Annotated in this window: 53 protein-coding genes and 1 pseudogene (2 of these 54 only partly in view); 31 read left to right on the forward strand and 23 right to left on the reverse strand. The window is 70.4% G+C overall.

The features are described 5' to 3' along the window. Positions 1-1,087, reverse strand: the 5' portion of a protein-coding gene (locus tag ACFO6S_RS18945; RefSeq protein ID WP_378419644.1) for a DEAD/DEAH box helicase. The gene continues 1,733 nt to the left of window position 1, outside the view; only the first 1,087 of its 2,820 coding nucleotides appear in the window; the start codon lies at positions 1,085-1,087; its stop codon lies beyond the left edge, outside the window. A 142-nt stretch (positions 1,088-1,229) separates the two neighbouring features. Here ACFO6S_RS18945 and ACFO6S_RS18950 point away from each other — a divergent pair, with 142 nt between their 5' ends. Next, positions 1,230-1,547 carry a hypothetical protein gene (locus ACFO6S_RS18950; RefSeq protein ID WP_378419525.1) on the forward strand — a complete coding sequence of 106 codons (318 nt, stop codon included), beginning with the start codon at positions 1,230-1,232 and terminating at the stop codon, positions 1,545-1,547. Positions 1,548-1,572: 25 nt separating this feature from the next. Here ACFO6S_RS18950 and ACFO6S_RS18955 read toward each other — a convergent pair whose 3' ends face one another. Further along, the gene (locus ACFO6S_RS18955; RefSeq protein WP_378419526.1) at positions 1,573-2,484 is read right to left on the reverse strand and encodes an aminotransferase class IV; all 912 of its coding nucleotides are present in this window, start codon (positions 2,482-2,484) and stop codon (positions 1,573-1,575) included. Between the two features lie 110 nt (positions 2,485-2,594). Between ACFO6S_RS18955 and ACFO6S_RS18960 the strand changes: the two genes are divergently transcribed. Next, positions 2,595-3,425 (forward strand): shikimate 5-dehydrogenase, encoded by an 831-nt coding sequence (locus ACFO6S_RS18960; RefSeq protein WP_378419527.1) that lies wholly within the window; start codon positions 2,595-2,597, stop codon positions 3,423-3,425. A 49-nt stretch (positions 3,426-3,474) separates the two neighbouring features. On the opposite strand, the gene ACFO6S_RS18965 is transcribed toward ACFO6S_RS18960, so the two are convergent. Continuing rightward, entirely contained in the window at positions 3,475-4,293 is an 819-nt protein-coding gene (locus ACFO6S_RS18965) for a sulfurtransferase (RefSeq protein WP_378419645.1), read from the reverse strand. An 18-nt stretch (positions 4,294-4,311) separates the two neighbouring features. Beyond that, positions 4,312-4,803 (reverse strand): annotated as a pseudogene (locus ACFO6S_RS18970) (O-acetyl-ADP-ribose deacetylase); the annotation flags it as partial. Between the two features lie 143 nt (positions 4,804-4,946). On the opposite strand from ACFO6S_RS18970, the gene ACFO6S_RS18975 reads away from it, so the two are divergent. Next, positions 4,947-5,204, forward strand: a complete 258-nt coding sequence (locus ACFO6S_RS18975) for a GlsB/YeaQ/YmgE family stress response membrane protein (protein WP_378419528.1) — start codon at positions 4,947-4,949, stop codon at positions 5,202-5,204. Positions 5,205-5,250: 46 nt separating this feature from the next. After that, positions 5,251-6,492 carry a benzoate/H(+) symporter BenE family transporter gene (locus ACFO6S_RS18980; protein WP_378419529.1) on the forward strand — a complete coding sequence of 414 codons (1,242 nt, stop codon included), beginning with the start codon at positions 5,251-5,253 and terminating at the stop codon, positions 6,490-6,492. Positions 6,493-6,502: 10 nt separating this feature from the next. On the opposite strand, the gene ACFO6S_RS18985 is transcribed toward ACFO6S_RS18980, so the two are convergent. Further along, a complete protein-coding gene (locus ACFO6S_RS18985; RefSeq protein WP_378419530.1) occupies positions 6,503-7,534 on the reverse strand; it encodes a phosphotransferase family protein in 1,032 nt (343 codons plus the stop codon). After that, positions 7,531-8,796 carry an acyl-CoA dehydrogenase family protein gene (locus ACFO6S_RS18990; RefSeq protein ID WP_378419531.1) on the reverse strand — a complete coding sequence of 422 codons (1,266 nt, stop codon included), beginning with the start codon at positions 8,794-8,796 and terminating at the stop codon, positions 7,531-7,533. Before ACFO6S_RS18990 ends, ACFO6S_RS18985 begins: the two co-directional genes overlap by 4 nt. 439 nt (positions 8,797-9,235) lie before the next feature. On the opposite strand from ACFO6S_RS18990, the gene ACFO6S_RS18995 reads away from it, so the two are divergent. The 4 genes from ACFO6S_RS18995 (at position 9,236) to ACFO6S_RS19010 (ending at position 13,092) form a co-directional block, all read left to right on the forward strand. Next, positions 9,236-9,604 (forward strand): DoxX family protein, encoded by a 369-nt coding sequence (locus tag ACFO6S_RS18995; RefSeq protein ID WP_378419532.1) that lies wholly within the window; start codon positions 9,236-9,238, stop codon positions 9,602-9,604. 151 nt (positions 9,605-9,755) lie between these two features. Then, positions 9,756-10,856, forward strand: coding sequence for a pyruvate dehydrogenase (acetyl-transferring) E1 component subunit alpha (gene pdhA / locus ACFO6S_RS19000; RefSeq protein ID WP_378419533.1), 1,101 nt, complete (start codon positions 9,756-9,758; stop codon positions 10,854-10,856). After that, positions 10,853-11,830, forward strand: a complete 978-nt coding sequence (locus tag ACFO6S_RS19005; RefSeq protein ID WP_378419534.1) for an alpha-ketoacid dehydrogenase subunit beta — start codon at positions 10,853-10,855, stop codon at positions 11,828-11,830. The genes pdhA and ACFO6S_RS19005 overlap by 4 nt, the downstream gene beginning before the upstream one ends. Positions 11,831-11,865: 35 nt before the next feature. Then, complete coding sequence (locus ACFO6S_RS19010) at positions 11,866-13,092, forward strand: dihydrolipoamide acetyltransferase family protein (RefSeq protein ID WP_378419646.1); 1,227 nt, start codon at positions 11,866-11,868, stop codon at positions 13,090-13,092. A gap of 10 nt (positions 13,093-13,102) precedes the next feature. On the opposite strand, the gene ACFO6S_RS19015 is transcribed toward ACFO6S_RS19010, so the two are convergent. Beyond that, positions 13,103-14,704: an MFS transporter gene (locus ACFO6S_RS19015; protein WP_378419647.1), complete on the reverse strand. Its 1,602-nt coding sequence runs from the start codon at positions 14,702-14,704 to the stop codon at positions 13,103-13,105. A 267-nt stretch (positions 14,705-14,971) separates the two neighbouring features. On the opposite strand from ACFO6S_RS19015, the gene ACFO6S_RS19020 reads away from it, so the two are divergent. Then, positions 14,972-15,274 carry an amphi-Trp domain-containing protein gene (locus tag ACFO6S_RS19020; protein WP_378419535.1) on the forward strand — a complete coding sequence of 101 codons (303 nt, stop codon included), beginning with the start codon at positions 14,972-14,974 and terminating at the stop codon, positions 15,272-15,274. Between the two features lie 38 nt (positions 15,275-15,312). Further along, a complete protein-coding gene (locus ACFO6S_RS19025) occupies positions 15,313-16,548 on the forward strand; it encodes an MFS transporter (protein WP_378419536.1) in 1,236 nt (411 codons plus the stop codon). Between the two features lie 232 nt (positions 16,549-16,780). Here ACFO6S_RS19025 and ACFO6S_RS19030 read toward each other — a convergent pair whose 3' ends face one another. From ACFO6S_RS19030 to ACFO6S_RS19040, 3 genes are read right to left on the reverse strand one after another with little or no spacing between them, the layout of a single operon-like run. Next, positions 16,781-18,205, reverse strand: coding sequence for an NAD(P)(+) transhydrogenase (Re/Si-specific) subunit beta (locus ACFO6S_RS19030; RefSeq protein WP_378419537.1), 1,425 nt, complete (start codon positions 18,203-18,205; stop codon positions 16,781-16,783). After that, a complete protein-coding gene (locus ACFO6S_RS19035) occupies positions 18,205-18,540 on the reverse strand; it encodes an NAD(P) transhydrogenase subunit alpha part 2 (protein WP_378419538.1) in 336 nt (111 codons plus the stop codon). Before ACFO6S_RS19035 ends, ACFO6S_RS19030 begins: the two co-directional genes overlap by 1 nt. Then, positions 18,540-19,655: a Re/Si-specific NAD(P)(+) transhydrogenase subunit alpha gene (locus ACFO6S_RS19040; protein ID WP_378419539.1), complete on the reverse strand. Its 1,116-nt coding sequence runs from the start codon at positions 19,653-19,655 to the stop codon at positions 18,540-18,542. Before ACFO6S_RS19040 ends, ACFO6S_RS19035 begins: the two co-directional genes overlap by 1 nt. A 338-nt stretch (positions 19,656-19,993) precedes the next feature. On the opposite strand from ACFO6S_RS19040, the gene ACFO6S_RS19045 reads away from it, so the two are divergent. From ACFO6S_RS19045 to ACFO6S_RS19055, 3 genes are all read left to right on the forward strand, one after another. Continuing rightward, positions 19,994-20,389 (forward strand): DUF488 domain-containing protein, encoded by a 396-nt coding sequence (locus ACFO6S_RS19045; RefSeq protein WP_378419540.1) that lies wholly within the window; start codon positions 19,994-19,996, stop codon positions 20,387-20,389. A 165-nt stretch (positions 20,390-20,554) separates the two neighbouring features. After that, positions 20,555-21,391 carry a maleylpyruvate isomerase family mycothiol-dependent enzyme gene (locus ACFO6S_RS19050; protein WP_378419541.1) on the forward strand — a complete coding sequence of 279 codons (837 nt, stop codon included), beginning with the start codon at positions 20,555-20,557 and terminating at the stop codon, positions 21,389-21,391. Next, complete coding sequence (locus ACFO6S_RS19055) at positions 21,391-22,026, forward strand: Type 1 glutamine amidotransferase-like domain-containing protein (protein WP_378419542.1); 636 nt, start codon at positions 21,391-21,393, stop codon at positions 22,024-22,026. Before ACFO6S_RS19050 ends, ACFO6S_RS19055 begins: the two co-directional genes overlap by 1 nt. A 23-nt stretch (positions 22,027-22,049) precedes the next feature. Here the strand turns inward: ACFO6S_RS19055 and ACFO6S_RS19060 are convergent, their stop codons facing one another. Then, the gene (locus ACFO6S_RS19060; protein ID WP_378419543.1) at positions 22,050-22,364 is read right to left on the reverse strand and encodes a hypothetical protein; all 315 of its coding nucleotides are present in this window, start codon (positions 22,362-22,364) and stop codon (positions 22,050-22,052) included. A gap of 397 nt (positions 22,365-22,761) precedes the next feature. Between ACFO6S_RS19060 and ACFO6S_RS19065 the strand changes: the two genes are divergently transcribed. From ACFO6S_RS19065 to ACFO6S_RS19090, 6 genes are read left to right on the forward strand one after another with little or no spacing between them, the layout of a single operon-like run. Beyond that, positions 22,762-24,234, forward strand: coding sequence for a wax ester/triacylglycerol synthase domain-containing protein (locus tag ACFO6S_RS19065; RefSeq protein ID WP_378419544.1), 1,473 nt, complete (start codon positions 22,762-22,764; stop codon positions 24,232-24,234). Then, complete coding sequence (locus tag ACFO6S_RS19070; protein WP_378419545.1) at positions 24,231-26,558, forward strand: glycerol-3-phosphate 1-O-acyltransferase; 2,328 nt, start codon at positions 24,231-24,233, stop codon at positions 26,556-26,558. The genes ACFO6S_RS19065 and ACFO6S_RS19070 overlap by 4 nt, the downstream gene beginning before the upstream one ends. Next, positions 26,555-27,988: an HAD-IB family hydrolase gene (locus tag ACFO6S_RS19075; RefSeq protein WP_378419546.1), complete on the forward strand. Its 1,434-nt coding sequence runs from the start codon at positions 26,555-26,557 to the stop codon at positions 27,986-27,988. The genes ACFO6S_RS19070 and ACFO6S_RS19075 overlap by 4 nt, the downstream gene beginning before the upstream one ends. Before the next feature lie 47 nt (positions 27,989-28,035). Further along, positions 28,036-28,662: a DUF4232 domain-containing protein gene (locus ACFO6S_RS19080; RefSeq protein WP_378419547.1), complete on the forward strand. Its 627-nt coding sequence runs from the start codon at positions 28,036-28,038 to the stop codon at positions 28,660-28,662. 16 nt (positions 28,663-28,678) lie between these two features. Further along, entirely contained in the window at positions 28,679-29,041 is a 363-nt protein-coding gene (locus tag ACFO6S_RS19085) for an iron chaperone (RefSeq protein WP_378419548.1), read from the forward strand. A gap of 14 nt (positions 29,042-29,055) precedes the next feature. Then, positions 29,056-30,429 (forward strand): FAD-binding oxidoreductase, encoded by a 1,374-nt coding sequence (locus ACFO6S_RS19090; protein WP_378419549.1) that lies wholly within the window; start codon positions 29,056-29,058, stop codon positions 30,427-30,429. Between the two features lie 10 nt (positions 30,430-30,439). Here the strand turns inward: ACFO6S_RS19090 and ACFO6S_RS19095 are convergent, their stop codons facing one another. Both ACFO6S_RS19095 and ACFO6S_RS19100 read right to left on the reverse strand, forming a co-directional pair. Beyond that, the gene (locus ACFO6S_RS19095; protein ID WP_378419550.1) at positions 30,440-30,811 is read right to left on the reverse strand and encodes a hypothetical protein; all 372 of its coding nucleotides are present in this window, start codon (positions 30,809-30,811) and stop codon (positions 30,440-30,442) included. 35 nt (positions 30,812-30,846) lie between these two features. Continuing rightward, positions 30,847-31,368, reverse strand: a complete 522-nt coding sequence (locus ACFO6S_RS19100) for a DUF3558 domain-containing protein (RefSeq protein ID WP_378419551.1) — start codon at positions 31,366-31,368, stop codon at positions 30,847-30,849. Between the two features lie 226 nt (positions 31,369-31,594). On the opposite strand from ACFO6S_RS19100, the gene ACFO6S_RS19105 reads away from it, so the two are divergent. From ACFO6S_RS19105 to ACFO6S_RS19115, 3 genes are all read left to right on the forward strand, one after another. Then, complete coding sequence (locus ACFO6S_RS19105) at positions 31,595-32,563, forward strand: TY-Chap domain-containing protein (RefSeq protein WP_378419552.1); 969 nt, start codon at positions 31,595-31,597, stop codon at positions 32,561-32,563. 130 nt (positions 32,564-32,693) lie between these two features. Further along, positions 32,694-32,975 carry a GNAT family N-acetyltransferase gene (locus ACFO6S_RS19110; RefSeq protein WP_378419553.1) on the forward strand — a complete coding sequence of 94 codons (282 nt, stop codon included), beginning with the start codon at positions 32,694-32,696 and terminating at the stop codon, positions 32,973-32,975. A 51-nt stretch (positions 32,976-33,026) separates the two neighbouring features. Then, positions 33,027-36,254, forward strand: coding sequence for a DEAD/DEAH box helicase (locus ACFO6S_RS19115; protein ID WP_378419554.1), 3,228 nt, complete (start codon positions 33,027-33,029; stop codon positions 36,252-36,254). A gap of 18 nt (positions 36,255-36,272) precedes the next feature. On the opposite strand, the gene ACFO6S_RS19120 is transcribed toward ACFO6S_RS19115, so the two are convergent. The 7 genes from ACFO6S_RS19120 to ACFO6S_RS19150 form a co-directional block, all read right to left on the reverse strand. After that, positions 36,273-36,698 carry a hypothetical protein gene (locus ACFO6S_RS19120; RefSeq protein WP_378419555.1) on the reverse strand — a complete coding sequence of 142 codons (426 nt, stop codon included), beginning with the start codon at positions 36,696-36,698 and terminating at the stop codon, positions 36,273-36,275. After that, positions 36,691-37,806, reverse strand: coding sequence for a hypothetical protein (locus tag ACFO6S_RS19125; RefSeq protein ID WP_378419556.1), 1,116 nt, complete (start codon positions 37,804-37,806; stop codon positions 36,691-36,693). Before ACFO6S_RS19125 ends, ACFO6S_RS19120 begins: the two co-directional genes overlap by 8 nt. Positions 37,807-37,841: 35 nt before the next feature. Next, on the reverse strand, positions 37,842-38,918 hold the full coding sequence (locus ACFO6S_RS19130; RefSeq protein ID WP_378419557.1) for an AAA family ATPase: 1,077 nt from the start codon (positions 38,916-38,918) through the stop codon (positions 37,842-37,844). Next, a complete protein-coding gene (gene pnuC, locus ACFO6S_RS19135) occupies positions 38,915-39,544 on the reverse strand; it encodes a nicotinamide riboside transporter PnuC (protein WP_378419558.1) in 630 nt (209 codons plus the stop codon). Before pnuC ends, ACFO6S_RS19130 begins: the two co-directional genes overlap by 4 nt. A gap of 134 nt (positions 39,545-39,678) precedes the next feature. Next, positions 39,679-40,953 (reverse strand): DUF7373 family lipoprotein, encoded by a 1,275-nt coding sequence (locus ACFO6S_RS19140; RefSeq protein WP_378419559.1) that lies wholly within the window; start codon positions 40,951-40,953, stop codon positions 39,679-39,681. A 113-nt stretch (positions 40,954-41,066) separates the two neighbouring features. Continuing rightward, the gene (locus tag ACFO6S_RS19145) at positions 41,067-42,488 is read right to left on the reverse strand and encodes a GTPase (protein WP_378419560.1); all 1,422 of its coding nucleotides are present in this window, start codon (positions 42,486-42,488) and stop codon (positions 41,067-41,069) included. Continuing rightward, positions 42,485-44,326 carry a dynamin family protein gene (locus ACFO6S_RS19150; protein WP_378419561.1) on the reverse strand — a complete coding sequence of 614 codons (1,842 nt, stop codon included), beginning with the start codon at positions 44,324-44,326 and terminating at the stop codon, positions 42,485-42,487. Before ACFO6S_RS19150 ends, ACFO6S_RS19145 begins: the two co-directional genes overlap by 4 nt. Positions 44,327-44,580: 254 nt before the next feature. Between ACFO6S_RS19150 and ACFO6S_RS19155 the strand changes: the two genes are divergently transcribed. The 7 genes from ACFO6S_RS19155 (at position 44,581) to ACFO6S_RS19185 (ending at position 51,196) form a co-directional block, all read left to right on the forward strand. Then, positions 44,581-44,919 (forward strand): hypothetical protein, encoded by a 339-nt coding sequence (locus ACFO6S_RS19155; RefSeq protein ID WP_378419562.1) that lies wholly within the window; start codon positions 44,581-44,583, stop codon positions 44,917-44,919. A 181-nt stretch (positions 44,920-45,100) separates the two neighbouring features. Then, the gene (locus ACFO6S_RS19160) at positions 45,101-47,050 is read left to right on the forward strand and encodes an Hsp70 family protein (RefSeq protein ID WP_378419563.1); all 1,950 of its coding nucleotides are present in this window, start codon (positions 45,101-45,103) and stop codon (positions 47,048-47,050) included. 172 nt (positions 47,051-47,222) lie between these two features. Next, a complete protein-coding gene (locus tag ACFO6S_RS19165) occupies positions 47,223-48,341 on the forward strand; it encodes a hypothetical protein (protein ID WP_378419564.1) in 1,119 nt (372 codons plus the stop codon). Positions 48,342-48,375: 34 nt separating this feature from the next. Then, a complete protein-coding gene (locus ACFO6S_RS19170; protein ID WP_378419565.1) occupies positions 48,376-49,200 on the forward strand; it encodes a C39 family peptidase in 825 nt (274 codons plus the stop codon). Between the two features lie 116 nt (positions 49,201-49,316). Then, positions 49,317-49,715, forward strand: a complete 399-nt coding sequence (locus tag ACFO6S_RS19175; RefSeq protein ID WP_378419566.1) for a hypothetical protein — start codon at positions 49,317-49,319, stop codon at positions 49,713-49,715. Between the two features lie 107 nt (positions 49,716-49,822). Beyond that, entirely contained in the window at positions 49,823-50,365 is a 543-nt protein-coding gene (locus ACFO6S_RS19180; protein WP_378419567.1) for an RNA polymerase sigma factor, read from the forward strand. A gap of 36 nt (positions 50,366-50,401) precedes the next feature. Next, a complete protein-coding gene (locus tag ACFO6S_RS19185) occupies positions 50,402-51,196 on the forward strand; it encodes an 8-oxoguanine DNA glycosylase OGG fold protein (RefSeq protein ID WP_465269197.1) in 795 nt (264 codons plus the stop codon). Between the two features lie 114 nt (positions 51,197-51,310). Here ACFO6S_RS19185 and ACFO6S_RS19190 read toward each other — a convergent pair whose 3' ends face one another. Further along, positions 51,311-52,102 carry a hypothetical protein gene (locus ACFO6S_RS19190; RefSeq protein ID WP_378419568.1) on the reverse strand — a complete coding sequence of 264 codons (792 nt, stop codon included), beginning with the start codon at positions 52,100-52,102 and terminating at the stop codon, positions 51,311-51,313. Positions 52,103-52,844: 742 nt separating this feature from the next. Here ACFO6S_RS19190 and ACFO6S_RS19195 point away from each other — a divergent pair. Both ACFO6S_RS19195 and ACFO6S_RS19200 read left to right on the forward strand, forming a co-directional pair. Then, entirely contained in the window at positions 52,845-53,546 is a 702-nt protein-coding gene (locus ACFO6S_RS19195) for a hypothetical protein (RefSeq protein WP_378419569.1), read from the forward strand. Between the two features lie 102 nt (positions 53,547-53,648). After that, positions 53,649-53,927 (forward strand): DUF726 domain-containing protein, encoded by a 279-nt coding sequence (locus ACFO6S_RS19200; protein WP_378419649.1) that lies wholly within the window; start codon positions 53,649-53,651, stop codon positions 53,925-53,927. 436 nt (positions 53,928-54,363) lie between these two features. On the opposite strand, the gene ACFO6S_RS19205 is transcribed toward ACFO6S_RS19200, so the two are convergent. Further along, entirely contained in the window at positions 54,364-54,828 is a 465-nt protein-coding gene (locus ACFO6S_RS19205) for a hypothetical protein (RefSeq protein WP_378419570.1), read from the reverse strand. Beyond that, positions 54,825-56,816, reverse strand: the 3' portion of a protein-coding gene (locus ACFO6S_RS19210; protein ID WP_378419571.1) for an AAA family ATPase. It continues 66 nt past the right edge of the window; the window shows 1,992 of its 2,058 coding nt (coding positions 67-2,058); its start codon lies beyond the right edge, outside the window; its stop codon occupies positions 54,825-54,827. Before ACFO6S_RS19210 ends, ACFO6S_RS19205 begins: the two co-directional genes overlap by 4 nt.

The raw sequence follows: 56,816 nt of genomic DNA on the forward strand, positions 1-56,816 counted from the left end.
GCACCACGTCGCCGAGTGCCAGCTCCCAGTTGTAGGAGACCAGCTGGTTCAGCCCGACCGCCCGGTCGTCGGTGTCGACAAGCACCGACGGGCTGGTGACCCGCAGCCGCAGCGACGGGGCGACCACGCTCCAGGCGCGCGGGAGCAGCAGCGTGATGCCGGCCTCGGCGAGCTCGCGGGCGCCGTGCGCGACCAGGTCGGTGACGACCTCGAGCGGGAGCAGCAGGTCGAGGCTGCGGGAGTCCGACGGCAGTCCGCGCAGCCGCGGGTAGGCGGTCATGGCCTCGCCGAGCTTGCGCACCCCGAGCCGGACCGCGTCTGGGTCGGCGAGGTGGACGGGCACCGGGCGCGGCGCCTCCCCGGTCGGGCGCAGGCAGACCTCGAGTCGCCACAGCGGATCGGTGCCGTCGCCGGCCGGGGCCGCGTCGTCGTCGGGTTCGATCAGCCGCAGCACCAGTTCGGGTTCGTCGACCGCGAGGGTGCCGCGCCACCGCACCAGCTCGTCGGCGATCTGCTGGGTGCCCTCCACGAACGGCGTCCCGGTCGCCAGCGCCCGCAACATCGGGTGCTCGCCCGGGTGCTCGCCGGGATGCGCGCCCAGCATCCGCCGGACGATCGGGTCGGTGAGCTCGACGATCAGGTCCTCGAGCGCCTTCCGCCCGCCGCCGGAGACCCGGAGCACCGCGGGCATGGCGACGGCAAGCTCGGCGAGCCAGGCGCGCTGCCGCTCGCCGCCGACCAGCTGCCAGCGCACCCACCACTGGCCGTCCGCGCGCTGCAGGTCCGGCACCACCCGGCCCGCCCGCGCCCACCGGTGGACGCCCCGCGCGACGTGGGCGAGGAAGCGGAGGTCACCCGCGACCGCGTCGGCGACGACCGGGCCGAGCGAGAGGTTCAGGAGGAGTTCGGCCGCGGCGTCCGGGGCCAGCGCGAGCGCGGGCACCGTGACCTCGGCGAGGGTGCCGTCGCCGTTGGGCAGCGAGACGGTGACCCGGTGGCGGAACTTCCGCGCGAGTGCCCGCGCCAGTGCCTCGGGGAACTCGTCCGCGTCCGGGTCCGGCTCGGCCGCGCCGGCGTCCCGCCACATCAGCAGGCCCGAGCCGGGAGTCCAGAGCGCGTGCACCACCGCACCATCCAATCACCCGCCTCAGACAGGCCGCGCCTGCACTGGATTTGTCAGCCTGACCAGCGGAATAATGACGAGTGTCGACTACATCGGGAGCGCGGCGATGACCATACTGATTCAGGTCCTCGGACAGGGGTACCCGCACGGCACGCCCTGGCAGGAACGCCGGTACCAGTTCGTCGACAGCGAGCACGTCGTCGGTATGCGTCTGGACGGGCAGTCCGGCGTGTGGATCGACATGGCCCGGCACGGCGAGTCGCATCAGCTGGCGCTGACCTCCGACCCCGACGACGCCATCTACTTCCTGCTGCGGATCTTCGACAAGGTTGCCGACTGCGAGCGGCAGGGCGGCTCGTGGATGATCGGCCACGACGGTTCCGACCGGGATTCCGTCGCCGCCACCAGGTTCCCGCTCCCCTGACACTCGCGGCCGGGTCGGCCGAACGTCAGATCGTGGTGACCCAGCCGTGCATCGGATCGGACCGCAGCACCGCGGCGTGCCGCTTGCGCAGCGCCTCGCCCACCGGTCCCGGCACGCCCGCACCCACCCGGCGACCGTCGACCTCGACGACCGGGGCGACGCCCGCCGAGGTGCCGGTGACGAACACCTCGTCGGCGATGTAGAGCTCGGTCAGGTCGACGGTCCGCTCCACGACCTCGAAGCCGTCCTCGGCCGCGAGCGTCAGCACGGTGCGCCGGTTGATGCCGTCGAGGATGTTGCACGAGACGTCGGGGGTGATCAGCTTGTCGTCCCGGACCAGGAAGATGTTGGCGGCGCTGAGCTCACACACGTGGCCGTTGCCGTCCAGGAAGATGGCGTCGTCGTAGCCGGCGTCGATGGCGTCCTGCTTGGCCAGCACCGAGTTGACGTACGCCCCGTTGACCTTCGCCCGGGACGGGATCGCGTCGTCGGGGATGCGGCGCCAGGTGCTGGTCTTCAGGCGCATCCCGTGCTGGGGCACGATCGGCACCGCGTCGTAGACGAACATGCTCACCAGGGTGTGGCAGCCGCGCACCCGGGTACCGGGGATGGACTCGTCGACGTGCACGCTGACCCGCACGAACGCGTCCGCCCCGGGCCCGTTCGCCGCCACCACGTCGGCGGCCGCGGCCAGGAACCGCTCGTAGTCCCAGTCCGCCTCGAAGGTGTCCATGCCGATGATCCGGCAGGACTCGACGAGGCGCCGGTAGTGGTCCCGCAGCCGGAACGCCGTGCGCTCCGAGCCGTCGACGTGCACAGGGAACACCGTGTAGACGCTCAGGCCGTACAGCACGGCCGAGGTCGCGATACCGAGCGACGCCTCGGCGGCGTCGACGATCCGGTCGCCGAAGTACACGTGGGGATGCGGGATGGCCATGGCGGGATGATATCCGCGCCTGGCCCGCCGAAGGAACCGGATTTCACACACCAGCGTCCGGCCGGGGCGGGAACTGGACGCTCACCGACGCCCGGCGCTAGCGTCGACGGGTGGCCACCGGGAGCAGGGACGAGATCACCAAGGACACGACGCTGTGCATGTCACTGTCCGCCAGGCCGTCGAACATCGGGACGCGGTTCCACAACTACCTCTACGCCGAGCTCGGCCTGGACTTCGTCTACAAGGCGTTCACCACCACGGACCTGCCGAGCGCGATCGCCGGTATCCGCGCGCTCGGGATCCGGGGCTGCGGGGTGTCCATGCCGTTCAAGGAGGCGAGCATCGAGCACGTCGACGTGATGCACCCGTCGGCCGCCGCGATCACCTCGGTGAACACCATCGTCAACGAGGCGGGCACGCTGCACGCCTACAACACCGACTACGAGGCCGTCGCCACGCTGCTGGCCGAGCACCACGTCTCGACCGACTTCACGGTCGCGGTCGCCGGCAGCGGCGGGATGGCGAAGGCCGTGGTCGCGGCGCTGCGCGACAGCGGCTTCACCGCGGTGACGGTGATCGCCCGCAACTGCGAGACCGGGCCGGCTTTGGCCCGCCAGTACGGCTTCGAGTGGCGCGCCGAGCTCGGCGGCCTGCGGACCGAGTTGCTGGTCAACGTCACCCCGGTCGGGATGGCCGGCGGTCCCGACGCCGACGCCAGCCCCTTCGACGATGCCGCGATCGCGGCCGCGGAGACCGTGTTCGACGTGGTCGCGATGCCGCCGGACACCCCGCTGATCCGGGCCGCCGCGGCCGCAGGCAAGGCGACCATCACCGGCGCGGAGGTGATCGCGCTGCAGGCGGCCGCCCAGTTCGCGCTCTACACGGGGGTCACCCCGACGCCGGAGCAGGTGCGCCGGGCGTCCGAGTACTCGCGTTCCTGACTGCGGCGGCGGAGGCGGCCGCCGCCGGAGCTCGAGTGGCCGCCGAGGTTCAGGTCGCCACCGGGCGGGTCGGATCCGCCGACCACTGCGACCAGGATCCCGGGTACAGCGCCGCCTCGATCCCGGCCTCCGCCAGCGCGGCGACCTGGTGCGCTGCGGTCACCCCGGACCCGCAGTAGACGGCGGTCGGCGTCGACGCGTCCACCCCCAGCACCGCGAACCGGTGCCGCAGCTCCGGCTCGGCGGCGAATCTTCCTGAGGAGTCCAGGTTCTCGGATGTCGGCGCGCTGACGGCACCCGGGATGTGCCCCGCCCGCGGGTCGACCGGCTCCGCCTCGCCCCGGTACCGCTCGCCTGCGCGGGCGTCGAGCAGCACCCCGGCCGACGGCCAGGTGGCCGCCTGCTCGATGTCGATCGTCGGCAGGTGACCGGGCGTCAGCGTCACGTCGCCACCGGCCAGCCTGGCCCCCGGACCGGACTCCACCTCGAACCCGGCCTCGGTCCACGCGGCCAGGCCGCCGTCGAGCAGTCGCACGTCGGGGATCCCGGCCCAACGCAGCAGCCACCAGGCCCGGGCGGCCGCCAGGTTTCCGGTGGCGTCGTAGACCACCACCGCGTCGCCGTCCCGGATGCCCCACCGCCGAGCACTGGCCTGCAGGTCGTCGATCGCGGGCAGCGGATGCCGACCCGACGAGGGTGAGGCAGGCGCGGCCAGCTCCGTCTCCAGGTCGACGAACACCGCCCCCGGCAGGTGCGCCCGCTCGAAGTGGGTGCGGCCGTGCGGGTCACCGAGTGCCCAACGGACGTCGAGCAGCACCGGCGGCCGCCCGGACGCCAGCCGCGCCGCGAGTTCCGCCGCGGTGACCAGCACCCGCAGCTCCGCGCGCAGCAACTCCGCCAGCCCGGCATCGAACGCGACAAAGGTGACCTCCCGCACCGACGTCCCGGCTCGACGCACCGCGGTGACCGCCTGGTGCACGGCGTCCGCGTGCGGCCAGCCGTAGGAGCCGGCCGAGATCAGCGGGAAGGCGACCGTCCGGGCGCCGAGCTCGTCGGCGACCGCGAGGCTGCGCGTGTACGCCGAGCGCAGCACGGCCGAGCGGTCCTCGATCTCGGAGTACACCGGACCCACCGTGTGGATCACCCAGCGGGCGGGCAGGTTGCCTGCGCCGGTCGCGACCGCCTCCCCGGCGGGTAGGCCGTCCGGAAGCGTGGTCTCCCGCAGCTGCCGACACTCGGCGAGGATCTCGGGCCCACCGGCCCGGTGGATGGCGCCGTCGACCCCGCCGCCGCCGAGCAGCCGCGAGTTCGCGGCGTTGACGATCGCATCGGCGTGAAATCGGGTGATGTCGCCGAGAACCACATGGATTGCCACCATCGATTCACCGTACCGCCGGAGACCGACACGGTCCGCTCCGCTGGTCACGGCGGCCGGGTGCGGGTAGAACAGACGGGGTACCGGACAAATCACCGCCGGTACCAGGACGACTCGTCGTTGCCCGCACGAGCAAAGGAGTGGTCATGCTCTCACTGGGAATCTTCAGCTGGATCATCATCGGCGGCCTGGCCGGCTGGATCGGCAGCAAGGTCATGGGCACCGACGCCCAGCAGGGCATCCTGGCAAACATCCTCGTCGGCATCATCGGCGGTCTGGCCGGCGGATTCCTGCTCAACCTGTTCGGCGTGGACGTCAAGGGCGGCGGCCTGATCTTCAGCTTCCTCACCTGCCTGCTCGGCGCGGTGATCCTGCTGTTCGTGGTCAAGAAGGTCAAGGGCTGACCCGACGCCCGCGGCGCGCCGGCGCCGCTGCGAGACAATGACCGTCATGCCCGACGCCGGCTCCCCCGAACCCGCCGCCACCGAAATCGTCGACGCCGACACGGCAGGCGCCGACCCCGGTCTGTCGCACCTGATCAGCGCCGGCGTCGTCACCGCCCTGGTCGGCTTCACCAGCTCGTTCGCCGTGGTCCTGACCGGCCTGCGCGCGGTCGGTGCCACGCCGGCGCAGGCCGCGTCGGGACTGATGGCGCTGTGCCTGACGCAGGCGGTCGGGATGCTGTGGCTGTCCCGGCACTACCGGATGCCGCTCACCCTGGCCTGGTCGACGCCCGGCGCAGCTCTGCTCGCGGGCACCGGGGCGGTCGCCGGCGGCTGGCCCGCCGCGGTCGGCGCCTTCGTCGTGGTGGGGCTGGCCGTGGTCCTCACCGGGCTGTGGCCCCGGCTGAGCCGGCTGATCGCCGCGATACCGACGCCGCTCGCGCAGGCGATGCTCGCCGGGGTGCTGCTGCCGCTGTGCCTGGCTCCCGTCACCGCGTTCCGCGACTCCCCCGCCGCCGTTGCCCCGGTCGTGCTGACCTGGCTTGTGCTGCAGCGGTTCTCCAAACGTTGGGCCGTCCCGGGCGCCTTCGGGGTGGCCGCGGTGGTGATCGGGATCTACCTGGCCACCGGCGACGCCACGCTCGACGCCACCGCGCTGCTGCCGAGTCTCGACCTGACCGTCCCGCACTGGACCGGGCAGGCGATGATCGGCATCGCGGTCCCGCTGTACATCGTCACGATGGCCTCGCAGAACATCCCCGGCACCGCGGTGATGGGCGCGTTCGGCTACCGGGTGCCCTGGCGGGCCACCATGGCGGTGACCGGGATCGGCACCGTGCTCGGCGCGCCGGCCGGCGGACACGCGATCAACCTGGCCGCGATCAGCGCGGCGCTCGCGGCAGGTCCGACCGCCCACCCCGACCCGAAGCGCCGGTGGGTGGCCGCGTTCACCGCAGGCTGCGCCTACCTGGTCCTCGCGCTGTGCTCGGCGGCGCTGGCGGCGCTGGTCGTCCTCGCGCCTGCGGGGGTCGTCGAGACCGTCGCCGGCCTGGCACTGCTCGCCACCCTCGGCGGCTCGCTGGTCGCCGCGCTCGCCGACGAGTCGGACCGCGAGGCGGCGGTGCTCACCTTCCTTATCGCGGCGTCGGGGGTGAGCATCCTCGGCATCGGGTCCGCGTTCTGGGCGCTGCTCGCGGGTCTGGCGATCCGGCTGATGCTGCGCGCCCGGCCGTTCCGGACCGCGCCGTAACCCCGGGCGACTACCGCAGCCCCGCCTCGCTCGCGACGATCATCGCCCGGGCCACGATGTCGTCGATGATCTTGTCCGACGGACCGCCCACCGCGGCCGTGTTCCGGGGATCCTCCATCGTCCGGCGGATCACGCCCTGCGCGATGATCGCGATCTTCCACAGCGCCAACGCGTGCCAGAACCCGAGCGCCGACGGATCGCGGTGGGTCTCCTCGAAGTAGGCCTGCGCCAACTCTTCCCGGGTCGGGAACCCTTCCAGGGTGGAGGCGATGAACGGCCCGATCACCACGTCGTCCGCCTCGGACCAGTACGCCAGCAGCGCACCGACGTCGGCCAGCGGGTCGCCCAACGTGCACAGCTCCCAGTCCAGCACCGCGACCACCCTGCCGTCCTCACGCGAGGTGATCACGTTGCTCAGGTGAAAGTCGCCGTGCACCAGGGTCACCTCGCGCTGCTCGGGGATGGACCGGGCCAGCACCGCGCGCAACTCGTCGATCGCCGGAATCTCTCGGGTCTTCGACTGCTCCCACTGCCCCGACCATCGCTTGAGCTGACGCTCCGCGTACGGCGAGTGGCTGGCCAGGTCCTCGAGGTCGGCCAGTTCCAGGTCGACGCGGTGAATGCTGGCCAGCGCCGCCGGCATCGACAGGCCGGTGGCGCGGCGAATCTCCGGGCTGAGTTTCCGGGCCACCCCGATGCTGTCCAGCACCACTCCGTCGACGTAACTCATCAGCATCAGCGGTGCATCGGTGACCGCCGGATCCTCGGTCAGGGCAAGCACCTTGGGTACCGGTACGCCGGTCCCCTGCAACGCGGACAGGATTCGGTACTCCCGCGCGACGTCGTGCGCCGACACCAGCAGGTGCCCCAGCGGCGGCCGCCGCAGCACCCACTGCGCGCCACCCGAGTCGTCCACCCGGAAGGTCAGATTCGACTGCCCGTTGCCGATCCGTGTGAAGGTCAACGGCGCCACCGCACCGACACCGAGGTCGGCGATCCAGGCGGACACCGCCTCCTCGTCGAGTCCCACTGCACTGCTCATCCGGGCGCTCCCTTCGTTGCGTCGGCTTTCGTCTGCTCGAGTCGCGCGGCCTCGGCATAGACCCGGTAGGGCCGCAGCTCCTGGCGGGCAATGGTTCTCTTGTGCACCTCGTCCGGACCGTCCGCGAACCGCAGCGCCCGCAGGTGTGCGTAGAACGTGGCCAACGGGAAGTCGTCGGAGACGCCTGCGCCACCGTGCACCTGGATCGCCCGGTCGACGATCTTCAGGGCCATCAGCGGGGCGGCAACCTTGATCGCCGCGATCTCGGTGCGCGCCTCCTTGTTCCCGACGGTGTCCATCATCCAGGCGGCCTTGAGGGTGAGCAGCCGGACCATCTCGATCTCGATGCGGGCCTCGGCAATCCAGTCCCCGATGTTCGCGCGCTCGCTGAGCGGACGTCCGAACGTCACCCGCTGCGAGGCGCGCAGGCACATCAGTTCCAGCGCCCTCTCGGCCATCCCGACCGCACGCATGCAGTGGTGGATCCGGCCGGGGCCCAGTCGCGCCTGGCTGATCAGGAAGCCCGCACCGGCGCCGGCCAGCACGTCGGCGTCGGGCACCCGGACGTTCTCGAACTGCACCTCCGCGTGGCCCTCGCGGTCCTGGTAGCCGAACACCGGCAGGGCCCGCACCACGGTGACACCGGGCGCATCCATCGGCACCACCATCATCGACTGCTGGGTGTGGGCCGGTCCGTCGGGATCGGTCTTGCCCATCACGATGAGCACCTTGCAGTTGGCGTGCAACGCGTTCGAGGTCCACCACTTGCGCCCGTTGAGGACCCAGCCGTCGCCGTCGCGGACCATCGACATTGCGATGTTGGTGGCATCGGAACTGGCGACGTCCGGCTCGGTCATCGCGAAGGCCGACCGGATGGTGCCGTCGAGCAGCGGCACGAGCCAGCGCTGCTTGTGCTCGTCGGTCCCGAAGAGGGTGAGCACCTCCATGTTTCCGGTGTCCGGCGCGCTGCAGTTGCACGCCTCCGACGCCAGGTGGCTGCGGCCCATGATCTCCGCAAGCGGGGCGTACTCGGCGTTGGTCAGGCCGGGACCCCAGTCGGGGTGCGGGTGGAAGAGGTTCCACAGGCCGCGCCGCCTGGCCTCGACCTTGAGCTCCTCGATGATCGGGGGCTGAAAGTGCGGGTCGCCCGACGCGCGCATCTGGTCGTCGTAGGTCTTCTCGGCCGGGTAGACGTGCTCGTCCATGAACGCCAGCAACCGTTCCCGGTAGTCGACACAGCGTTCGGTCGGCGTGAAGTCCATCAGCGATCATCCTCTCCGCATCCTCGCGACGAGCCCCGACGACAGTCGTCCGTCGATGCTAGGCGCACTGCTGACAGCTCGCAGTCCGAAACCGGGCGACCACACCGGCCACCGCAGGCTCGGCAAGGAGGATCGTGACGACCCGTCGACACCCCCGCGTGCCACATCCGCCTCACCGTATCCCGTTGGCGGGCGACGTGATCGGCATCGGCATCACGAAACCGACACAGAACGCGACGACGCGGGCCGACCTCCGGCCGAGCGGCCGCCACCCGCGCGCGGCGGCCGCTCGACCACCGCGAACTGTCGGTTCGGACCGGTCCGCCGCCGACCGCCCTCGCCGTGTCGCCCGTGACCCGGGAACCCATCCCCAGTAGCGTCGGGTGGCAGGCGTGAGTGCCACGCCGGTTGTAAGTTCTGCGATCAGTCAGGGAGTTCCGTGGACATCGTCGCCTTCGTCACCTCGGTCGCCCTCGCGGTGGGCTCCCTCGGTGCCGCCCTCCCGAAGGTCCGGTTGCGGGGTACCGCCTGGACCGCGCTGCGGGACCGCGGACTGCACCCCGACCAGGTGCGGGCGCTCGGCGGCGCGGAGATCGTCGGCGGCGTCGGTGTGCTGGCCGGCCTGATCTGGTGGCCGGTCGGTGTCGTCGCGGCGGCGGGCCTGCTGGTGCTGATGCTCAGCGCGACCGCCTTCCACGTCAAGCACGGCGACTTCGGCAACCCCGACATGCGCGGGCCCGCCCTGTACCCGGCCGCCCTGGCCGTGCTCGCCGCGATCGTGCTCGTCGCGCTGTTCGTCGCGAACTAGGGAGTCCCGCGCGGGCGACGATGCCCACCGACCTCCCACGACGACACATCCGCTTGCGCCGCCCCACCAAAGGGGGATGCTGAGAGTAGGACTTCAGTACGTCGGCCGCGGCCCCACAAGGGCCTCCCGACGCGGGCACGAGGAGGTCGACATGACCGACAAGATCGCCTACCCGGTCCAGCTCGTCCAACCCGACGGTCGACGCGTCCACCGGGCCGAGTACGCCGAGCTCGTCACCGACGTCGGCACCGCCGAGCTGCGCGCACTCTACGAGGACATGACGGTGGTCCGCCGCGTCGACGGCGAGGCGACGGCGCTGCAACGCCAGGGCCAGCTCGGGATCTGGGCGCCGTGCCTGGGGCAGGAGGCCGCGCAGGTCGGCTCCGCCCACGCGCTGGCGCCCGACGACTACGTCTTCACCAGCTACCGCGAGCACGGCGTCGCCTACTGCCGCGGCGTCGACCCGGCGCAGTGGCCGCGGCTCTGGCGGGGCGTCGCGCTGTCCTGCTGGGACCCGGACGAGCTGGGCCTGACCAACCCGGCGATCATCGTCGGCGCCCAGGGCCTGCACGCCACCGGCTACGCGATCGGCGCGCACCTCGACGGCGCCGAGATCGCGACCTTCGCCTACTTCGGCGACGGCGCCACCAGCCAGGGCGACCTGTCCGAGGCGCTGGGGTTCGCGGCGTCGTTCAACGCAGGCGTGGTGTTCTTCTGCCAGAACAACCACTGGGCGATCAGCGAGCCGGTGACGCTGCAGAGCCCGTTCCCGTTGGCCCAGCGCGCCGCCGGGTTCGGCATTCCCGGCATCCGGGTGGACGGCAACGACGCCCTCGCGGTGCTGGCCGTCACCCGCTGCGCCGCCCGGCGGGCCCGCGAGGGCAGCGGCCCGACGTTCGTCGAGGCCGTCACCTACCGGATGGGCCCGCACACCACCTCCGACGACCCGACCCGGTACCGGACCGGCGCGGAGCTCGAACTGTGGAAGGCCCGCGACCCGATCGACCGGCTGCACCGACTGCTCGACCGCGAGGGCGGACTCGACGCCGAGTTCCTCGAGCAGGTACACGCGAAGTCCGAGGACACCGCGGCCGCGTTCCGGGCCGCGACGCTGGCCCTGCCCGACCCCGACCCGATGGAGCTCTTCGAGCACGTCTACACGTGCGCGCACCCGCTGATCGACGAGGAACGCGACGGGTTCGCCCGCTACCTCGGCACGCTCGAGACGTCCGATGCGGGGGCCCGGCCATGACCGCGATGACGCTCGGCGGCGCCCTCAACGCCGGGCTGCGACGGGCGCTCGAGACGGACCCGAAGGTGGTGCTGATGGGCGAGGACATCGGTGCGCTCGGCGGCGTCTTCCGGATCACCGACACCCTGCAGAAGGACTTCGGCGCCGCCCGGGTGATCGACACCCCGCTCGCCGAGTCCGGGATCATCGGGACCGCATTCGGGCTGGCACTGCGTGGCTACCGCCCGGTCTGCGAGATCCAGTTCGACGGGTTCGTCTACCCGGCCTTCGACCAGATCGTCTCGCAGGTCGCCAAGATCCACTACCGGACCCAGGGCCGGGTGCGGGCACCGCTGACCATCCGGGTGCCCTACGGCGGCGGCATCGGTGCGGTCGAACACCACTCGGAGTCGCCGGAGGCCTACTTCGCGCACACCGCGGGGCTGCGACTGGTTACTCCCTCGAACCCGGACGACGCCTACTGGGTGATCCAGCAGGCCATCGCCTCCGACGACCCGGTGCTCTTCTTCGAGCCCAAGCGCCGCTACTGGGACCGCGGCGAGGTGGACACCGACGCACCGCCCGCGCTGGACCTGCACCGGGCCCGGGTGGTCGTGACGGGCACCGACGCCACCGTGGCGGCGTACGGGTCGGTGCTGCCGACCGCGCTGGCCGCGGCGAGGGTGGCCGAGCAGGAGGGTCGTTCGATCGAGGTGATCGACCTGCGTTCGCTCTCCCCCGTCGACTTCGACACCCTCGAGGCGTCGGTGCGCAAGACGGGCCGGCTGGTGGTGGCACACGAGGCGCCGGTGTTCCTCGGTCTCGGCGCGGAGATCGCCGCCCGGATCACCGAACGCTGCTTCTACCAACTGGAGTCGCCGGTGCTGCGGGTCGGCGGCTTCGCCACCCCGTACCCGCCGGCGAAGCTCGAGAAGTACTTCCTGCCCGACCCGGACCGCATCCTCGACGCGGTCGACAAGACTCTCGCCGCCTGAAGGGGTCCGCCGTGACCGACGACAGCCCGCAGCCGATGCAGGAGTTCCGGCTGCCCGACCTCGGCGAGGGCCTGACCGAGGCCGAGCTCGTGTCCTGGTCGGTGGCCGTGGGCGACGCCGTCGCGCTCAACCAGGTGATCGCGGAGGTGGAGACGGCCAAGGCGTTGGTGGAACTGCCCTCGCCGTACGCAGGCACGGTGCTGGCGCTGCTCGCCGATCCCGGCGCCACCGTCGCGGTGGGGGCGCCGCTGATCCGGATCGGCGAACCGGGCGCCGGCCCCGCCCAGGGCTCCCGGCCCGGACCGGGGGCGCCCGGGGCCGGGTCGGTGCTGGTCGGGTACGGCCCCACCGCGACCGCGCCCAGCCGGCGCCGGGCCCCGGTCCCCGACGCTCCCCGCGGCGGCGCCGCGCAGGTCCGGCCCGACGCCAAGCCGTCGGCGCGCAGGCTCGCCCGCGAGCTCGGCGTCGACCTGAGCGAGGTACCCGGCTCCGGGGCGGGCGGCGCGATCACCACCGGCGACGTCCGGGCCAGTCGCGACGCCGACGAGGCGACCGAGCCGCAGGCCGACGCGCGCGAGACCCGCACGCCCATCCGCGGCGTCCGCCGGCAGACCGCCGACGCCGTCGTGCGCAGCGCGTTCACCGCACCGCACGTCACCGAGTTCCTCACCGTCGACGTCACCGCCTCCACGGACCTGCTCGCGACGCTGCGCGCCACGCCCGCGTACGCAGGCCTCAAGCTCACCCCGCTGGCGCTGGTGGCGAGGGTGCTGGTGGCGGCGCTGCGCGTACACCCGACCCTGAACTCGAGCTGGGACGAGGAGCGTCAGGAGATCGTCACCCGGCACTACGTGAATCTCGGCATCGCCGCCGCCACCCCGCGCGGCCTGCTCGTCCCGACGGTCCGGGACGCGCACCTGATGAGCCTGCTGGAGCTGACCCGGGCGATCGACGAGCTGACCGAGACGGCCCGGGCGGGACGGGCCACCCCGGCGGACCTGTCCGGCGCCACCGTCTCGATTACCAATGTCGGCGTCTTCGGGGTGGACGCGGGCACCCCGATCCTCGGCCCCGGACAGGCAGCGATCCTGTGCCTCGGCGCGATTGCGCCACGCCCGTGGGTGGCCGAGGACCGGGTCGTCGTCCGCCAGGTCGTCACCCTGGGCCTCTCGTTCGACCACCGACTGGTCGACGGTGAACAGGGCTCGCGCTTCCTCGCCGACGTCGGCGCGACGCTCACCGACCCGCTCACCCTGCTCTGACCCGGCAGCGTCAGAGCAGCCCGGTCCCGCCGCCGGAGGCCTTCGCCGGGGGCTCCGGCATCCGCATCATTCGCAGCGAGGTGACCAGCCCGACGAGACCGGCGAGGAGCGGGACGAGCAGCGCGATCTGCAGGGCGAGCGGTCGTGCCTCGGTGTTGATGCGGATGATCTCGTCCTGCGTCTCCGGGGGCTGGCCGACGAGAAGTTGTTCGAGCTGGGTGTTGCTCATGACTTCGGCGTCGTCCTCGAGCACCTGCGCCACCTGCTGCTGGTCGGCGGGCGGGAGCACGGTGCTCGATTCCGCCATGGTGGTGAAGGTGATGGACAGCGTCGCCAGCATGACGGCGCCGGCGAACGCCAGACCGAACGACAGCCCGAACGACCCCGCCGCCGAATTCACGCCCGCGGCCTCGCTGATCCGCTCGTCCTCGATCGGGGCGAGGGTGTAGTTGTTGAGCTGAGAGACCAACAGCCCCAACCCCGATCCCGCGACCACGAGCGGGAGGACGAGGCCCCAGCCGAACTCCTCGCGCGGCACGATCGGGATCAGAGCCGCGATCCCGATCGTGAGGAGCACGAAACCCCATCGGATGATGCTGCTGGGACGCCGATCGCCGGCCCGCTTCCCCGCGAGCAGCGCCACCGCGAACATGCTGAGCGAGAGCGGGGCGAGGGACAGGCCCGCCTGCATCGCGTTGTACTCGAGCACCATCTGCAGGTAGATCGGCAGCGCGATCATCGTGCCGCCCAGGGCAATCTGCTGGAGCATCTGCCCGGTGATCCCCAGCCTGAAGATCTTGGAGCGGAACAGATCCGGGTCCAACAGGGCCGGCTGCCCTCGACGCTTGCGCCGCACCAGCCAGTAGGTCAACCCGGCCAGCGCGGTCGCACCCAGCGCCAGGAGGGCGCCGACGGCCTCGCCGCCCTCCTGCCACACCAGGATTCCCAGCACGATGCCGCCCATGCCGACGACGGAGAGTGCCGCGCCGACCGCGTCCACGCCCCGGGGCCCCGTGTACGACACGTCGCGGACGAGTCCGATGCCCGAAAGCACGACCGCGATGATGACGACCTCGAGTACGAAGCCGAGGCGCCACGAAAGATAGGTGGTGATGAATCCGCCGAGCAGCGGTCCGACGGCAGCGGCGATCGCGGCCGCCGCCCCGACGAGCGCATAGACCTTCTTCTGAGCGCCACCCTCGAAGTTGCCGTGGATCAGGGACTGCATGGCGGGAAGCAGGAGCGACGCGCCGATCCCCCCGAGCACGGCCCAGAAGACGACGACCACGGTCAGGCTCTGCGCGAACGCCATCGCCGACGCCCCGACCGCGTAGCCGAGCAAGCCCAGCACGTACGCCCGCTTGCGCCCGATGAGGTCGCCGACCTTGCCGCCGATCAGGATGAACGCGGCGGACACCAGTGCCTCGAGGGCAATCGCCGCCTGAACGCCGCTGACCGTCGTGTCGAGGTCCCGGACCACCGACGAGATCGACACGTTCATCAGCGATGTGTCGACGACGAGCACGAACATCGCCATCGCGAGCAGCACCGCGAGCAGCAGCCGGGAGCCCGTCGCCCGTTCGGACTCGCCCGCGGCGGTCCCGCCCGTCATCGGACCGCCGCCGTCCAGCGGCTCGGGAAATGGGGTTCGGCGCAGGAACCTACGGCCCACAGCATCACGGCAACCTCCTGGGCGCCCAGCCATTTCGGCACTCGCGCTGTCCGGGAACCGAGGTCGGCCGGGTTCGACGTCGTCCCGCAGCACGAGTCTGTCACGGGTGGGGACCGTCCATCCAGAGCACAGCGCGGGCCGCTGAATGTCGGTGGCGGCCCCTACGGGCTACGGTTGTTGAACACTTCGCCGAGGTCAGGAGCAGCCGTGCCCAATCTGGAGATCAAGAGAACTTCCGAGCTCACCCGGAAGCAAGTGTCCGAGCGTCTCATTGCGCTCGGCCATGCCCTCGCGGGCGACTCCGAGGTCGAGTTGGGCTCGGACGGCGACTCGCTCACCATCGTCGTCGCCGACCGCGTCCAGTGGGAACTCGAGATCGAGGTCGAGGGCGACAAGACCGAGATCGAGATCGAGATCAGCTGGCGCGACGCTCCGGCCGACGAGACGGAAGCCGCCGTCCCGGTCAAGCCCGTCCGGCGCGCCCGGCCGCGCAAGGCCGCCGCCAAGTGACGGGCGGTCGGGCGGCCGCACACGGGTAGGAAGAACGGGTGCGACCGACGAACCCGACGATCACCGACCGCCGCCACCTCCGTCGGGCCCGCGCCGCGATCTTCGGCATCTTCGCCGTCAACGGCTTCCTGCTGGCCGCGTGGGTGGTGCACATCCCGTCGATCTCCGACCGGACCGGGATCAGCCACGCCACCCTCGGCTGGCTGCTGCTGGTCCTGGCAGGCGGCGCGCTGGTCGGCATGCAACTCGCGGGACCGCTGGCGGACCGTTGGGGCAGCCGGCGCCTGACCGTCGCCGCCGGACTGCTGATCTCCGTCGCGATGATCGGGCCGGCGCTGGCCGCCGACGCCGTCGGGCTGGCGGCCGCGCTGGCGCTGTTCGGGTTCGGCAACGGCGCGCTGGACGTGTCGATGAATTCGCAGGCGGTGCACGCAGAGCGGGCGTACGGGCGGCCGATCATGTCGGCGTTCCACGCCTTCTTCTCCGTCGGCGGGGTGGTCGGCTCGCTGCTCGGGGCGGCGACGCTGGCCGCGGGCTGGCCACCGCTGACGGCGTTGACCGCGGCGGCGGCAATCGGTCTCGTCACCGTCGCGGGGTGCGGGCCGGCGCTGCTGCCGCACGTCGTGCACGAGCATCCGGACGCCCCCGCTCGGCCCGCCGCGGCGACCGGCCGCGGTTCCCGGCGGGTGCTGACCCTCGGCGCCGTCGCGTTCGCGTTGTTCCTCGCGGAGGGCGCGGCGAACGACTGGAGCACGCTGCAGGTCAAGGAACACCTGGGCACCTCCGACGCGACCGCGGCGCTGGCGTTCGGGGCGTTCGCGCTGATGATGACCGTCGGACGCTTCACCGCCGACCGGGTCAGCGCGGCGTTCGGCGCGGTCGCCGTGGTCCGCTACGGCACGCTGGTCGCGGCCGCGGGGCTGGCGGTGATCATCGGGTCCGGCTGGGTGTGGCTGACGCTGGGCGGGTGGGCGCTGTTCGGGCTCGGCCTGTCCGGCTGCATCCCGCAGATCTTCACCGCCGCCGGCAACCTGAGCGAGGGCGCGGCGGGGGTGAACATGTCACGGGTGGTCGGCATGGGATACGTCGGCCTGCTCGCCGGGCCCGCGCTGCTCGGCTGGCTGACGACGCTGATGCCGCTGACCGCGACCCTGCTGGTGCCGCTGGTGTTCGTGCTGCTTGCCTCGCGATTCGCCGGCGTCGTCCGCCCCGCACCCGCCCCGCCCTCCCCGGCCGCCCCGCCATCGAATGAACGCTTCCGTTCAGTCGATTAGATCGAATGAACGTGCCGTTCACTCGACGCGAACCGAGGCGGCACCGCCCCCGCACCCAGCGTCCAGAACCCCGCGGCGGCGCCCGACCGACCGACCGAGTGAACGTACCGTTCACTCGATTGGATCGAATGAACGCTTCCGTTCATTCGATGGGTAGGTAGGGCGGCCGGAAACGACTGTACGCGGTTGACGGGTCCGTGGACCCGTCAACCGCGCACAAGTGGCGAAGCCGCTAGAGAGCCTTGAGCTCCTCGGTGACCGCGGAGACCATCTTCTTCGCGTCGCCGAACAGCATCGAGGTGGTGTCCGCGAAGAACAGCGGGTTCTCGATGCCGGCGTAACCCGACGACATCGACCGCTTGAGGACGATCACCGACCGGGACTCGTCGACGTTGAGGATCGGCATGCCGTGGATCGGCGAGCTCGGGTCGTTGCGCGCGGCCGGGTTGGTCACGTCGTTGGCGCCGATGACGATGGAGACGTCGGTGCGCGAGAACTCACCGTTGATGTCGTCCATCTCCTTCATGGCGTCGTACTCCACGTCGGCCTCGGCGAGCAGCACGTTCATGTGACCGGGCATGCGACCGGCGACCGGGTGGATCGCGTACTTGACCTCGACGCCCCTGGCCTCGAGCAGCGACGCCATCTCCTTGACCGCGTGCTGGGCCTGCGCGACCGCGAGACCGTAGCCCGGGACGACGATGACCTGGTTGGCGTACGCCATCTGGATCGCGACGTCGGCGGCGGAGGTCGCCTTGACGGTGCCGCCGGAGGCGCTGGCGCCACCCGCGGCGGCGTCCTCACCACCGAACGAGCCGAAGATGATCGCGGGGATCGACCGGTTCATGGCCTTGGCCATCAGGTTGGTCAGGATGGTGCCGGACGCGCCGACGATCATGCCGGCGACGATCATCGCCTGGTTGTTCAGCGCCAGGCCCGCGGCCGCGGCCGACAGACCGGTCAGCGCGTTGAGCAGCGAGATGACGACGGGCATGTCGGCGCCGCCGATCGGCAGCACCACGAACAGGCCCATCACGCCGGCCGCGACGAGCAGCCCGAGGATCAGCAGCGACGACTGCGGGTCACCGTCGGCGTTGAGGCCGATGTACACGGCCAGGCCCACCGAGACCAGCGCGAGGATCATGTTCGCGAGCTGGAACGCCTTCGCGTTCGAGACGAACACCTTCTCGACCTTCTTGTTCAGCAGCTCCTGCAGCTTCGCGAACGCCACCAGCGAGCCCCAGAAGGAGACCGAACCGATGATCGCGGCGAACAGCGAACCGATGATGAACGGCGCCGAGGGCACCGCCTCGACCGCGGTGAAGCCGTCGGAGTTCAGGAACTCCGCCCACGCGATCAGCGCAACCGTGCCACCGCCGACGCCGTTGAACAGCGCGACGAGCTGCGGCATGGCCGTCATCTTGGTGCGCAGGGCCGGCGGGACGCCGAGGACGACACCGACGAGCAGACCGCCGGCGATCAGCAGCCAGTTGTCGGTGTTGCGGACGTCGATCAGGACCGCGACCACCGCGACGAGCATGCCGACCGCGGCGATGTAGTTGCCGCGCACCGCGGTCTTCGGTCCGGTCAGGCCGGACAGACCGTAGATGAACATCGAGAACGCGACGATGTACAGGATCGTGACGAGGTAGCCCATCAGAGGTCAGCCCCCTTCTTCTCGGCCGCGGCCTTGGGCGCGTCCTTCTTGGGCTTGAACATCGAGAGCATCCGGTCGGTGACGACGAAGCCGCCGACGACGTTCAGGGTGCCGAAGACCAGCGCGACGAACAGGATGAGCTTGATCGACCACGGCGCGTCGCCGGGCAGGTGACCGAGCACGACCAACGCACCGAGCACGACGATGCCGTGGATGGCGTTGGTGCCCGACATCAGCGGCGTGTGCAGCGTGTTCGGGACCTTGGAGATGACAGCGAAGCCCACGAACCCGGACAGCACCAGGATCGCGATGTTCGCCAACAGTTCGTTGTACATCAGGCAGTTGTCTCCTTGCGAGTGACGCACGCGGCAGCGAGCACCTCGTCGTCGAAGTCCGGTGCGAATGCACCGTTCTCGTCGAGCATCAGCTCGATCAGGGCGTACAGGTTCTTCGAGTACAGCTCGCTCGAGTGCTCCGGCATGGTGGCAGGCAGGTTCAGCGGCGAGCAGATCGTCACGCCGTGCTTGACGGCGACCTGGCCGGGCTCGGTGAGCTCGCAGTTGCCGCCGGTCTCGCCTGCGAGGTCCACGATGACGCTGCCGGGCTTCATGCCCTCGACGGCGGCGGCCGTGACCAGGCGCGGGGCCGGACGGCCCGGCACCAGCGCGGTGGTGATGACGACGTCGAAGCTCTTGATGGCGTTCTCGAGCGCCTGCTGCTGCTGGGCCTGCTCGGCCTCGGTCAGCTGGCGGGCGTAGCCACCCTCGCCTGCGGCGTCGATGCCCAGGTCCAGCCACTGCGCGCCGACGGAACGGACCTGGTCCGCGACCTCGGGGCGCACGTCGTAGCCGGTGACCCGGCCGCCGAGACGCTTGGCCGTGGCCAGCGCCTGCAGGCCGGCGACGCCGACACCGAGCACCAGCACGGTGGCCGGCTTGACGGTGCCCGCGGCGGTGGTGAGCATCGGGAAGTACCGGGTGGACTCCGACGCGGCCACGATGACGGCCTTGTAGCCGGCGACGTTGGCCTGCGAGGACAGCGCGTCCATCACCTGGGCGCGCGAGATACGCGGGATCGCCTCGACGGCGTACGCCTCGACACCGGCGGCGGCGAGCGCGGCGATGCCGGACTCGTTGGTGCGCGGCGCCAGGAAGCCGATCAGCTTCTGGCCGGCGCGCAGCCGCGCGGTCTCGTCCGCGGACGGTGCCGCGACCTTGAGCACGACGTCGGCGGACCAGGCGTCACCGATGGTCGCGCCCGCCTCCTTGTACAGCTCGTCGGGCATGAGCGCTGCGAGCCCGGCGCCGGACTCGACGATGACGTCGACGCCCTTGCCGATCAGCGAGGCGACCATCTTGGGGACCAGCGCCACCCGTCGTTCACCGTCGTTCGTTTCCCGAACGACGCCGACCGTGGGGCGTGGCTGCGTAGAGCTCTGCAATGTGTCCAACTGACTGTGACTTCCTGAATTGGAGGGGTCGGGGCTGTTGCGGGTGGCGCCCCGCGTGCGACCAGCGGAAGATGACCCAGCTCGCACGAAGTGCCTCATGCTAGCCAGACATTTGTGCGTTTTGGGAACTCAAATCCTGCCCAATGGGCACTGAATCGAAGCAGAACGGCGCCGTCCTGCGGAAATGCCCGATTCCCTGTGACCCCGGTCACGTCAAGTAACCTGTATGACACAGGACGTAACGTTGGCGTCACTGCGCGTAACTTGCGCGAACACCGGACGTAACGCGAGCGTCACCGCGCGTAACTTGGGCGATACAGCCAGAGTTGGAGGTGCCGATGTCCAGCCACACCCCGTCGCCGCGCCACAACCCGCCGACCGTCACCGTCGAGCGCGTCTACGACCACCCGGAGGACGAGCCCGCGGCCCGGATCTTCGTGGACCGGCTGTGGCCGCGCGGGATTCGCAAGGACGCCTTCCACTACGACGAGTGGGCCAAGTACCTGGCCCCGTCGACCGAGCTGCGCCGGTGGTACGCGCACGAGATCGCGCAGTTCCCCGAGTTCCGGGAGCGCTACCTCGCGGAGCTCGAGTCCGACAGCGGACGCGAGGGCATCGCCCGGGTCCGGCGGCTGGCGGACGGCCGGCCGCTGGTGTTGCTCACCGCGACCAGGGACGTCCAGCACAGCGCCGCCGAGGTGCTCGCCGAGCACCTGCAGCGGACCGCCTCGTGACGGACGACGCCGTCGGCGGCGACCCGGCCTGCTGGATGGACCGGGTGTGCCCGCAGTGCGGCGCGTTCCGCCCCGACGGGCCCGACGACGCCTGCCCTCGTTGCGACGGGGACCGCAGTGCGCGAACGGAACTCGGCGCGGAACCCCGGCCCCTAGAGTGACTGCATGACTGACACGAAGAAGCTGACCCTGCTCGACCGGGAGCCCCTGACCGCCGCGCTCGTCGAGCAGTGGGAGGTCATCGGCACGCTGCTCGACGACCTCTCCGACGCGCAGTGGAAGACGCCGTCGCCGCTGCCCGGCTGGAGCGTGCAGGACGTGGTCTCGCACCTGATCGGCATCGAGTCGATGCTCGAGGGCATCGAGCCGCCGCTGGCCGAGTCGCAGGTTCCCGAACAGGCGCACGTGCGCAACCCGATCGGCGCCTTCAACGAGCGCTGGGTGCTCGGACTGCGCGACCGCTCCCCCGCCGCGATGATCGAGGCGTACCGGGAGATCACCGGACGCCGCACCGCCGCGCTCGCCGCGATGACCCAGGACGACTTCGACGCCCCGGCTCTCACCCCGGTGGGGCCGGAGAGTTACGGACGGTTCATGCGGACCCGACTCTTCGACTGCTGGTTCCACGAGCACGACATCCGCGACGCGATCGGCGCGCCCGGCGACGAGGGCGGCGCACGCGCCGAGTACGTGCTGGCGGAACTGGTGGGCGGGCTCGGCTTCGCGGTCGGCAAACAGGGTGGGGCGCCGCAGGGTTCGTCGGTGACCTTCGCGCTGTCCGGGCCGCTCGCCCGCGAGCTGCACGTCGCCGTGGACGGCCGGGCCGCGGTGGTGCCCGCGCTCGACGGCCCCGCGACCACGACGCTGAGCCTGGACTCGCGACTGTTCACCAGGCTGTGTGGCGGCCGGGTCGATCCGGCCGAGCACCTCGGCGAGATCGCCGTCGCCGGCGACGAGGAGCTCGGCCGGCGGGTGGCCACCCACCTCGCGTTCAGCATCTGATGCGACTGTTCCTCGCCTCCTACCGGTTCGGCGCCGATCCCGGCGCCCTGCTGCGGCTGGTCGGCGAGCCCGGCGCGGTCGCGGTGATTGCCAACGCGGCCGACGCCTGGGGCCGGGCCCGGGACTCGGCGGTGGTCAGCGACCTGGTGCCGCTGCGGCGACTGGGGTTCGCGCCGGAGGAGCTGGACCTGCGCGAGCACGTCGGCGACCCCGACTCGCTGCGCGCCCGCCTGTCGGGGTTTCCGATGGTGTGGGTGCGCGGCGGCAACACCTTCGTGCTGCGGGCCCAGCTCGCCCGCAGCGGCGGCGACACCGTGCTGACGGAACTGCTGCGCGCCGACGCGCTGGTCTACGCCGGGTACAGCGCCGGCGCGTGCGTGCTCGCGCCGTCCCTGCGCGGCCTCGAGTCACTCGACGACCCGGCCGAGGTCGAGCCGACCTGCGGGATCCCGGTCCGCTGGGACGGCCTCGGGTTGATCGACCACGCGATCGTGCCGCACTTCCGCTCGCCCGGGTACGGGGAGGCCGAGTCGGCGGCGATCGAGGCGGTCGCCGAGCGGTACCGGCGGGAGGGCACCGCACACAAAACCCTCACCGACGACGAGGTGCTCGTCGTCGGTGAGGGTTCGGGTTAGTTTCTGCTACTCCCGGTTTCGGCTCAGCCGAACTCGGCCATCCGGACCGCGGGGAAGAGTGCCTTGCGACGGGCCGCCTTGAGTCGACGCCGGGACATCTCGTCCGCTCCGCCGAGCAACGCGTCGACCAGCAGTTCGGGGTCGTGCCGCCAGGCGGTGACGATCGAGGCCAACGCCTCGTCCGAGAACATCCCGCTCTCCGACAGCGCGCTCATCCACTCGCCGTACTCGCCGTCGCGAACCCGGTCGATGGCGTGGACGTCCACCTCGCCGCCGTCGAACTCGTACGACAGCACTGCATTGACCAGGTCATTCGTGGGGGATCCCAGATCTCGCATCGTGTCGGTCCCTTCGTGGATGGCGTGTTCGCGTACTGCTGTAACACTTCGCGGTCCTGCAGCGATGGACACAACTTATCCCTGTTTCGTCCCTCGCGGTGAAGCACTTCGCCACGATCTGGTAACAGAGTTACCAATGTGACTGTTGTTACAAATGAGGCGACTTGATTGGGAATTCTTCCGCCTCCAGTGGTAACGCTCGTCCACTTCCGGGCGATAAGCACGCACCTGTCCCAGTCACTGAGACCTTCGTCACACAACGCTTCGTTCGCGACGGGCGGTCGGACGGGCGATGAGCGGCGGCGGGCGGTGATCGCGACAACGCTGCGCGCCCTGCGCCTCGGGTCCACACTGGAATCGACGACCACGGGTGGGACACGACCGAGGGAGCGCGAGCATGGCCGACGGCGATCCACTGATTCCCCCCAGCGCGGTCGACGTGGACCTGTCCGCGGTCGCGTGGGACTCGAACCGGTCGATGTCCGACTTCGAGACCGGCATGTGGCGGATGGAGGAGGCGCAGCCGCAGCTGCGGTCGCCGATCGTCGCGGTGGACGTCCTGGACCGGGCCCCGGACTGGGACCGGCTGGTGCAGGCGCACGAGTGGGCCTCGCACATCGTGCCGCGGATACGGATGCGGGCCGTCGAACCGGCGCTGCACCTGGGCAACCCGGTGTGGTCGGTGGACCCGGAATTCGACCTCGGCTACCACCTGCGCCGAGTCCGGCTGCCCGCGCCGGCGGACTTCGACCACGCCCTGCGGATGTGCCGACACCTGGCCACCGAGCCGTTCGACAAGGCCCGCCCGCCGTGGTGCGCGCTGCTCATCGAGGGCCTCGACGACGGGCGCGCGGTCTACGTCGTCAAGACCCACCACTCCATCACCGACGGCCTCGGCGGCATCGCGATGATGACGCTGCTGCACAGCCGCCGCCCCGACCACACCCCGGACAAGCCGGACCGCGAGCCGCCGCCGCCCGAGCACCTGAGCACCGTCGACGCGTTCGGCGAGGAGACGATCGGCGAGCTCCGCCGGATACCGGGCCGGCTGGTCCGGCTCGCCCGCCTCGGCGTCAACGTCGCGACCGCGGCGCTGACCCGGCCGATCGACACCGCCACCGACGTCCTGGGTTACGCGAACTCACTGCGGCGGATCGCCACGCCGCCTGCCAGTTCCGGGTCCCCGCTGCTCCGGAACCGCGGGCTCGGCCGCTGGTTCGGGGTGCTCGAGGTGGGAGTGCCCGAACTCAAGGCCGCAGGCCACGCCGCGGGCGGCTCGCTCAACGACGCCTACGTTGCGACGCTGCTCGGCGGGTTCCGCCGCTACCACGAGGAGCTCGGCCAGCCCGTCCACAGCATCCCGATGGGCATGCCCGTGAGCATGCGCAGCGGCTCGGACCCGACCGTCGGCAACAGGTTCGCCGCCGTCCGGTTCAACGGCCCGGTGGCCGAGCCGGACCCGGCCGCGCTGGTGCGCCGGGTGCGCCGGATCGTGCTGGGCCTGCGCGAGGAACCGGCGCTCGACGCCGTCGAGCTCGCCGCGCCGGTGCTCTCCCGGCTGCCGACGTACCTGCTGGCCAACTGGTACCTGTCCCAGTCGACGGGCCTGGACCTGCAGGCCAGCAACGTCGCGGGCGTCCCGGTGCCGGTGTACCTCGCCGGCGCGCGGATCGAGCGGATGTACCCGTTCGGCCCGGCGCCGGGCTGCGCGGTGATGGCGACGCTCGTCTCGCACGTGGGCGTGTGCTGCATCGGGGTCAACATCGACACCGCCGCGGTCACCCAGCCCGCCCGGCTGATGCGGTGCCTGCAGGAGAGCCTGGACGAGATGGTCGCCCTCGGGGCAGCGACGGAAGGGACCGAGCGATGAGCGAGAGCGCGACCCGGCAGCGGGTCTACCTGACCGAGACCATGACCGAGGCCGAGGCCGGGGTGCTGCGCACCTGGCTCGCCGGCCAGTCGACGGGGTCCGGAACGCATCCGACGGCCGTCGCGATCACCGACCGGACGCTGGCCGACCTGTCCCAGCGCACCGACGACCCGCTGCTCTCCCCGCTGCGGGTGGTGTGGATGCCCGACGCCGACCGCAGGCGCAACGTGGCGGTCAGGCTGCGCGAGGCGCTCGCCCCGCGGGACCCGCTGCATCCCGGCCGCGGGGCGCAGCGACGGGTGCTGCGCACCGACCCGTCCCGGGCCCGGGTGATCGAGGGCGAACCCGCGCCGCTGAGCGACCTCGAACGACGCCTCGAGGCCAGCGGCGGCGGCTCGCTGCCGGAGTACATCCGTCGGCAGGCGGCGCTGGCGCTCGAGCGCGCGGAGCTGCGACTGCTCGGCGGCCAGTACAAGGTCTCGCGGTTCGTCGTCGACGAGATCACCGACACCCGCCGGTTCACCACCGGCACGCTGGAGCTGGCCGAGAAGCTCGACATCCCGATCGGCGAGGTGGACCAGCGGACCCGGGCCGCGCTCGAGGAGTTGGTCGCGACCCAGAGCAGGCAGGCCATCGCGGTGTGGGATCGCCTGGGCCGCTACTTCTCCCGCGCGTACCGGATCGACGTGGACACCAGCCGGTTCGAGGAGCTGCGGACCCTGAACAAGGAGCACTCGCTGGTGTTCCTGCCCAGCCACCGCTCCTACCTCGACCCGCTGGTGCTGCGGCCGGCGCTGCTTGCGAACGGCCTGCCGCTCAACCACGTGATGGGTGGCCTCAACGTCAGCTTCTGGCCGATCGGGCCGATCAGCAAGCGTTCCGGCACCGTGTTCATCCGCCGCCAGTTCGGCACCGACGAGGTCTACAAGTGGTCGCTGCGCGAGTACATGCGCTACCTGCTCACCAAGCGTTTCAACCTCGAGTGGTACATCGAGGGCGGCCGCGGGCGCACCGGCAAGCTGCGGCCGCCGCGCTTCGGGCTGCTGAACTACCTGACGAAGGCGTTCCGGGTCAGCGGCGCGTCGGACGTGTACCTGGTGCCGGTGGCGCTGAGCTACGACCAGCTCTACGAGGTCGGCGCGATGGCCGCCGAGGCGCACGGCGCGGAGAAGAAGCCGGAGGGCCTGCGCTGGCTGGTCGGCTACGTGCGCGCGCAGGGCCAGCGCAACGGCGTCGCGCACGTGACGATCGGCCGGCCGCTCTCCCTCGCGGAGGCGCTGCGGCAGGAGGACGACCAGCGGCTGGCGATCCAGAAGGCGGCCTTCGAGGTGTGCCACCGGATCAACGAGGTGACGCCGGTGACGGCGTCGTCGCTGGCGATGTTCGCCTTCCTGGGCATCGAGGACCGGGCGCTGACCGTCGACGAGCTCGGCTTCATCCTCGGTCCCCTGGTCGACTACGTCACCGCCCGCGGCCTGCCGACCGCAGGCGACGTGGACCTGCACGACCCGCGGGTGATCCGCAAGGCCCTGTTCACCCACGTCGACTCGGGGGTGCTCAAACGCTTCGACCGGGGCGACGAGCGGGTCTACTACCTCGGCAAGGACCAGCACCTGGTCGCGGCGTTCTACCGCAACAACACGATTCACTTCATGGTGGTGCGGGCGATCGCCGAACTGGTGCTCCAGGCGGCGGTCGACGACCACTTCCCCGACCCGATCGCCGACGGCTGGGCCGAGGCCAAGCGCATCCGCGACCTGTTCAAGTTCGAGTTCTTCTTCAGCGACCGGGACACCTTCGAGAAGGAGATGCGCACCGAGCTGTCGCTGATCGACCCCGGATGGGAGGCCGGGCTGGCCGATCCGCGGTACGCCGAGAACATGCTCGCCTCGGTGCGGCCGTACCTGGCGCACCGGGTGCTGCAGCCGTTTGCCGAGGCGTACCAGGTGGTCGCGGACGAGCTGGTCCGGCTGCCGGTGTCGAAGCAGTTCGACGAGAAGGCTTTCACCGCACACTGTCTCGACGTCGCGCAGCAGCGACGGCTGCGCCAGCAGATCGCCAGCAGCGAGTCGGTGTCGAGCGAGCTGTTCGCCACTGCGCTGAAACTGGCCCGCAACCGGGACCTGGTCGAGTCCGTCGACGACGGCGTCCGGGACCGGCGCGCGTCGTTCGCCGAGGAGATCCGGGTGCTCGTCGACCGGCTGCGTCGGATCCGGGGGCTCGCGCACGCACGACTGGACCTGATGAGGGAGCCGACGCCCGGCGACCTCCGGTCGGTCCCGACGGACGAACCCGAGCCGCCGGCCGAGGAGGCCGGGCGGTGACCGGCGTCGACGACCTGCACAGCGCGATCGCCGCGGCCCCACCCGGGCCGCACACCCTCGCCGCGTTCGACCTGGACGGCACCCTGATCAGTGGCTACTCGGCGAGCGTGGTGTACCGGGACAGGTTGCGGCACTTCGACATCAGCGTCGGCGAACTGCTGCGCACCACCGGGGCGGCGATGGACACCCAGTTCCGCGGCGCGGACGTCGGCGCGCTGATGCGGATCGGCGTGCAGGCGCTCACCGGACGGATGGAGGACGAACTGTTCGAGTGGGGCCAGCGGCTGTTCCGGCAGGAGATCGCCGGGATGATCTACCCGGAGGTCCGCGGCCTGCTGGCCGCGCACCGCCGGGCCGGTCACACCGTGCTGATCGCCACCTCCGCCACCCCCTACCAGGCCAGGTTCGTCGCCGACGACCTCGACATCGAGGACGTGCTCTGCACCGAACCGGAGGTGCTCGACGGGATGCTCACCGGCGAGCTGGCGACGCCGGCGCTGTGGGGCGAGGCGAAGGCGCGGGCGCTCGCGGGGTACGCGGAGAAGGCCGGCGCCTACCTGGCGGATGCGTTCGCGTACTCCAACGGCCACGAGGACGTCCCGATGCTCGAGTCGGTGGGCCGACCGGTCGCGCTGAACCCGGACCGCGGCCTGACCCGGGTGGCGCGGGCCCAGCGGTGGCCGGCGGTGACGCTGCGTAAGCCGCAGCGCGGGGTCGATCCCGTGGCCACCGTCCGCACCGGCGTCGCGATGGGCGCGCTGGCCGCGACCGCGGTGGTCGGCGCGTCGGCCGGGATCCTCACCGGCAACCGGCAACTGGGCGCGAACCTGGTCGGCACGGTCGGGCCCGGCCTGTCGCTGTCGCTGCTGGGCATCGAGGTGAAGGTGGACGGCGAGGAGAACGCGTGGAGCCACCGTCCGGCGGTGTTCATGTTCAACCACCAGAGCTCGCTGGACCTGCTGGTGCTGGGCACCCTGATCAAGCGGGACGTCACCGGAGTGGCGAAGAAGGAGGCCGCGCGCGACCCGCGCTTCATCCCGATCGGCTCGCTGCTGGACGTGGCGTACGTCGACCGCTCGAACACCGCGAAGGCCAAGGCGGCGCTGCAGCCCGCGGTGGACAAGCTCGAGCACGGCATCTCGCTGGTGATCGCGCCGGAGGGCACCCGCTCGCCCACCCCGAAGCTCGGCCGGTTCAAGAAGGGCGGCTTCCACCTGGCGTTGCAGGCGGGGGTGCCGATCGTGCCGGTGGTGATCCACGACGCGGGCGAGTTGATGTGGCGCAATTCCCTTGTCGCCCACCCCGGGACGGTGCACGTGACGGTCCTCGACGCGGTCTCCACGGCGGGGTGGACGGCGGAGGGCCTCGACACACACGTCGAGGAAGTTCGGTCGCTGTTCGAGGCCTGTCTTCTCGCCGGGCACCGCTGAGCGCGAGTAGCTTCGAGACACCCGCCCGACCGACGAGAGGTATCGCCATGACCCGCTTCCGGACCGCCGCGTTGCTCGCCGCTGCCGCCGCGCTCACGCTGGCCGGCTGCAGTTCCACCGATACCTCGCCCACCGCCGAACCCACGCCGCCCACCACGACGGTCGAGTCGCTCTCCGCACCCGAGTCGCCCGCCGCGGACCCCGCCACCGCGACCGCCGCCGCCCCCACGGAGGCCAAGGACAATCCCAACACCTGCGCGAGCACCGAACTGATGCTCACCGCGGGGCAGGCGCAGGGCGCCGCCGGGTCGGCGATCGTGCCGCTGGTGTTCACCAACTCCGGCGGACGCACCTGCGAGCTGCACGGCTTCCCCGGTGTCTCGTACGTCGCCGAGGAGCACGGCGCCGAGGTCGGCGCGGCCGCCGCCCGGTCCGGCGAGGAGGGTCCCGTCGTCCAACTCGCTCCCGGCGCAACGGCGTCCGCGCAGGTGCGGGCGATCGAGGTCGCGAACTACCCGGCGGAGATGTGCGGCCCCACCCCGGTGGCGGGTCTGCGCGTCTTCCCGCCCAACAGCTACGCGCCGCTGTTCCTGCCGTACCCCACCACCGGCTGCGCCATGACCGGCCCGGGGGTGTTCCAGCTCGAGGTGACGACCGTGGCGGCCGGCGGATAGCCGGGAAGGGTTTGTCGTGGCCGACGAATTTTCGACAGTCGACGAGTACATCGCGTCGTTCCCCGACGACGTCCGCCCCGTCCTGCAGGAGATCCGGCGCACCGTCCACGCGGTGGTGCCCGGCGCCGAGGAGACCATCAGCTACAAGATCCCGGCGATCACCCTGGGCGGGCGGCACCTGGTGTACTTCGCGGGCTGGAAGCGGCACGTGAGCGTGTACCCGCTGCCGTCGGGCGACACGGAGTTCGAGCGTCGGCTCGCGGCGTACCGGTCCGGGACGGGCACCGCGAAGTTCCCGCTCGGCGAGCCGATCCCCTACGACCTGATCGGCCAGCTCGTCGGGTTGCTGGTCGAGCAGCGGACGGGTGGCGACAAGTGAGCGATGATGGGGCCATGACCTCCGCCACCCTCGCCGAGCTCGCCGCCGCCCTGCCCGACGGCGCGCTGGTCACCGACCCGGACGTGACCGCCGGCTACCGCCAGGACTGGGCGGCGGACCCGAACGCGGGCACGCCGCTGGCCGTGGTCCGCGCCACCTGCACCGAGGACGTGCAGGCCGTGATGCGCTGGGCCACAGCGCACCACGTGCCGGTGGTGCCGCGCGGCGCCGGGTCCGGGCTGTCCGGCGGGTCGTCCGCGGTGGACGGCGGCATCGTGCTCAGCACCGAACGGATGCGAGAGATCAGCGTCGACCCGGTCACCCGGATCGCGGTGACCCAGCCCGGGCTGATGAATGCGGAGGTCAAGGCGGCCGCCGCCGAGCACGGGCTCTGGTACCCGCCGGACCCGTCGTCGTTCGAGATCTGCTCGATCGGCGGCAACGCGGCGACCAACGCGGGCGGTCTGTGCTGCGTGAAGTACGGCGTCACCACCGACTACGTGCTGGGCCTGCAGGTGGTGCTGGCCGACGGCACCGCGGTGCGTCTCGGCGGGCCGCGGTTGAAGGACGTCGCGGGGCTGTCGCTGACCAAGCTGTTCGTGGGCAGCGAGGGCACCCTCGGGATCATCACAGAGATCACGCTGCGGCTGATCCCGGCGCAGCCGCCGGCGTCGACGGTAGTCGCGTCGTTCTCCTCGGTGCAGGACGCCGCCGACGCGGTCCTCGCGATCACCCGGAACCTTCGGCCGGCGATGCTCGAGTTCATGGACCACGCCAGCATCAACGCCGTCGAGGACTCGGTGCGGATGGGCCTGGACCGGCACGCGCAGGCGCTGCTGCTGGCGCAGTCCGACGCGCCCGGCGCGGTGGCCGCGGAGGAGATCGCGGTGATGATCGCGGCGTGCGAGCAGCACGGCGCCACCGAGGTGTTCGCCACCGACGATCCTGAGGAGGGCCTGGCGTTCACCGCCGCGCGACGTGCGGTGTTCCCGGCGGTGCAGGCGTTGGGCAGCCTGCTGCTCGAAGACGTCGGGGTGCCGATGCAGTCGCTGCCGACGCTGATCACCGGCGTCGAGGAGATCGCGCAGGACTGCGACGTACTGATCTGCGTGGTCGCGCACGCCGGCGACGGCAACACTCACCCGCTCATCGTCTTCGACCCGTCCGACCCCGACGAGACGGACCGCGCACAGCGCGCGTTCGGCCGGGTAATGGAACTGGCGATCGCGCTGGGCGGCACCATCACCGGCGAGCACGGCGTGGGCCGGCTCAAGCGGGACTGGCTGCACAGCCAGCTGGGCGACGACGCGATGGAGCTGAACCGGCGGATCAAGACGGCGTTGGATCCGCAGGGGATCCTGAATCCGGGGGCAGTGCTGGCGGAGTGAGTGTGGGTGGTCAGTTGCCGGCGCTGTCGATTCCGTCGGCGGCGGACTGGTCCGCCGAGTCGTAGGCGGCGCCGATCTTTTCGAAGAGTGCCCGCATCTGCTCGACGACGGTGATGTGGTCGGCCAGGGCCTGGTCGAGGGAGTAGTCGCCGCCGGAGGCCTTCTTCGAGAACTTGGCGGCGAGAGTGACGCCGGTCGGGAGTGCGGTCCCGAACCCGTCGATCGTCGAGAGGAACATCGCCCTCCCTTTCAACCGCCTGAGTTCATCCTCGAACTCGGAACATCGCTGGGCGCAGCGCTGCGCCACGCCCGGCTCCAGATAAAGACTTCCGGAATCGACGCTCGCCCCGAGCGACTGCCATTCCGTCATCGAATTGCCCACCAGCTACTCCCCCTGTGAATGAACTGCCTGTTTGTCTACTGCGGGATCACGGGCTCGAGTTGAATCGCGGTTCTCACCGCGGCCTGGCACGGATTCGTACCAGACGGATCACCCGTATCGAGGCTGAAGCGAACCATCGCAGCACCGTCCCCCGAACGCATCACGACATCACAGTTCTCATGCCTGGTGTCGGTCGTTTCTCGGTACGAGAAGGCCTCACGGTGGCCAAGTGTCAGCGACGCGAAATCCGTGTTGCGAGGGTTCGCATGGAACTCTTCGACCGTCCGATCAGTGGCTGCAACGAACACCGAGTACGAAGTTCCGGTCCACTGACAGATCGTCCATCCGGGCTGCTTCACATCGAGGATGTCCATGGATTCGGAGGCCGGATCTACGCCGATTGCCCGAAGAGTGTCGTCCGGGATGTCATCACACGGACTGAACACCGGCTCCCCCGAACCCGCGTTCACCGCCCCGGCCTCCCCCGCGACCGTCCCAGCACTGCACCCGGCAACCAACACCGCCCCACACGCCACCCCCGCGGCAATGAGGCTCATCCGTCTCCGCTGCACAACGCTCCCCCAGACCCGCTCGGCATCGGCTCACCCTAGTAGGACGCGGCCACCCGACGACCGGTTCCGCGGTACGGCAACCTGTTCATCGACCCGTCGCCGTGGCCTCCCGGAACGCGTCGGACCGGCGCACTATCCTGGGTGTCAACACCCGGCGTCACGCCACCGACAACCACGCTCACGGAGCACCGAGAACACGGGCAGGAGGATCATGGGCAACTTCGACGACAGCGTCGAGCAGGCGTGGACCGATTTCCAGTCGCGCCTGGCCGACGTCATCGCGACCATGCACGACGACGACCTGCTGGCCCTCGAACTGGGCGAGGAATCCACCGTCGAGGGCTTCGTGCCCTGCGTCCAGTTCCTCGCCTGGGGCGGCGACCAGGTGCGGTGCGAGGTCCCGTCCAACTCCTACCTGGACCCGCGGCACCGGCTGACCGAGGCCGACGAGGCCCGGCTGGTCGAGCTCGGCTGGCACCGGCCGACCCGGGAACCGGACAGCGAGCCCGACGCCGGGTCGCCGGCCTTCTTCGTAGACAAGCCGTCGAACTGGGCCGACCAGCTGGCCGCGATGGCCGTCTCCGTCTTCCGCAAGACGTGGAGCGTGCCGCACCCGTCGTTCCTGCGCACCGAGGCGATGGGCACCATCGAGGGCCAGGGCTTCGACGCCGCCGCCCCCGCGACGGACGACCCGGACCCGCTGGACATCAAGGAGGCCGTCGAGCCCCTCGACGAGGAGCACCTGCGCGAGCTGGTCCGCCGGACGCTCGGGCACATCTTCGACGACCCGTACGAGCTCGAGCGCGACGGCGACTTCATGCTGGTGACCAGCAAGTCGATCGGCACCGTCAGCCCGTGGTTCGACGGCGACGAGGTCCAGCTGTGGGTGCCGCTGGTGCAGAAGGTCAGCGACCTGACCCGGGCCGCCGAGCTGATCGCCGACCTGAACCGTCGGTGGCCTCGGCTGAAGTTCACCCTGGCCGGGGACCGCGTGGCGGTGCGCACCGCGGTGCCCGCGAATCCGTATGTGCCGCAGCACCTGATCGACACGATCGGTGACCTCTACTCGTTCGTCCGCACCCTCGACGACGACTTCGCCGAGCAGTTCGGCGGCTCGCTGCACCACCCGCGTCACCCCGACGCCGCGGCCGACGAGACGCTGTTCGACGAGCCCAACTGAGCCGGCGAACCACATCGCCCGTCAGCACGCCACTCCGCGTAGAGGCCCGGTCCAGGCGTCCTGAACGCGGGCGAGGGCCCCGCTGGGTAACGTCGAGTCAGACACCCCACCGACGAAGGGAACCGTGACCGTGACGAACCGCATCGAGCACAAGCCGGAGCAGAACACCTTCGAGATCTACGTCGACGACGTCGCCGCCGGGCACGCCGACTACACCCAGACCGACGGCGTCCGGGACTTCGACCACACCGTCGTCAGCCCCGACTTCGCCGGACAGGGTCTGGCCGGCAAGCTGGTCACCGCCGCCCTCGACGCCACCCGCGCGGAGGGCCTGAAGATCGCGACCTCCTGCTCGTACGTGGCGGGGTTCGTCGAGAAGAATCCGGCATACCAGGACCTGCTGGCCGCCTGACGGCACCCTCGGCTGCTCCCCCGCGGCGTCCGTACCGACTAACGTCGACCCATGCTCTCCCCCGCCGACCGCGAACACACCCTTTCCACCCTGGTGCGCGTTGTCGGCGAGACAACCTACGCCCGCGGCGTCCGGTACGCCGGCCGCGGCTCGGTGCTCGAGCTGGACTGGCTGCCGGACCAGCATCGGGCGGTGGGCCTGGTCGGCGGCACCGACCTGTACCGCACCGAGGTGGAGTTCTCGCCGCGCACCGACCGGCTCGAGTTCTCGATGGGTCGGTGCAGCTGCCCGGTCCGGATGAACTGCAAGCACGCCGTCGCGCTGACGGTGGCGCTGCTGGACCAGTCCGAGCAGGTGGCCGCGCCCGCGCCGCCGAGCTGGCAGGAGCTGCTCGACGCGGCCCTCGGCGAGGACGCCGGGCCGGCCGGCACCGTCCCGCTGGCCCTGCAGCTCGCGCTCACCCCGGCGCCGCGGTCGCAGCACTGGCGCCTCGCCGCGCGGCTGGCCCGGCCCGGCAAGTCGGGGTGGGTCAGCGCCAACCTGACGTGGCCGGGGTTGGCGCACCTGCGGGAGGTCGACGCCCGGCACCGGGACCTGCTCGTCGAGCTGCACACCCTGCACCAGTCCGCGCTGCGCGGGCGGCGCGCCCCCGGGTACGGCGACAAGGACCTCGACCTCACCGTCGTCGACAGCCCGCGGCTGTGGACGCTGCTCGACGAGGCCGCCGACGCCGGCGTCGAGCTGCTCTACCAACGCAAGGGCCTCGGCGCGCTGCCCCGGCCCGGCGCCGCCGAGCTGTGCGTGGACATCGCCGAGTCCGACGACGGGCTCGAGGTCACCCCCACCGTCCGCACCGACGACGCCGAGGACCCGGTGACCGTGCTCGGGTTCTTCGGCACCGACGCGCACGGCGTGCTGTACCTGCGCCCCGGCGACCCGCGCCCGGCCGGGCCCGACCAGTGGCCGTTCCGGGTCGCGCCGCTGACCGGCAGCGCCCCGCCGGCGATGCAGGAGCTTGTGCTCGGCGGCACCTCGGTGACGGTCCCGACGCAGGACGCGGACCGGTTCGCCGACGCCTACTACCCGCGACTGCAGCGCGCGGCGACGGTCCGCTCGGCCGACGGCGCGTTCACCCCGCCGGTCGTCGACGGCCCGTACCTGCAGCTGTGCGTGAACTACCGGTCCGGGCACCGGGCACAGCTGCACTGGCAGTTCCGCTACACCGTCGGCGGGAACGTCCAGACGATCGAGCCGCACGACCGGCTGGCGGCGTCGTTCCGCGACGTCGCGGCCGAGCGCTCGATCGAGGCCGGGCTGGACGCGCCGCTCGAGGAGTACGGGCTGCGCACCGGCGGCGGCGCGCTGGTCTCGGCGCACCTCGACGGACTGGACACCGCGCGGATGAGCACCGAGCTGCTGCCGCTGCTGCGCGAGCGCGACGACGTCGAGGTCCTCGTCGAGGGCGACGCCGCCGACTACCGCGACGCCGGCGACACGCTGCACATCGGGGTGGGCACCGACGCCACCGACGACGGCGACTGGTTCGACCTCGACATCACCGTCCGCGTCGAGGACCGGCCGGTGCCGTTCCGGGACGTGTTCACGGCGCTGACCGCAGGCGAGAGCCACCTGCTGCTGCCCGACGGCGCCTACCTCTCCCTCGAGCTCCCGGAGCTGCAGCGCCTGCGGGAGCTGATCACCGAGGCCCGCGACCTGCACGACCAGGACCCGGAACGGTTGCGGCTGAGCCGGTTCCAGGTGGGGATGTGGGAGGAGCTGGCCGCTCTCGGGGTGGTCGAGCGGCAGGCCGCGCGGTGGCGCGCGCAGGTGCAGGGGCTGCTGGACGTGACCGCCACGTCCACCCTCGAGGCGCCGGCCTCGCTGCGGGCGACGCTGCGGCCGTACCAGCTCGACGGGTTCCGGTGGCTGGCGTTCCTGTGGGCCAACGGGCTCGGCGGCATCCTCGCCGACGACATGGGCCTGGGCAAGACGGTGCAGTCGCTGGCCCTGATCTGCCACGCGAAGGACCTCGACCCCGAGCTCGCGCCGGCGCTGATCGTGGCGCCGACGTCGGTGGTGCCGAACTGGGCGTCGGAAGCGGCGCGGTTCGCCCCGCACCTGAAGGTGGTCACCGTCACCGAGACCGCGTCGAAGAGCGGTGCGGTGCTGGCCGATTCGATCGCGGGCGCGGACGTGGTGGTCACCTCGTACACCCTGGCGCGACTCGACGGCGAACAGTACGCGGAGCAGAAGTGGTCGATGCTGCTGCTCGACGAGGCGCAGTTCGTGAAGAACCACCGCTCCCAGGCCTACCAGTGGATGCGGCGGATCGAGGCGCCGACGAAGATCGCGATCTCCGGCACCCCGATGGAGAACAACCTGATGGAGCTGTGGTCGCTGCTCTCGATCACCTCGCCCGGGCTGTTCCCGAGCCCCACCAAGTTTCAGGAGTACTACCGCAAGCCGATCGAGACCGGCGGCGACGCGGAGCTTCTCGCGCAGCTGCGCCGCCGGGTCCGGCCGTTGATGTTGCGGCGCACCAAGGAACAGGTGGCCTCGGATCTGCCGGAGAAGCAGGAGCAGGTGCTCGAGGTGGAGCTCTCGCCGGCGCACCGGCTGCTCTACGACACCCAGTTGCAGCGCGAGCGGCAGAAGATCCTCGGCCTGGTGGAGGACGTCGACGCCAACCGGTTCACCATCCTGCAGTCACTGACCCTGCTGCGCCGGCTGAGCCTGGACCCGGCGCTGATAGACGAGCGGCACGCCGCGGTCGGCTCCGCGAAGATCGACGCGCTGCTCGAGCAGCTCGAGGACGTGATCGCCGGCGGGCACCGGGCGCTGGTGTTCAGCCAGTTCACCGGCTTCCTGGACCGGGTCCGCACCCGGCTGGACGACGAGGGCATCGGCTACACCTACCTCGACGGCAGCACCCGGCACCGCGGAAAGGTGTTGGAGGAGTTCAAGACCGGCAGTGCGCCGGTGTTCCTGATCAGCCTCAAGGCCGGCGGCTTCGGGCTGAACCTGACCGAGGCCGACTACTGCTTTCTGCTCGACCCCTGGTGGAACCCGGCGTCGGAGGCGCAGGCCGTGGACCGCACACACCGGATCGGGCAGACCCGGCACGTAATGGTGTACCGGCTGATCGCCAAGGACACCATCGAGGACAAGGTGCTGGCGCTGCAGGCGCGCAAGTCCGCGCTGTTCTCGTCCGTGGTCGACGAGGGCGGGGCGTTCAACGGGTCCCTCGATGCCGACGACATCCGGGAGCTGTTCGCCTGATCCGGTGGGCGCGTGCGGTCAGAACTCCCAGACGTGATCCGGGTCGTCGAGTGCGGCACGGATCTGACCCAGGTCACCGAGATTCGCCAGCGGCGAGGTCCGCGCCACGTCGACGATGCCGTTGAGGACAGCCTGGGCGACCTGCGAGTCCCCCTTGTCGAGTGCCGCGTCCAAGCGATCGAACAGTTCGCCGAAGTTCGAGCGACGCTCAGCGAAGGCCTGCTCGAAGTAGTTCTTGAGGACCGACTCCGCGGCCTTGATCCGGGCAACCTCGACCGTCTCGTACGCGGCGAGGTGTGCCTGCTTCGTCCTTTCCACTGTGTGAACCTTCACGCAGTCCTGAACGGCGTCCACGATCTGCGTCAGCGCCGCGAAGCCGTCAATCGGGCTGACGATTCGTGGCGGTAGGACCTTGCCGACATGGACCTTCTGTGGCTCAGCCATTTTCGGTCTCCTCCGCCATCGGTCGGTACTTCACCCACACACTCGCACTGCGCTCCGTCAGATCGCCGTCGTCGTCGACAATCGGCACCGCGGCCACGTCCCCAACCGCTTTTGTCAGCTGCATCGCCCGCTGTAGCCGCGGTGCGTGCGCGACCGGATCGAATGGCTCGGATTCCAGCTCGTCGAGTGCCGCGATCGCTTTCGTCGCGAGCTGTTCGAGCAGCGCACTGATCTCGCCCGCTCGGGAGATCACCGCACTGAGCCGAGTCTCGGTCTCGTCGAGTTTCGCGATCTCGACGGCAATCTTGGCCTGCGTCTCCCGGGCCTGGGTGAGTGCCTTCTTGCCCTGCCCCTTGACCATGACGCCGCCGACGAGCAGGGCCGGCCCGACGGTCACGAAGTTCAGCGCGGCCGCGCCCGCGGCCATGCCACCGCCCCCGGCCGCGAGTGACCCACCACCGAGCCAGGCCATCGTCGCGTTCGTCGCCGCCACCCCGGACAGGCCAGAGATGGCGGCCCCCGTGCTGGCGACCCCGACACTGGTGGCGGTGGTCATCACCGCCGCAGAGGTGCCGCCGTAGGCAACCGCCGAACCGATCGCGCCACCGAGCCAGGCCAGTGGGTCGACGGACAGCTTGTCCGCGTCGGACACTCGTGTCTGGTTGCACTCGACGCCATCGGCGAGCAGCTTCGCCGATACCCGTACCGCCTTCTCGTGTCTCTCGAGGAACTCGACGAACCGAACCACAGTGGCCTCGATCGCCCGCTTCTGCTGGCCACCCAGATCGGTAATCCGGTCGTTCGCAGCGGCGACGCAGGCCTCGATCTCGACGTAGCGACGGTCGTAACGTTCACGCGCCTTCTTGATCTGCCCGTCGGCCTTCTTCAGGTCGTAGGCACCGAATCCTCCGAGTGCGAGGCCGCCGCTACCCGTCAACGCACCGGCCGCGATCAGCGCAACCGGAATCAATGGCAAGACCATAGTTGTCTCTTCCTCCCCTTCGTTGCGGGGATTGTGCCACCCGCGGGTGACAGGATCTGAACGGAGTACACGCCGCACACCGGCGCAGCACCTGATCCAATGTCCCTCACGCCCAGCGAGTTCCACGGCCCCACCCCGTGGCCGCACTGTTTGGCCTGACCTCAGATCGGGTCGCCGAACCTCGCGCCCCGCGCCAGCGCCTGGTCGATCACCCGCACCGCCAGCGACACCCGCTCCTCCACCGATCCGGTCAGCAGCACCCACGACCGGCCCGCCGCAGAGAGTGCGTCCTCGAACCAGCCGGTCATGTCGGCGCGCAGGTGCTCCCCGTCGCGAATCCCGTCCTGCACGAACGGGACTCCCTCGTGGTCGGTCAGCAGGTACAACGCGGGCCGGTCCGACGCGACCGCGTGCCCGGCGAACGCACCGAGGTAGCGGCGCTCCCACACGGTCGTCGCGAACGCGTCGGTGTCGCAGATCAGGACCGGGGAGCCGGCGCGGGCGGCGCCCTCCTCGAGCCGGGTCTGCTCGGCGGCGATGCGCGCGAAGTCGTCTCCGGTCCAGACGATCTCGTCCATCGATGCACCCGGGTCACTGGCACGGAGCCGAGCGAGCTTGTCGACGGTGGCCTCCCGGCCGTACTCCGGCACCCACCGCGTCCGCTCCCACACCCCACCGCGGCCCCGGTAGTGGTCGGCGACGGCGCGGCTGACGGTGGTGGTGCCGGTCGACTCGGCGCCGACGAACACGACCCGCATCGTCAGCCCGGCGCGGGCGGGCGTCTCGAGGTCGTCCCAGTGGCCGGCGAGGTCGGCGCGGCACGCGGTCCCGGAGACCGGGTGCACGACGCGTCCGGGATCGAGGCAGACGTGCGTGGCCCGCAGCCTGTACGCGAGTTCGTCGCCGTACTTCTCGCTGGAGACCACCGCGTCGACGGGGGCGGCGGTGACGGCGCGGACCGCGGCCCGCATGCACGCCACCTGCGCCGCCCACACCGACTCCGAGCCGAGGTCCATCGGCGCGTCGCACCCGATCCCCGTCACCGTCACCGCGGTGTCCGCGGCGTGCGACGCGCTCATCCAGGACACCCGCTCCCGCAACGGGATCGACTCCGCGGCCGAGGCCATCACCACGACGGTGACGCGGTCGGCGACGGCGGCCGCCGACCGGACGAGGTGGTGGTGCCCGGCGTGCGGCGGGTAGAACTTGCCGATCACCAGGGCGTGCCGATACCTCACGCCGACACCACGAGTGCGGGTTCCGCGGTGACCCGCGAGCGCCGCCAGGCGAGCAGCCCGCGGACGCACAGCAGCAGGAAGCCGGTGTAGAGCAGCGCGGTCAGGGTCAGCCCCTTGTGCCAGTAGAGCGGGATGTAGATCAGGTCCGCGGCGATCCACAGCAGCCACGACTCCCACCGCTTCGTCGCCTGCCCCCAGGTGGCGAGCAGCGACAGCACGGTGGTGACGGCGTCCCAGAACGGCACGGTCGACGATGTCGCGGTCTCGAGGAGGACGGTCAGCGCGGCGGTGCCGACGGCGCCGGCGGCGGCCAGCCGTGCCCACTCGGCGGCGCTCGTTCCGGTGACCGGCAGCACGTCGCCCGCGGTGCCGCGGACCCAGTTCGACCAGCCCCACACGGCGAGGGCGATGTAGACGACCTGCAGCCCCGAGTCGGCGTACAGCCCCGCCGTGGCGAACAGCAGGATCCAGACCAGGTTGTTGGCGATGCCGATCGGCCAGTTCCACGCCGACTGCCGGCCCACCAGCCACACGCACACGGCGCCGGTGACGAAGCCGAGCACCTCCGCCCAGCTGGTCGGTGCGCCGAACGCGGTGAATGCCGTCGAGTTCAGAAACGCGAGCATCGTGCCCCTTTCGAATAAGGGCCCATTAGATCATTATTGAGTTAAGTTCCGGGCGGGCGGGGTCCACCGGACCCGGCACGGAGAAGCCCGCGGCCCCCACTCGAAGTGGGGGCCACGGGCACGGTTCGGGGCGGTCAGGCGTCCTGGTCGGCCTGCTCGAGGATCAGGTACTGCGCGGAGATCTGCCGGTCGACGTCCGCCTTGTCGTCGAGTCCGGACGCCTCCCCGACGTAGCGGCCGTTGACGACCATGCAGTAGATCTCGGTGCCGCGGACGGTGTCCTTGGTGACGCACTTGGCGTCGGGCAGCCCCTGCGGGGACGGCGCGGCGGTGAAGCCCTGGGCGGCAAGGTCGCCCGCGAACTCGTCGGCGATGGTGCGGGCGCCTGCGTCGTCGGCAGCCCGGTAGACGGTGGTCTTGGCGACGGCGTTGTGCTCGGACCCGGTCTCGGTGAGGACGCGGTGGGTCAGCGGCGGGTTCGTCGACCGGTGCGACATGCCGCGCGGGCCGTACGCGGCCAGGTCGTCACCGAGCCTCGCCTGGGCGTCCTCCTCCGGGATCGCGTAGATGAGGATCTTGTCCTGGTCGACCATCGGGAACTCGGCCGAGACGCCGCCGTTCTGCTCCTTGGTCGGCTGGGCCGGGAACGCATCGATCAACGGGCCCTGCAGGCTGACCGCCTTCGCGATTGCCTTTGCGGTCCAGTCCTTCTGGCCGGCGGGCGCCTGCGCCCAGGAGTAGAGCAGGTAGTCGCCGTGCGGGGTCAGCGCGTTCACCGAGACGGTTCGGCCGGCGCTGGAGTCCGTCTCCCGGGTCGAGACGAGGGTGTTCGGCAGCACGTCGACGGACTCGGCGGTCGAGACGCCCGCGCCGTCGTCGACGGTGGTGAGCTGAGCCTGGAGCTCGCGGGCGGTCGCGGCGGCGTCCTCGGGGTTGCCGAACCGCAGCACCGCGTTGACCACCGATCGGGACGGGTCGGTGACGTTCGGGGTGTTGGTGGCCGCGGTGGAGACGTAGCCGTAGAGCATGTTGCGGTTCGCGGCGATGTCGCCGGCGCCGCCGCCGATGACGACGCCGAGGTTCTTGCCGCTGCGCATCACCATCGTCGGCATCTTCCCGGAGATCAGTTCCGGGTCGATCTCGAACGGCGCGACGGTGAACTCGGCCAGGCGCTGGCCCTCCACCTCGACGATGTTCTCGGTGGTGGCCCTGGCGAACTCGGCGGCGGGGCTGGTCGGGTAGCTGCCGGTGTCGAGGGCCGCGGCGTCGACCGCGGGGGCAGTGTCGCCGCCGGATCCGGCCTTCGGTTCGCCCTCACTGCTGCCGCAGCCGGCGAGCAGCAGCCCGGCGCACAGCACGGCCGCGGCCCGGGGCATCCATGTCGTCGGCATCGTCTTCGTCCGTGGCACCTCGGGTGCTCCTCTCGTGGCTCCCGCACGCGTCGGCGACGCTCGGGATGTGTCGGGAGTTGGATGCCACGCGCGGTCGGCAAGGTTCCCGGCCGACCCGAAAGTGGTGCGGCTCACACGCCGCGGGCGTACCGGCCGTACGTGTCGATCAGCACCACCAGCGCGGCGTCCTCCGCTGCCGTCAGCGTCGACAGCTTCTGGCCGTGCGCCCAGTCGAGCCTGGCCTGCGCCTGCGCGCGGACCGCCTCGGCGGTCGCGTCCGCGGGCAGTCCGAATCTGCCCGCAGCGGTGGGCTGTTCGATCAGCCGCCGCAGCTCGTCCGTCACCGGCGAGTCCGGGTCCGCCTCGAGCATCGCGCCGAGGTGCTCGAACAGCACCACCTCGCGCAGCGCCGGGTCCGAGCGGAGGCCGTCGACGATGCCGCGGATCCGGTCGCGGGCGGGATGGGTGTAGGCGAGCCGGTCCAGTTCGCGGACGATCCGGCCGGCTCGCTGCACCGCGGCGAACGCGCCGAGGTGCCGGGCGAGGACGCTGCGCAGCTGCGGCACACCGGACTTCGCGACCAGCCAGTCGTTGAGTGCGGCCGCGCCACCGGCGGCGACGGTGCGGCCGTGGACCACCCCGTACTCGCCGAGCAGGTCCAGCAGCCGGCCCCGGGCCTGCGCCTGCGCGTCGTCGGATCCGGGGTCGGAGTCGAGCAGGTCGATCAGGTCCAGCGGCGGGATCGACGCCAGCGCCGCCAGGGCGCGGGCGTCGGTCTCGGTGAGCGCGCCGGTGTGCGAGGTCTCGGCGAGCAGCCCGGCGACCGGCAGCACCGTCATCACGGTGCCGCGCAACCGGTCCGCGAGGACGGTGGCGTGCTCGGCGGCGTGCGCGAGCGGGTCCCGGTCACCGAGCGCGCCCTCCCCGAAACCGTCCGCGCGGGAGAGCACCCCGAGCGTGGTCAGCGGGGTGAAGCCGAGCTGACGCAGGAACGCGACCTCGTCGGCGCGCGGGGTGGAGTCGAACAGGAACACCGCGGCGTCGGCGTCGACGGACGCGGTGCGGGTCTGCTCGAACCCGTCGATCAGCACCCGGCGGGTGCGGGCCTCGTTCTCGGCCGTGAGGGTGGCCAGCCCGGGGGTGTCGACGAGGGTGTGGTCGCGGATCGCCGCCGACGGCAGCCACCGGTGCAGGTAGGCGATCTCGTCGGCGGGCACCGGGAGCGCGCCGACCTGCCCGTGGGTGGTCTCGACGGGGCGGCGGCTGCCGTCTCGGAGCACCGCCTCGACGCGAGCCGGGGCGCCGTCCTGGTAGACGGAGACGACGCTGGTGGCCTCGAGGGCGGCGGTCTCGGCGACCGGCGCCCCGACGAGGGCGTTGACGAGGGTGGACTTGCCTGCCTTGAGGCGGCCGACGATCACGATCCGCGGCGGCGACCACAGGACCGCGCCGATCCGGTTCGCGTGGGCCGCCGGTTCGGGGCCGAGCGCGGCGAGCGCGTGCAACGCCCGGTCCAGGCTCGCCCGCACCGGGTCCAGCGGCGGCGCGCTCACCGGGCACCCCCGGTCAGTTCCGCGATCAACGCCTCGGCGCGGGCGATGTTGTTCACGACGACCTTTCGGTTGCCTTCGAGTCGGGTGAGCTTCTTCTCCCTCGTCGCCTTGTCGGCGCGGGCCAGGTCCTCGGCCTCCTTGATCTGCTTCTGCAGGTGCTCGATCGAGGTCTTGAGGTGGTCGCGGTAGCGGATGACGATCTCCGGGCGGGCCAGGGCGAGCGCCGATTCGAGCATCCGCGCGGTGGTGGTCTTGGTGGTGGCGGTGGTCTCCCGCATCCAGGCCAGCAGGTTCGTCTTGCCGGCCCGCATCGCCCGGAACCCGAGGTTGAACCCGACCCACGCGACCCCGACGACGGCCCCGACGCCGACGACGGTGCTGACCCCGACCAGTCCGCCGATCATCGACGAGCCCATCACGCCCATGGTGAGCATCGACGGATCCAGCAGGCCCTGCCGCTTGCCGGCGACCTGGTGGGTGTCGAGGGACCGGTTGGCCAGGGTCGCGGTCACCTGGTGGTGAATCTCGTTCCACACCAGCTCGGAGTCGAACCGGGGCGCGACGATCGTGGCGTGCATCCGGTCCAGGAACAGAGTGATCGCGGCGGCCATCGCGGACTGGAAGTCGCGTTCCATCTCCGCGGTGAAGTGCTGCGGGTTCTTCCGCAGCACCGCCATCCCGTTCTTGTTGATCCGGGTGGTCCACTTCTCCCGGATCGCGTCCAGGCGACGGTCGAGCTCGTCGGTCGCGTCCTGCCGGATCAGGGTCAGGTCCCGCTGCAGGTACTGCTCCCACTGCTGGGAGTGGTCCTTGAGGTCCTGCAGTTCCGCGAGTTGTTCGGTGAGCCCGGGGATCACCTGCTCGCCGAGGGTGAGGGCGTCGATCTGGCCGCCCATGTCCGCGTCGAGGGCGCGGAGCCCGCCGACGACGGTCCGCAGCCCGTTCGCCGCCGGGAGGTCCTCGGCCGCCGCGAGTTTCGCGTGGATCAGGGTGCGCAGCGCGGTGACGCCGGAGCGCTGCTCGGCGCGGTCCCGGTCGGGCCCGGGCGGCAGTTCGGCGGCCAGGACCGCCCGCAGGCTCGACACCGCAAGCACCGGCACCTCGCGACCGAGGTGTTCGCGCAGCAACGCCCGGTTCTCCTCGGCGATCGGCTTCCAGCGGCGCACGTTCTTGTCGGTCTTGGTGACCACCACGATCAGCGCCTCGACGGCGGCGCCGGTCTCGCGGACGAACGCCATCTCCGGGGCGGTGATCGGGCTGCCGGCGTCGCACACGATCACCAGCACGCACGCCTGGGCGGCCGACGCCGTCGCCAGCGCCGCGTAGCCCGGGTCGAGTCCGCCGACGCCGGGGGTGTCGACCACCGTCACGGCCCCGAGCCGGCTGCCGGCGACCGGGACGATCGCCCGGGTCGGCAACTCGTCTACGCGGGAGTCGGTGACGCGCCGGCCCTCGCAGGTCACCCAGTCGGCGAGCTCGCCGTGCGGGATCCGTTCGCCGCGATCGGGAAACAGCAACTGCGCGGTGCCGTCGGGATACTCGTCGGACGCCTGGCCGACGGCGATCGTCGTCGAGGTGGTCACGTCCACCCCGACGGGGGTGGCGCCGCGCCTGCCGACGAGCGCGTTGATCAGGGAACTCTTGCCGCGCCCCACCTCGCCGACGACCACCACGGATCGGAGTTGGTCGGCGCCGGAGGCGCGCCGCTCGGCAAGGTCGCTGAGTTCGTCGTGTCCGAACGGGCGCAGGATCTTTCCGGTGATCGAGGCCAGCAGGGCGTCGGCTCGCTGGCGTGGGGACGCCGCCGAGGCGCGATCCTGCTCTCCGGACCCGTCCACGTCTCCCCTTCCACACCCGTACCACCGTCAACAGCGTCAGACCCTAGCCCGAGGGTCGCGCCGCCACGGTGCAGGCCCGTCGCCCACGCCCGGCCGACGACCCACCCGACGCCGCCCCGGCCTCCAATTGTGATGTGCGCCACCGCGACCGTCGGAGGGGTTGCCCGGGTGGCGATCCGCCGCCCCGAACCGGGCCGTGCAATGATGCCGCCTGGCTTCGACGACGGGGCCACGACTGGGCCAAGGGGGGCATGGTGAACGGTGCCATCGTGTTGACGATCGACTTCACGGACGGGGCGGTGTCCGCGGGGGTGGTCGACACCGGAACGGGACTCGCGCAGCGCCTTTCACTCGATTCCGGCGACCAGGCGGCCGACGCCCCGCAGCCGCCGGACGTGGTCGTGCCCGCCGCCACCTCGGCAGCCGCGGTGGCCCACGCCCAGCTGCACGGCGTGATGACCGGCCCCGACACCCTGGTGCTGACGCATCCGGCGGACTGGACCCACGGTCAGGTCGGCGGTCTCCGCGACGCCGCCGCCGCGGCCGGGTTCGCGCCGGGTCAGGTCACCGTGCGGACCCTCGGCGCCCCCTGAGCCCGCAGGCGGGTGACGGCCGCGAGGCTCGTCGGCGGGTTCCGGGAACCTTCCGCGCTCCCCCGTCATCCAACAGTCGACGACGCGAACGTCCTTGGTTCGCGACGGAAGAAGGAAGGACCGAACCGATGCGCCCACGCGGCCTCGCCGGAACAGCCGGCCACGAGAAGGGACCCCGCTGATGTCCGCACGAGAGTGGGTGCTGGGCATCGACTTCGGCACCTCCAACACCGCGGCCGCGCACACCGGCCCGGTGTCCGGGTCGGTGGAGACGCTGCAGCTGAGCCACAACCGCACCACGATGTCGTCGTCGGTGTTCGTCGAGTCCCCGGACCGCATCGCCGTCGGTGACGTGGCCGCCGACCGGGCCGAGTCGAACCCGGCCGCGTTCATGCCGTCACCGAAGCGGACCGTCGCGCAGGGCGTGGTGAACGTCAACGGCTACGACCTGCCTGCGTCCGCCCCGGTCGCCGCGGTGCTGGAGTCGGTGATGACCCGGGCGCTCGGCGCGCACGGCGGCGCCGCCCCGGCGGAGCTGGTGCTCACCCACCCGGAGGCGTGGTCGCCGCGGGAGATCCAGGTGCTGCTCGACGCCGCCGCCGGGCTCGGGCTGGACGCCTCGCAGATCCGGACGGTGTCCGAGCCGCGCGCGGCCGCGCACTACTACTCCCGCGCGCACGCCCTCGCGCCGGGCACCAAGATCGCGGTGTTCGACTTCGGCGGCGGCACCCTCGACATCGCCGTCCTCGAGGCCAACGAGGCGGGCACTTTCGACGTGGTCGCGGCCCGCGGTGACAACGGCCTGGGCGGCAAGAACTTCGACGCGTTCGTCCGCCGCTGGGTGGACCAGCAGCTCGAGGACCGCGATCCGGACCTGCTGCACTACCTGCGCCGCGAGGCGCCGATGGACGTCCGGTACGCGCTCGACGACTCCATCCGCCGCGCGAAGGAACTGCTCTCGGAGGCGCCGTCCGCGACGATCACCGTCACCGGCGGCGACGGGCGCAGCGAGCGGTTCCAGCTCACCCGTGAGGAGTTCGAGGAGCTGATCTCCCCCGCGCTGGAGAAGGCGGTGCACCTGACCCGGGCCACGCTCGCCGACGCCCGGGTCACCGACCCGAGCCAGCTCGAGGCGCTGTACCTGACCGGCGGCTCGTCGCGGATCCCGATCGTGCACGAGCGGCTCGCCGAGCTCGGCCCGATCGCCACCCTCGACGACCCGAAGACCGTGGTGGCGCAGGGCGCGATCGCGGCGGCCGCACCGATCGTCCGCGGGCTCGGCGGCGCGCCGTCGGGCGCGACGGCGCAGGCCCCGGCCGCCGCACCGCGGCCGCAGGACCGGAATCCGTACGCCCCGCCGAGCCCGCAACCGCAGTACGCCCCACCCGCCGCGCCGCAGTACGCCCCACCGGCCGCGCAGTCGAGCGGTCCGCCGACGCAGGAGTTCTCGACGCAACAGTTCTCGGCCCTGCCACCCGAGCTCGCCGAGCCGGCGTCCGGCTCCGGGTCGGGGCGCGGCCGGACCTGGGCGATGGTCGCCGCGGCCGTCGCCGTGCTGGCCGTCGGCGCCGGGATTGGCGTCTACGCGCTCGGCGGCGAGGACGATCCGGTCGGCCCGGCCGCGGAACTCGTCGCGGACGGCTCTGCCGGTGCGGCCGTGGGTTCGGGCGGTGACGGCCCGGGCGGCACCGCCGCGGCCACCTCCAAGGAGTCCGTGGTCGCCGGGCTGCCGTCGGCGCTGCGCACCGAGGTCGAGAAGTGCAAGACGTCCGGGGAGACCGACGGCGGCGGCCTGCAACTGCAGTGCACGATCCGTGAGGGCAGCGCCTTGACCGCGGACATCACCGACGGCGACTACCAGTCGATCATCGTCTCGGTCGACGTCAAGGATGCGAAGAAGCGGGTGCTCGGGATCCGGCAGGGTTTCCAGAACAACACCGCCGCCGCCACCAACGAGACGGTCGAGGACACCGGCCGGTCGGCGGCCGCGCACATCAGCGGTCCGGGCTACAACAACACCTTCTCGATCTGGTACGCCAACTCCTCGACCGGTGTGATGGCGTCGTTCAGCGGCGCGCAGGGCGTCGACGGCGCCAAGACGTTCCTGGCCCGCTCGGGGTTGATCAACTGACCCGTGCTCCCCACAGGGGCTGTCGAACCACCCGGTTCGGCAGCCCCTTTCGGCTACTCGGGGCCGGGTTCCGGGGGCCCGCAGAACTTTTTCGACACCGCCGGGAACCTTCTCGTCGTGTGGCCGCATCCAACTCTCGACAACGCACACGAGCGCGAGTGAGGACGAGACGATGAGCACCCCGGGCGATTACACCGACACCGATCTGGCCGAGTACGAGTCCGAGCTCAACGCCATCGCCACCGACCCGAACCTGACGGTCGAGGAGAAGCTGGACGCGATTTCCGACGCCGCCGGCGACGAACTCGACGAAATCTTCAGCGCAGACGACGCCACCGCCACCGCACCCGAGGAGACCCCCGTGACCGACCCGACCACGACCATCGACGACCGGCTCGACGCGATCGATGCCACCATCGACGACCTCAGCAGCATCGGCGCCGACGCGCCGCCCGCGGGATCCGATGTGGTCGGCGACCCCTCGACCGCGTCGTACAGCACCACCCCCGCGCCGACCGGTGAGCCGGCACCCGCGGCGGCACCCGCGGCGGCACCCGCAGAGCCCGCACCCGCGGCGGACACCGCAGCGGCGCCCGTCGAGGCCCCCTCCGAGCTCAACGAGACCATCGGCGTCGACGGCAACGTCGACTACTACTCCCCCCGCGATGTCGACCGCGACGGCGAGGTCGACCTCGCGCACTCCCGGGTCGACGGCGTCGACACCATCACCCACTACGCCGAGGACGGCTCCATCACCCTGGTCGAGCAGGACGTCGACTTCAACGGCACCTACGAGACCGCCGCCGCGGTCCGCGCGGACGGCACAGTCCGGATCGCCGAGGACTCCGATGACGACGGCGAGGTCGACCTGGTCACCTACTACGACCCGGCCACCCGCGAGCCGGTGCGGCAGGACGCAATCGACGAGGCGCGGATCACCGACAGCAAGTTCGACACCGACGGCGACGCCCAGCCCGACATCGACCTCGTCGACAGCGACGGCAACGGCCGTTTCGACTCCGTGGCCCTCGACACCGACGCCGACGGCATCGTCAACGAGACCCTCGTCGACACCGACGGCGACGGCGCGTTCGACCTGATCAGCTCCGACAACGACAACGACGGCACCCAGGAGACGTACCTCACGTCGGCCGAAAACGGGGTCGGGTCGCTGGGCGACATCAGCACCTACGAGTCGCTGATCCCGGCCGACGACAGCTACCACGCCCAGGCCGGCACCGACTCCTACGAGCCGCCGACCGTCGACGAGGTCCCCGCCGACCTCGCCTGATCTCCTCGACAACCCCGACCGGAAGGATCCGACGATGGACGACTTCGACCACGACGCGGTCGCCCTGTGGTCCGACACCGGTGCGGCCGTCGACGAGGCGCCGGCGGTCGACGACGCCGCCGGGCCCGAGTCGATCCCGCCGGCAGATCCGCTGTCCGCCTTCCCAGTCGACCCGGACGTCCCGGCGCCCGGGCCCGACGAGGGACCGGTGGGGGCGGTCGGCACCGGCGACGCCGACGACGACGGGCCCGCCCTCGCCGGCGCGGAGGACGAGGTGCACGGCAACCCGGTCGCGTGGACGCTGGACTGGTTCTTCCAGCAGTTCGACGGGTACTGCGGGCCGTCGGTGGTGGCGCAGGTCGTCGCCCAGTACACGGGCGCGACCGTCACCGACCCCCAGCAGCTGGTCGACCGCGCCGTCGAGCTCGGGTTGATGGACGATCCGAGCGAGGGCATGACGCTGACGGCCGTCGAGGCCCTGCTCGAGGACCAGGGTGTGCCGTGCACGCGCACCGACGGCTCGCTCGACGACCTGCGCGACCGGCTCGACGCCGGGTACGGGGTGATCGCGATGGTCGACTCCGGCGAGATCTGGACGCCGGAGGAGGAGACCGGCGACGCCGACGACGCGGATCACGTGCTCGTCGTCGCCGGCATCGACGACGCCCGCGGGGTGGTGATCCTGTCGGATCCCGGTGTGCCGTACGGCAACCAGCTCGAGGTCCCGATCGCCCGGTTCGAGGACGCCTGGGCCGACTCCGGGCACCAGATGCTCGTGACCGAGGCGCCGGACGACGGGCTGCTCGAGCCTGCCGCGGTGTCGCCGGGTGGGCGCCGCTCGGCGATCGTCGCCGTGTGACCGACGGGTCCCGGCGCGTCGGAAGCACAATGGTGACGGCGGCGGCCGTGGGTGACGCGACAATTGAGGACAGTGCCACCGCGGGGTGGCGGACACGAGAGTCAGCGAGGTGACCGATGGACGACGACGAGTCGCTCTTCACGGGGTCTGAGGCGGCGGGCGCGATGCCTCCGGTGCCCGAGGACGTGTGGGCGCGGGCCCTGGCGGCCGCGCTCGACCCGGCCGCGCCGGCGGTGGACGCCGACCTCGTCCCCGAGATCGACGACGAGCCGGTGGTTCCCTACGACGACGGCGACATCGTCCTGGTCGACGACGAGGACGTTCTGGACGACGACGGCACCGAGGACGTCGTTCTCGACGATGGCGACCCCGTGTTCGACGACGATCCGCTGCCCGCACCGGATCTCGGCGACGCGGGGGTTTCCGGTCAGGACACGGCGGGTGCGTTCGATCCGCAGGAGGCCGACCTCCACCACGACGCCGGGGACCCCGATCCCGGCTTCGACCTGCTGTGACCGGCACTGCGCCCCCACGGTCGCTACCCGCCACATGGCCGACGGGTAGCATCCCCGTCGGCCATGTGGGGGTGTGGGTGAGAACGCAAGGAGCGCGGGGGAAGTCGATGGACGAAGCGGAACTGTTGGCCGCCTGCCGGGGCGGTGACCAGCACGCGTTCGCCGAACTTGTGGGTCGTCACCGCACCAATGCGTGGCACGTGTGCCTGCAGATCACCGGCAACGCCCACGACGCCGAAGATGCCCTGCAGGACGCGCTGACGGCGGCGTGGCAGAACCTGCACCGGTTCCGCGGCGAGGCCCGGTTCAACACGTGGCTGCACCGCATTGCCACCAACGCCGCCCTCGCGGTGGTCCGCCGCCGCAAGATCACCACCAGCCTCGACGACACCGACGACGACTCCCCCGGTATCGATCTCACCGGTCACGGCAGCGGGTTCGACGAGCAGGTGGTCACCGCCGACGCCGTTCACCACGCCCTCGCCCAACTCCCCGAGGACTTCCGCGTCGCCATCGTCCTCGCCGAGTTTGCCGACCTGCCCTATGCCGACATCGCCGAGCATCAGGGGGTGAGCGTCGCGACCGTCAAGACGCGGATTCATCGGGCGCGCAAGCAGTTGGCGCAGTCGTTGGCGGCCGCGCACGTCTGACGTTCCCGACTCGGCCGCAGAACCGCGAAGGTGTCGGTGGGCGCTGCCATCATGGGCGACATGCATATGTTCGACAAGGGTTTCGAGCCGCCCGAGGACTGCGTGTCGTGGTGCAAGAGCAGGACCTACGACCTGCATGTGCTCGACGACGGCGCGATCGTCGACCTGGACTGGTGGAACCGCCACCTCGAGGACGACGAGCACGAGATCCGGCTCAGTGGCCGTGACCACGACGGCCGAATCGTCACCGGGGGCCGGGCGACGGTGCTGCGCAACGATCTGCGCCTGGGCGGCGAGCTCGTCGACGCCGAACACGCCGGTCTGGGCCTGCTGTTCCTGTGCGCCGCGTGGCGCAGCGGTCACACCAGGAGACGCGCGGCGCGCCGGTTCCCGGACGTGTCCAACCGCTTCGTCGCCCCGAACGTACACCGGCACACCGCGATCAAGGCATCCATCGACCGCCTGGTCCGCGACCGGCGGCTGCCGGACTACGACCACACCACCGGTAGCGGCTGGCCCGAACTGCCGAACGTCGGTGTCCCGTTGACGACGGTCTTCAGCTGGGCCCTCGACGTCAAGGCCAACGGGATGCGTGCGCAACTGCTCGACCAGCACGGCGTGTCCACCCTCATCCACCAGGGCTGGCTCGAGGATCCGTCCGTCAGCGGCTTCACCCGCCGGCGCTACGACCGCTACCTCGACGTCCTCCAGCAGTGGGCGGGTGCCGCCGACTCCGAACCCGAACTGGTCGAGCGGTGGCTGGTGGATCGGTGGCGTGCACGGTTGGTCGAGGCGCGTAGCGGGGCGTTGGCGGAGCCGACGTTGTTCTGAGTTGCTCAGAACCGCCACCGGCGCCCAATCGAGCTGCGGTGTGTGGGCAAGGACAGCGAAAAGGCCGGACGTCAAGGGATTCGACGTCCGGCCAACGCGACCGTGGAACTGGAACTAGCCTACGTCCAGGCTTGCAGTGAACCCGTTCGAGTCGTGGCCCAGTGCAGCTCCCTTCCACAGGACGAGCTCGTCTGGATTCGTGACACCACGACGCGGCGAGATCCTGCCGGTCAACCAGTCTTCGGGCAACCACAACTCCTGTGGATCGTCGAACTCAGCCGACTCCGCGATCGCGCGAATCGTCTGATCTGCAAGCTGCAAGAACAGCGTGAAGGCAGACCTTGCAGTCGTTGTGTTGACGGTCTGTCCATCGGCCGCATCGGTCGGCTGAACCCAATCATCCAGTTGAGGAATGGCACGGTGCGCAACCTTGTGCCGGACCTCAATCCACCAATCGACGGTCTCGACTGCCTCGCTGTCCAAACCCTCCAGCGGAGGCTCGAAGCGCAGGGACTTACCACTCCCAGACGCCATGAGCCGAATCCTCCATGCGTCGGGAAGACGCCCGTCCGAGGCCGCCGCAAGCGTGCTCACAGCCTTGGATCGACCTCCACCTTTACCCCCAAGCTTGTTGAAACCTTGGCTTCTAGACATTCCCGGTTCGACCATGTCTCCGGCCTCGTACCGGGAGAGCGCACCGATATCCGACACCAACCGTTCCCACGCCGCAACGCTGAGCATCGCGACGAGCCGATTCAGCGTGGCTCGCGGCTGGAGGCCCGACACCTGCTTCTCGTTGTGAATCAGGAGCAGATCGATGACCTCTTCGAATCCCCGCCTGGTATCCGAGCAGATCGCGGCGAACTCCTCGCGCTGCCCGGCTTCAATCTTCTGCGAATGACCCATTCTCTCCCCTGAAGTTGACGAATCCCCGAGCTACCGGCCAGCCGAATCCTTCCCAGCGCCAAGCAGCTATTGATCCTCGGGCCGTTCGCACAGCCCGAGGATCACAGTAGTGCGCGATCACCGGCCACAAGTATCCGACCATTGAGTGGCACAACATGATCCGCGGCCGACGCCAGCGCGTGCTGCGGGTCCAGCAGTCTCAGTTCGACTCGTGGCGAGCCTGTTCCCGTGCTCATACGGGAACCGTAGGTGCCGTGAATGATCTGTGAGATTCGGTCACCATTGGACCAGCTCCTACGGCTGACCGGAACGATCGAGGCCATCGATTCCGAAATCGAAGGCGACCCCGCGACGACCGCCAATCCGGCATTGATCCGCAACACCGCGAAAGCGATTGCCGAACTCATCGACCAGCTCGGAAACGCCACTCGGTGTGGGTGGTGCTCGCCTGTTGCACCCGCACCAATCGCTGCAAGGTGAGCACCGGGAGACTGAGCGTCCCCGCCTACCTGTGCGCCACGTGCGGCTCGCAGACCCTCACCTGCACGGCACCGAATTGCGACAGCATGGCGACACGCGGCTCCGGTTCCCTCCACATTCCGTGGTTCTGTGCCGAGCACCGCCACGAGCTTCCGAGCTTCCGAGCTTCGAGCGGGCCGGCGACAAGATTGCGACGGTCGACGACTACGAGAAGCTCCGAGAATTCTAGAAGAGCAATCTGAGCCGTGGTTCCAAGTACGCAATGGCCGGCGTGTTCGCCGCCGGCGTCGTGGGTAGCGGCGGGCTCTTGGCTGCACCCGCCATCGGCGGGGCGATCGGCACGCTCGTCAGCGGTTACACCGGGGCCGCAGCAGCCAGCTATGGCCTGGCCATGCTCGGCGGCGGTTCCATCGCAGCTGGTGGACTCGGAATGGTCGGCGGCACGTATGTCGTTGCGGCGGCCGGAGCCGCGTTGGGAAGTGCGCTGGGCGCCAACATCACCAACGCGTACGTGAGCGAGGACAAGTCGTTCGCCATCGAGAAGTTCCGCGACGGGACCGGCACGCGAGTCATCGTTGCGCGAGGTTTCTCCACCGAGAAGGACATGAACTCGAGCTCGGCCATGCAGATAGTCGAGGAGCGATATCCTGATTCACCGACCTGCCGACTGCGCTGGGGCAGCATAGAACTGGGCCAATTGGCAGCTCTGGAGGTCAGGAACGTGGGTGCGAAACAGGCTATGGGCGCTGTGGGGCGGCGCAGCGGCGAAGGCAGGCAAGCTGGCCGCGAAGAAGCTCGCCCCCCATCGCACCGGCACTCTTGGTCGCCGACCTCGCGAAGAACCCGTGGCACACCGCGGTGGTCCGCGCTGACCGCACCGGCGTCGCGCCCGCCGGGATTCTCGCGCGCACAGAAGTGGACAGCTACATCCTCATCGGCCACAGCCTCGGCGCCCGCGCCATGATCACCGCCGCCGAGACCATGGGCACGAGCACAGACGCCCCGACGAATCGACACCCTGCACCTCCTCGGCGCTGCGGAGGGCAAGAAGACGGACTGGCGGCCGCTGAGCGAGGCTGTGACCGGAACCGTCAACAACTACTACTCCACCAAGGATTCGGTGCTGAAGTACATGTACACCGCAGCCCAGGCCAACAGCGTCGCCGTGGGGCTCAAGGGTTTCGAGTGCAAGTACACGAACATCAAGGACCACGATGTCACAGCGAAGGTTGCGGGCACTCGGAGTACTTCGACAATGTTCGGCTGGCGTGATCGAAATACAGACCAGATGCGGGCAGGGCGCCACTGGTCGCGTACAAGTCCAGGTCTGCGTCGGCCTCCATGACTGCATGGCACGAATCTGAACCGCCCGTGAAGTCCGGAGGTCCCCGGGTGAGGAACTCAGCCGGGGCTGAGTTCCGCACTGACGGCAATAAGGACCTCAGGCTCGACCGGTGGAAAGGTAATCACAGCGCTCGTAGGGAGCCTGCGATGGTTGGACCAGTCGCCCACCCATACGTGGTGGCTTCGACTTGGTCCACAGCCCGCCATGGGCCCTAAGCCATGATCAACTCTGTCGTGAAAAGCCCATTGATCGTCTCCGCGAGAGCATTGTCCTAGCTGTCCCGGTCGTCCCAACCAAGGCATCGGTCCCCACGGCAACGAGCCGCTCGGTGAACGTCACAGACGTATTCTGGGCGGAACCAGTCGACGTTCGGACGCGCAACCACACCCCACCGGGAGCGTCCACGCGCCTCAGCGCCGACGGCCTGCCTACCGGTTCACCATCCGGGCGAGCTGAGGAGATTGTCCAACTGCTTGGCGCCCTTCTCACCCGCGAACGCCTCGGTGACCAGCCTGCGGACAATCGTGTTGAGTGACTCGTGCCCCACGTTCTTCTGCTCCTGGATGTACTCCAGACCGCCGTTGGCATACTCCTCGAAGATCTTGATCCGAGACCCCACCCGACCGCCATCCATGATCTCCGGATCATCGGACACGACATTCGCGGCGATCATGTTGACCAACGTGTCACTAAACGCCGGCGCCATCAGGACATCGAGCCGGATTGACTCACCGGACGTCTTGACGAACGGCACCCGCCGCCCCTGACGGAACCCCACGGCAGCAGCGAACAACAAGATGTCGCGGAAAGTGGGAAACCCCGCTTCGGCCTGCAACTCCCCCATCAACGTCGCGTACTCGTGCGGCCGGCGAGCGCGAACCTCATTCGAAACCGACGTCACTTGATCACCTTCAACTCGGAATGGTCGGACTCGTCCGACCGGATGTACGGATAAGACACTCCGTCGAGCACGATGTCCTCGGAGATACCACTCGACGCAGTGGTGTGAGCCTCGATCACACCCAAATTGCTGACATACGGCCGCAACTCCGAGACCACCTTGCCGAGACCCTGACTCTTGCTGACCAGCACCACCAACTGCGGCGCCATCTTCCTCAACGCCCGCGATACCGCCTCCTGGTAGTCCTCGTCGAGCGATCCGAACGCCGCATCCATCACGATCGGGAAGGTACCCGCGTCCGGGGCATCCGTCGCCCCAGCACGGCGTTCGGCGTGGACCTCCCGCGCCAACTTCGACACCGCAGCGACGAAACTCAAACTCAGGATCTGGTTCTCACCCGTCGACTTCGGGACCGGCAGCTCCACACCGTTGACGGTGTGGTGCAGCGTCAACTCGAACGACTCGTTGAGAGTCGGCACATACGGCTTGAAGGTGATCGCCTTGAACACCGCCTTGACCTCGGCATCGAGCCGGCGACGCATGTCGTCCTCACGGATCGCCAGGATCTCCTCGAGCGCCTTCTTCACCGACAGCACCAGATCCGACCGCGACCGTGCCTTCATGGCCAGCTCATCAGTCACCTCGGCGCGGGAACGATCCCGGGACTTCTGCTCGAGCTTATTGGCGAGCTCGTCGAGACTTGCCGTGACCGAGCCCTGCTCCCGATACTTCTCCGCGATCCGCGACTGCAGAGCGAGCACCTTCGACTCCAACTCCGCCACATCAGCGATCTCACTATTCTTGAGCTTGCCGTCCAACTCCGACTTGCGTGCCTCCAAACGCGCGACCCGATCCTCTTCATCCTCGATCCGCGTCACCAACGTCGCCAACTTGTTCTGCAGTCCAACCCTGGCCTTCGCCAAGTCGCCGACCTGACCGCGCAGCTTCTGCCACGCTGCCTCCACATCCTGCAGTGCCGCGCGATGACGCCAGTCATCCACGTGGCTGCGCGCATCGCCGCCCTCGGCGAGCGCAGTGCCACAGATGCAGATGCCGTCCTCGAGTAGCTGGTCGACGAACTCACGCTTGAGCGGTGCCGGCAACGCACCCTTCCGGTACAGCGCCTCCGCCATGCTCTCGGTCTCCTCGCCGAGGGAACCGGTGAACGCCTGGAAACCCTCCGTCGCGATCAGCAACGACTGCTCGGCGTTCGCCGCATCGCGCGCCGCACGAGCATCAGCCAACGCCCTCTCCACCGAATCCCGCTCGTTTTGGATCGGAGCCGCCTCCTGATGCCGGCGAAGCTCCTCGGTCTTCGCGGCGCGCTCCGCCTCCAGCGTCGTGAGAGCCTCGTCGATCACCGCCAGATTGCCCTGGGCCTTCACCTGGTCGTCCGCCAGCTTGTCGATCTCGTCCTGGATCGCGGCCGCAGTTTCCCCGCCGTGCTTCTTCAACTCGTCGGTGAGCTTCTTGTTCACGATCGGCAGACTTGCCATCGCCCGATCGACCTGCTTCAGATTGAGCAGTACCCGCACATCCTGCTTGACCTCGGCATACGCGCCCTTCTTCACCAGGTTCTCGATCCGTTCACCGTTGAAGAAGAAGAACCTGCTCACCCTGTCCGGAAGGATGCTCGAGATCGTCGACTGGGGAGCGTCACTCACCTTCGACGAACCATCGGGAAGCGTCGTCCACAGGTCCAGCTTCTGCGACAACGGCCCCTGCTCGTCGGACTCCTTACGCAGCGTCGCGCTACGCCGCAGCCGATAGTTCTGCCCCTCGTGGTCGAAGCACAACTCGACAGCCACCTCAACCGAGCCCCCCACAGGCACCGTGCGCCACACAATTTCGGTGACCATGCGGTGCTGTTCTTCGACATCCTCGGACAGGTCGCCGTACAGACCCCACCGGAACGCGTTCAACAGCGTGGTCTTCCCCGCACCGTTCGCGCCGAACACCAATGTGACCGGCTTGACCGCATCTGAGGT

Source organism: Rhodococcus kronopolitis, assembly GCF_042654025.1.
GTDB classification, from domain to species: Bacteria; Actinomycetota; Actinomycetes; order Mycobacteriales; family Mycobacteriaceae; genus Rhodococcus_G; species Rhodococcus_G kronopolitis.

What these genes read in the sequence shown, in the direction of transcription:
- pnuC (WP_378419558.1), bottom strand. Translation starts at nt 39,544, where the DNA reads ATGCTCGCGTTTCTGAACTCGACGGCATTCACCGCGTTCGGCGCACCG.
- ACFO6S_RS19195 (WP_378419569.1), top strand. Translation starts at nt 52,845, where the DNA reads ATGGCCGGCGTGTTCGCCGCCGGCGTCGTGGGTAGCGGCGGGCTCTTG.
- ACFO6S_RS19190 (WP_378419568.1), bottom strand. Translation starts at nt 52,102, where the DNA reads ATGGGTCATTCGCAGAAGATTGAAGCCGGGCAGCGCGAGGAGTTCGCC.
- ACFO6S_RS18955 (WP_378419526.1), bottom strand. Translation starts at nt 2,484, where the DNA reads ATGGCCATCCCGCATCCCCACGTGTACTTCGGCGACCGGATCGTCGAC.
- ACFO6S_RS19035 (WP_378419538.1), bottom strand. Translation starts at nt 18,540, where the DNA reads ATGTACAACGAACTGTTGGCGAACATCGCGATCCTGGTGCTGTCCGGG.
- ACFO6S_RS19030 (WP_378419537.1), bottom strand. Translation starts at nt 18,205, where the DNA reads ATGGGCTACCTCGTCACGATCCTGTACATCGTCGCGTTCTCGATGTTC.
- ACFO6S_RS19060 (WP_378419543.1), bottom strand. Translation starts at nt 22,364, where the DNA reads ATGCGAGATCTGGGATCCCCCACGAATGACCTGGTCAATGCAGTGCTG.
- ACFO6S_RS19115 (WP_378419554.1), top strand. Translation starts at nt 33,027, where the DNA reads ATGCTCTCCCCCGCCGACCGCGAACACACCCTTTCCACCCTGGTGCGC.
- ACFO6S_RS19005 (WP_378419534.1), top strand. Translation starts at nt 10,853, where the DNA reads ATGACCGCGATGACGCTCGGCGGCGCCCTCAACGCCGGGCTGCGACGG.
- ACFO6S_RS19100 (WP_378419551.1), bottom strand. Translation starts at nt 31,368, where the DNA reads ATGAGCCTCATTGCCGCGGGGGTGGCGTGTGGGGCGGTGTTGGTTGCC.
- ACFO6S_RS19010 (WP_378419646.1), top strand. Translation starts at nt 11,866, where the DNA reads ATGCAGGAGTTCCGGCTGCCCGACCTCGGCGAGGGCCTGACCGAGGCC.
- ACFO6S_RS18975 (WP_378419528.1), top strand. Translation starts at nt 4,947, where the DNA reads ATGCTCTCACTGGGAATCTTCAGCTGGATCATCATCGGCGGCCTGGCC.
- ACFO6S_RS18950 (WP_378419525.1), top strand. Translation starts at nt 1,230, where the DNA reads ATGACCATACTGATTCAGGTCCTCGGACAGGGGTACCCGCACGGCACG.
- ACFO6S_RS19180 (WP_378419567.1), top strand. Translation starts at nt 49,823, where the DNA reads ATGGACGAAGCGGAACTGTTGGCCGCCTGCCGGGGCGGTGACCAGCAC.
- ACFO6S_RS19120 (WP_378419555.1), bottom strand. Translation starts at nt 36,698, where the DNA reads ATGGCTGAGCCACAGAAGGTCCATGTCGGCAAGGTCCTACCGCCACGA.
- ACFO6S_RS18985 (WP_378419530.1), bottom strand. Translation starts at nt 7,534, where the DNA reads ATGAGCAGTGCAGTGGGACTCGACGAGGAGGCGGTGTCCGCCTGGATC.
- ACFO6S_RS18980 (WP_378419529.1), top strand. Translation starts at nt 5,251, where the DNA reads ATGCCCGACGCCGGCTCCCCCGAACCCGCCGCCACCGAAATCGTCGAC.
- ACFO6S_RS19165 (WP_378419564.1), top strand. Translation starts at nt 47,223, where the DNA reads ATGAGCACCCCGGGCGATTACACCGACACCGATCTGGCCGAGTACGAG.
- ACFO6S_RS19160 (WP_378419563.1), top strand. Translation starts at nt 45,101, where the DNA reads ATGTCCGCACGAGAGTGGGTGCTGGGCATCGACTTCGGCACCTCCAAC.
- ACFO6S_RS19050 (WP_378419541.1), top strand. Translation starts at nt 20,555, where the DNA reads ATGACTGACACGAAGAAGCTGACCCTGCTCGACCGGGAGCCCCTGACC.
- ACFO6S_RS19055 (WP_378419542.1), top strand. Translation starts at nt 21,391, where the DNA reads ATGCGACTGTTCCTCGCCTCCTACCGGTTCGGCGCCGATCCCGGCGCC.
- ACFO6S_RS18990 (WP_378419531.1), bottom strand. Translation starts at nt 8,796, where the DNA reads ATGGACTTCACGCCGACCGAACGCTGTGTCGACTACCGGGAACGGTTG.
- ACFO6S_RS19080 (WP_378419547.1), top strand. Translation starts at nt 28,036, where the DNA reads ATGACCCGCTTCCGGACCGCCGCGTTGCTCGCCGCTGCCGCCGCGCTC.
- ACFO6S_RS19070 (WP_378419545.1), top strand. Translation starts at nt 24,231, where the DNA reads ATGAGCGAGAGCGCGACCCGGCAGCGGGTCTACCTGACCGAGACCATG.
- ACFO6S_RS19065 (WP_378419544.1), top strand. Translation starts at nt 22,762, where the DNA reads ATGGCCGACGGCGATCCACTGATTCCCCCCAGCGCGGTCGACGTGGAC.
- ACFO6S_RS19105 (WP_378419552.1), top strand. Translation starts at nt 31,595, where the DNA reads ATGGGCAACTTCGACGACAGCGTCGAGCAGGCGTGGACCGATTTCCAG.
- ACFO6S_RS19175 (WP_378419566.1), top strand. Translation starts at nt 49,317, where the DNA reads ATGGACGACGACGAGTCGCTCTTCACGGGGTCTGAGGCGGCGGGCGCG.
- ACFO6S_RS19090 (WP_378419549.1), top strand. Translation starts at nt 29,056, where the DNA reads ATGACCTCCGCCACCCTCGCCGAGCTCGCCGCCGCCCTGCCCGACGGC.
- ACFO6S_RS19015 (WP_378419647.1), bottom strand. Translation starts at nt 14,704, where the DNA reads ATGACGGGCGGGACCGCCGCGGGCGAGTCCGAACGGGCGACGGGCTCC.
- ACFO6S_RS19170 (WP_378419565.1), top strand. Translation starts at nt 48,376, where the DNA reads ATGGACGACTTCGACCACGACGCGGTCGCCCTGTGGTCCGACACCGGT.
- ACFO6S_RS19045 (WP_378419540.1), top strand. Translation starts at nt 19,994, where the DNA reads ATGTCCAGCCACACCCCGTCGCCGCGCCACAACCCGCCGACCGTCACC.
- pdhA (WP_378419533.1), top strand. Translation starts at nt 9,756, where the DNA reads ATGACCGACAAGATCGCCTACCCGGTCCAGCTCGTCCAACCCGACGGT.